The 41,336-nt window shown below is 35.6% G+C and carries 32 protein-coding genes and 1 pseudogene; 6 read left to right on the top strand and 27 right to left on the bottom strand.

The genetic code is table 11. The features are described from left to right. Positions 1-319: 319 nt before the first annotated feature. The 15 genes from IV57_RS09640 to IV57_RS09570 form a co-directional block, all read right to left on the bottom strand. A complete protein-coding gene (locus IV57_RS09640) occupies positions 320-766 on the bottom strand; it encodes a MerR family transcriptional regulator (protein WP_057881307.1) in 447 nt (148 codons plus the stop codon). 43 nt (positions 767-809) lie between these two features. Continuing rightward, positions 810-1,514, bottom strand: coding sequence for an SDR family oxidoreductase (locus tag IV57_RS09635; RefSeq protein ID WP_083488950.1), 705 nt, complete (start codon positions 1,512-1,514; stop codon positions 810-812). 14 nt (positions 1,515-1,528) lie between these two features. Further along, a complete protein-coding gene (locus IV57_RS09630; protein ID WP_057881305.1) occupies positions 1,529-4,054 on the bottom strand; it encodes an ABC transporter permease in 2,526 nt (841 codons plus the stop codon). Positions 4,055-4,064: 10 nt separating this feature from the next. After that, positions 4,065-4,766: an ABC transporter ATP-binding protein gene (locus tag IV57_RS09625; RefSeq protein ID WP_057881304.1), complete on the bottom strand. Its 702-nt coding sequence runs from the start codon at positions 4,764-4,766 to the stop codon at positions 4,065-4,067. Between the two features lie 746 nt (positions 4,767-5,512). Then, on the bottom strand, positions 5,513-7,420 hold the full coding sequence (locus IV57_RS09620; protein ID WP_057881310.1) for a M13 family metallopeptidase: 1,908 nt from the start codon (positions 7,418-7,420) through the stop codon (positions 5,513-5,515). Positions 7,421-7,619: 199 nt separating this feature from the next. Continuing rightward, positions 7,620-8,084, bottom strand: coding sequence for a universal stress protein (locus IV57_RS09615; RefSeq protein ID WP_057881303.1), 465 nt, complete (start codon positions 8,082-8,084; stop codon positions 7,620-7,622). 19 nt (positions 8,085-8,103) lie between these two features. Continuing rightward, the gene (locus IV57_RS09610; RefSeq protein ID WP_057881309.1) at positions 8,104-9,324 is read right to left on the bottom strand and encodes a carboxylate--amine ligase; all 1,221 of its coding nucleotides are present in this window, start codon (positions 9,322-9,324) and stop codon (positions 8,104-8,106) included. A gap of 1,061 nt (positions 9,325-10,385) precedes the next feature. After that, complete coding sequence (locus IV57_RS09605; protein ID WP_057881302.1) at positions 10,386-11,639, bottom strand: BspA family leucine-rich repeat surface protein; 1,254 nt, start codon at positions 11,637-11,639, stop codon at positions 10,386-10,388. A gap of 501 nt (positions 11,640-12,140) precedes the next feature. Beyond that, on the bottom strand, positions 12,141-14,048 hold the full coding sequence (gene asnB / locus IV57_RS09600) for an asparagine synthase (glutamine-hydrolyzing) (protein ID WP_057881301.1): 1,908 nt from the start codon (positions 14,046-14,048) through the stop codon (positions 12,141-12,143). Positions 14,049-14,062: 14 nt separating this feature from the next. Then, positions 14,063-15,232 (bottom strand): metallophosphoesterase family protein, encoded by a 1,170-nt coding sequence (locus tag IV57_RS09595; RefSeq protein WP_057881300.1) that lies wholly within the window; start codon positions 15,230-15,232, stop codon positions 14,063-14,065. Positions 15,233-15,351: 119 nt separating this feature from the next. Continuing rightward, entirely contained in the window at positions 15,352-15,876 is a 525-nt protein-coding gene (locus IV57_RS09590) for a GNAT family N-acetyltransferase (RefSeq protein WP_057881299.1), read from the bottom strand. 62 nt (positions 15,877-15,938) lie between these two features. Beyond that, a complete protein-coding gene (locus tag IV57_RS09585; RefSeq protein WP_057881298.1) occupies positions 15,939-16,616 on the bottom strand; it encodes a hypothetical protein in 678 nt (225 codons plus the stop codon). Beyond that, entirely contained in the window at positions 16,606-17,433 is an 828-nt protein-coding gene (locus IV57_RS09580) for an ATP-binding cassette domain-containing protein (protein ID WP_057881297.1), read from the bottom strand. The genes IV57_RS09585 and IV57_RS09580 overlap by 11 nt, the downstream gene beginning before the upstream one ends. After that, positions 17,433-17,921 (bottom strand): hypothetical protein, encoded by a 489-nt coding sequence (locus tag IV57_RS09575; RefSeq protein ID WP_057881296.1) that lies wholly within the window; start codon positions 17,919-17,921, stop codon positions 17,433-17,435. Before IV57_RS09575 ends, IV57_RS09580 begins: the two co-directional genes overlap by 1 nt. A gap of 33 nt (positions 17,922-17,954) precedes the next feature. Beyond that, positions 17,955-18,500: a DNA-3-methyladenine glycosylase I gene (locus IV57_RS09570; protein WP_057881295.1), complete on the bottom strand. Its 546-nt coding sequence runs from the start codon at positions 18,498-18,500 to the stop codon at positions 17,955-17,957. Between the two features lie 135 nt (positions 18,501-18,635). Here IV57_RS09570 and IV57_RS09565 point away from each other — a divergent pair, with 135 nt between their 5' ends. Next, positions 18,636-21,008, top strand: coding sequence for an SdrD B-like domain-containing protein (locus IV57_RS09565; RefSeq protein WP_057881294.1), 2,373 nt, complete (start codon positions 18,636-18,638; stop codon positions 21,006-21,008). Positions 21,009-21,630: 622 nt separating this feature from the next. On the opposite strand, the gene IV57_RS09560 is transcribed toward IV57_RS09565, so the two are convergent. Continuing rightward, positions 21,631-22,122, bottom strand: coding sequence for a universal stress protein (locus IV57_RS09560; RefSeq protein WP_057881293.1), 492 nt, complete (start codon positions 22,120-22,122; stop codon positions 21,631-21,633). A gap of 80 nt (positions 22,123-22,202) precedes the next feature. After that, positions 22,203-23,315 (bottom strand): glycerate kinase, encoded by a 1,113-nt coding sequence (locus IV57_RS09555; RefSeq protein WP_057881292.1) that lies wholly within the window; start codon positions 23,313-23,315, stop codon positions 22,203-22,205. Between the two features lie 66 nt (positions 23,316-23,381). On the opposite strand from IV57_RS09555, the gene IV57_RS09550 reads away from it, so the two are divergent. Then, the gene (locus tag IV57_RS09550; RefSeq protein WP_057881291.1) at positions 23,382-24,185 is read left to right on the top strand and encodes a tyrosine-protein phosphatase; all 804 of its coding nucleotides are present in this window, start codon (positions 23,382-23,384) and stop codon (positions 24,183-24,185) included. A 394-nt stretch (positions 24,186-24,579) separates the two neighbouring features. Here the strand turns inward: IV57_RS09550 and IV57_RS09545 are convergent, their stop codons facing one another. From IV57_RS09545 to IV57_RS09535, 3 genes are read right to left on the bottom strand one after another with little or no spacing between them, the layout of a single operon-like run. Then, positions 24,580-25,341 carry an ABC transporter ATP-binding protein gene (locus tag IV57_RS09545; RefSeq protein WP_420806327.1) on the bottom strand — a complete coding sequence of 254 codons (762 nt, stop codon included), beginning with the start codon at positions 25,339-25,341 and terminating at the stop codon, positions 24,580-24,582. Next, positions 25,286-26,236 (bottom strand): ABC transporter permease, encoded by a 951-nt coding sequence (locus tag IV57_RS09540; protein WP_057881290.1) that lies wholly within the window; start codon positions 26,234-26,236, stop codon positions 25,286-25,288. Before IV57_RS09540 ends, IV57_RS09545 begins: the two co-directional genes overlap by 56 nt. A gap of 25 nt (positions 26,237-26,261) precedes the next feature. Then, a complete protein-coding gene (locus IV57_RS09535) occupies positions 26,262-27,233 on the bottom strand; it encodes an ABC transporter substrate-binding protein (RefSeq protein ID WP_057881289.1) in 972 nt (323 codons plus the stop codon). 1,062 nt (positions 27,234-28,295) lie between these two features. Here IV57_RS09535 and IV57_RS09530 point away from each other — a divergent pair. The 3 genes from IV57_RS09530 to IV57_RS09520 all read left to right on the top strand — a co-directional run bounded on the left by IV57_RS09530 (position 28,296) and on the right by IV57_RS09520 (position 30,499). Further along, on the top strand, positions 28,296-29,504 hold the full coding sequence (locus tag IV57_RS09530) for an MFS transporter (RefSeq protein ID WP_057881288.1): 1,209 nt from the start codon (positions 28,296-28,298) through the stop codon (positions 29,502-29,504). A 54-nt stretch (positions 29,505-29,558) separates the two neighbouring features. After that, the gene (locus tag IV57_RS09525) at positions 29,559-29,948 is read left to right on the top strand and encodes a winged helix-turn-helix transcriptional regulator (RefSeq protein WP_057881287.1); all 390 of its coding nucleotides are present in this window, start codon (positions 29,559-29,561) and stop codon (positions 29,946-29,948) included. Between the two features lie 98 nt (positions 29,949-30,046). After that, positions 30,047-30,499, top strand: coding sequence for a hypothetical protein (locus tag IV57_RS09520; protein ID WP_057881286.1), 453 nt, complete (start codon positions 30,047-30,049; stop codon positions 30,497-30,499). Between the two features lie 120 nt (positions 30,500-30,619). Here the strand turns inward: IV57_RS09520 and IV57_RS09515 are convergent, their stop codons facing one another. From IV57_RS09515 to IV57_RS09495, 5 genes are all read right to left on the bottom strand, one after another. Beyond that, the gene (locus tag IV57_RS09515) at positions 30,620-30,805 is read right to left on the bottom strand and encodes a hypothetical protein (RefSeq protein WP_057881285.1); all 186 of its coding nucleotides are present in this window, start codon (positions 30,803-30,805) and stop codon (positions 30,620-30,622) included. Between the two features lie 331 nt (positions 30,806-31,136). Beyond that, positions 31,137-34,610, bottom strand: coding sequence for an L-type lectin family protein (locus IV57_RS09510; protein WP_057881284.1), 3,474 nt, complete (start codon positions 34,608-34,610; stop codon positions 31,137-31,139). Between the two features lie 264 nt (positions 34,611-34,874). Continuing rightward, on the bottom strand, positions 34,875-37,223 hold the full coding sequence (locus IV57_RS09505; RefSeq protein ID WP_057881283.1) for a phosphoketolase family protein: 2,349 nt from the start codon (positions 37,221-37,223) through the stop codon (positions 34,875-34,877). A gap of 101 nt (positions 37,224-37,324) precedes the next feature. Continuing rightward, complete coding sequence (locus IV57_RS09500; protein ID WP_057881282.1) at positions 37,325-38,053, bottom strand: GntR family transcriptional regulator; 729 nt, start codon at positions 38,051-38,053, stop codon at positions 37,325-37,327. Between the two features lie 214 nt (positions 38,054-38,267). Next, a complete protein-coding gene (locus IV57_RS09495) occupies positions 38,268-39,257 on the bottom strand; it encodes a choloylglycine hydrolase family protein (RefSeq protein WP_057881281.1) in 990 nt (329 codons plus the stop codon). A gap of 165 nt (positions 39,258-39,422) precedes the next feature. On the opposite strand from IV57_RS09495, the gene IV57_RS09490 reads away from it, so the two are divergent. Continuing rightward, entirely contained in the window at positions 39,423-40,367 is a 945-nt protein-coding gene (locus IV57_RS09490; protein ID WP_057881280.1) for a Dyp-type peroxidase, read from the top strand. Positions 40,368-40,474: 107 nt separating this feature from the next. Here the strand turns inward: IV57_RS09490 and IV57_RS13505 are convergent, their stop codons facing one another. Together IV57_RS13505 and IV57_RS13000 are read right to left on the bottom strand one after the other, a co-directional pair. Continuing rightward, on the bottom strand, positions 40,475-40,630 hold the full coding sequence (locus tag IV57_RS13505) for a hypothetical protein (RefSeq protein ID WP_420806326.1): 156 nt from the start codon (positions 40,628-40,630) through the stop codon (positions 40,475-40,477). A 47-nt stretch (positions 40,631-40,677) separates the two neighbouring features. Next, positions 40,678-41,336: pseudogene (locus IV57_RS13000) on the bottom strand (transposase); the annotation flags it as partial.

The following is a 41,336-nucleotide window of genomic DNA, read 5'->3' as shown; positions in this document are numbered from 1 at the left end:
CAAATTTAAATTGGTATGGCTTTTATTATCTATATATTTAAAAACAGTTCATGCTGGTAAAAATAAAAATGAATATTTAGTCTGAAGCGACAGCAATTCGGGGGCTCAGCAGTGAGATTTCTCTTACCTAGCGTATTTTGCTAGGTTAGTGAAAGACTCGCTTTTGAAACAATTTTGCACTTCAAATTGGTTCAAAACGATGTCCACTGCGTTCCAGCCCCCGATATTGCCAAGCGGAAGACGGCAGCATAATAATAACTCCGTTAATTTATGCTTTAATCAATCATGAGTAAGAACCAAAATCCAGAACTTTTTTAACTTATCTTTCTTCTAGGTAACCATGATTCAGACTTTGTAAATAATCAGAAAATTGCTCACTATCTTCAATCTGACCACCATTTTTACCCTTATACCAATCGAGTTTATCATTAAGGATCGTCCAACTATCTTGTAGTTGTTGAAATTCAATTTCAAAATTACGACGAACTTCCTCTAACAACTCAATTCTTTGGTTAATAGTTGTATCACCTTCGGCACGTAATTTAACATAACGTTTTAACTGTTCGATCGTCATCCCTGTGCTCTTCAAATGTAACAGGAATCGAACCCACTTGGCATCAATCTCAGTATAATAACGTACGCCATTTTCAGTTCGATTAGGTTTAATCAACCCTTCTTTTTCATAATATCGAAGAGTTGGACTGTTCAAACCAATCATCTCGGAAAAATCACCAATCCGATATCTTTTTTCAATTTCTACAGGCATTTATCTCACCTCTGCTTAAAGTTGGCTCCAAGTATAACACGGTCTATAAATCGACACCACCATCAACTTTTAGAACTTGCCCAGTAATAAAATCGTTTTCCATTAAATAAATATAGGCTGAAGCCACTTCATCAAGTTTAGCCACTCGACCTAAAGGAACGTTCTCTGCTACATTGGTCTTTTGTTGGGCTAATTGTTGTGAATTCATATCGCGCCACAATCCAGTTGGCGTCCATGTTGGAGAAACAGCATTGATCCGATGGTCAGGTGCTAATTCTACTGCTACACCTTCAACCATTGTATTGATAGCCTGATTTCCAATAATGGCTCCTGAAGCATCATAAGGATGTCCACCAGAACCTGAAGTCAAAATAATCGATCCATGTTGTCTTAAATATTTACTAGCAATCTGAACTAACTGCAAGTTGGCAAAAAATTTATCTTCAATAGCCACGCGGATTTCAGCCACTGTACTATCCAGAAAACTTCCTCCCATAGCACCACCTAGCATAGATACAATATGATCGAATGAACCATATTTATCAAAGAATCCTCGTAGTTGCGATGGATCTTGGGCATTTAACGAGCTTCCCTGAATATTTTCATCATAACGCAATTTATTGACCCGTTCTTGATCACGTCCAATCACATAGACATCGGCCTTTTTGTGTTGTGCCATAATAGCGACTTCTTTACCAAATCCAGAAGTACCCCCAATAACAAGCACTTTATCGTTTTCGAGACTCATAATACTACCCTCAATCATTCATTAGATTTCAACGCACCGATCATATCAATGTGTTGCAATTTTTTATGTGTTACTAGCATAACAATTGCTGTGAAAATTATCATCAATAAGGTGGCGACTAGGTATCCAAACCAACTGATTGTCAGTGGGAAAATAACCTGTTCGGTCGCTGCCTGATTCAAAATATACGCTGTCAATAAATTACCGATTCCAAAACCAACGATAATTCCAAAGATAGTTAAAATAATATTCTCTCTAACAATGTACATTGTCACTTCATTATTATAAAATCCCAAAACTTTAATCGTCGATAATTCTCGGATTCGTTCTGAAACGTTAATGTTAGTTAAATTATAAAGCACTACAAAGGAAAGGACTCCTGATAAGAGAACAAAAATCAAAATTATCGGTTTCAATGAGGATGACATTTGAGACACAGTACTCATGACATCATGTGTATAACTGGTCCCCATTACTTCACCCGAATTTAATAATTTATTAGCCAGATTCTGTCGCTGATTATTGGTTTGACCTTTAAGATGCAACAGCAGTGTGTTAGTTGGCGCCGATTGACCAAATTTTTCTTGATAAACTGTTGGACTTAAATATAAAAAATGTCCAATAAAGTTTTCCGAAATGGCCCCGACTTTCAAATTAACTTTTTTGCCGTCAGCGGTCGTGACCTGAATCTTGTCACCTGTTTCGACTTTTAATAATTCGGCTGTCTTTTTAGTTAGGACAACTCTCTTTTGATTTAAATCAGAACCTAATTTAACATAATTCTTAAATTGAGAAATTGCTTTGGGAGTATAAATATTAACATCATTAACTTTTTCTTTTTTAGCGGTAATTTTTGCCGTTGTGGAATTAATGGCTGTGCTACTACGATACTGACCATCCTGTTGCAAAATATTTTTAACTTTAGCAAAATCCCCATTATCAGTCATTTTTACAACTGCTTGATAATTGAAGACATCTGAATACTGTCGCGCACCACTTGCTCCAATTGAATTCTGAATTCCAAATCCAGTTAAAATTAAAGCTGTTCCACCAGCAATACCGATAATGGTCATAAACATTCTTGATTTGAATCTAAATAAATTACGGTAACTCACCTTGCTATTAAAACTTAAATGATTCCACAAGGGTTTGATTCGTTCCAAAAGAATCTTTTTTGCGGATTTAGGTGTTTTAGGCCGCATCAACGCCGCCGGACCCTCGACTAATTCCTTTCTAATAACTATAATTGCCGCACCTAGAGTAGCTAACAATGAGAATACCAAAGAAATCAGAATCGTGATCCACTGTAGACTAACCACCCAATCGAGCACAATATACTGCTTATAAAGTGCTAGAACAATTCTCGGCAAAGTTTCATTACCAATGATTGCTCCCAAAATTGCACCGATTACCCCGGCTGCAATAGCATAGTAATAATAATTCTTCGAAATTTCCCATTTAGTATATCCCAGCGCCTTAAACGTTCCAATCTCACTTCTAGCTTCCTCAACCATTCTGGTAATGGTCGTGAATGTGATCAATGCCGCAATTAAGAAGAAAAAGACTGGAAAAACATTAGCAATCGCGGCGATTCGATCCGAACTCTCACCATAAGCTGAAAATCCAGCTAAATCATCTCGAGTCTGCCAAGTATAGGTTGTTTTAGTTTTATTTAACAACTTAGTTTTAGCTGAATTCAATTGAGTCTGTTGCTGATCTGCCCTTTGCGGGTCAGTTAGTTTTAATTGATCAATCAATTGTTGCTGCTGATTCAAAGCTGTCAGATATGTTCCGGCAACTTCGATGGTTCTTTGATAGGATCGATTTTTAAACTTTTGCTTCAACAACCTGAGCTTTTGATCAACGGAATCCTTGTATGACTTACTGAAGGTATTCTTATCCTTCAACGAATTAAAATGTAAATTAAGGATAGTTCCAACCATCAAATTCAGCTGCTCTTGAGGTACATAAGCAAATAATCGCACCTGACCATCAGCAATATTAGTTGCTCCACGGGATTGGTTGTCAATATACTGAGGAGAATCAGCAAAGCCGACGATTTTATATGATCGGCTTCTCAATCCAGCATTTTTAGTAAATTTAAATTGCTGACCTAATTTATAACCATATTTAGTTTTAGCCTTTTTATCCAAGACAATTTCATGATTGCTCCTAGGTAAATGGCCGCTACGCATAATTAATTTATTTTGTTGGGCCGTTTTGTCATAACCATAAAGAGCCACCGCAACTTTATCCTTGCCACCAGTCACATATTTAAATTTAGTAGCTTCTACTTGAGCCCCAGGTACTTCTCGTGCCAAATTTAAATCAGTTTCATTAAATCCTGTCGTCGACAAAACTTGAATATCCGACAAATTTTTATCAGCGACTGTTTTATTCAAAGAATCATTTAAACTAGGGCCGGCTGCTTTCACACCCACAAAAATCAATACTCCAAGCATAATGATCAAGATGATAGCAATGAAACGTCCCTTAGATTTATTAATATCACGCCACATATTTTTTGTTAGAGGATTCATTTCTTCTCACCTACCATTCAATCTCTTGAACTGGAGTCGGATGTGGATTATCTTCAATCGATTGTACCTTAGCATCGTGAATTCTGATTACTCGATCAGCCATTTTAGCCAAAGCCGAATTGTGCGTAATGACAATAACGGTCTTGTTATCTATATGACTAGCCTTTTGTAACAAGGTTAAAACCTGTTTTCCAGTTTCATAGTCAAGCGCTCCAGTTGGTTCATCGCACAGTAATAATTTAGGATTCTTAGCCAAAGCTCGCGCAATCGCAACTCGTTGTTGTTCACCACCTGATAATTGAGAAGGGAAATTATCAACCCGATCTCCCAAACCAACTGCTCGCAAAGTATCGGTGGCATCCAAAGCATCCTTAACAATAGCCGAGGCCAATTCAACATTTTCTTTTGTGGTTAAATTAGGAATCAAATTATAGAATTGAAAAATAAAACCAACATCGTTTCGCCGATAAGTAGTTAATTCCCGTTCAGTAAACTTAGCAATATCGGTGCCATCAATACTAACTTGACCATCACTAGGCGTATCCATTCCACCTAGTATATTCAAAACAGTTGATTTACCAGCTCCACTGGGTCCCAAAATAACTGTTAATTTTCCCTGTTCAACGTCAAAAGACAAATTATTATTTGCATAGATAGTGGTTTCACCCATTTGGTATTTCTTTGATTCATTTCTGACTTCGATATATGCCATGTTTTTTCACCTTTCTTAGCTATACTTCATTATAATGGAAAACGGATACATAATAAAAAAATACAAATTAATTCAAAGAAACACTTAGGAACAAAACATAACTTTCTCATTTAACAATAAAAGTACAATTCTTACTAAAGTTCGGGTAAAGTGAGGGTGCTCTTAGCTTCCCGTCTTCCGTAACAAAGCCGATTTGGCTAGAACGCAGTAGGCCAACTTAGGGCCGACGAAAGTCACATCGTCTTCAAGCTCGGCCTCGTCACTCCAGACTAAATAACTTGTTTATTGTTATGAATTATAAATTCAAAAATCACACCATATTATTGTGAACCCCCTAATTGGATTCATAAACAATAATATAGTGTGATTTTTTTGTAGGGTACAAACCCCTTATAAATAAATGCCTGAGAAAGTTCATATTACATCAGTTAATATGAACTCCTCTGTTGTTAATTCGAATGAACAAATATCTCCTAAAATAGTTTAAGTTATTAAAATATCTAGTCTGGAGCGACAGCAATTCGGGGGCTCAGCAGTGAGATTTCTCTTAGCTAGCGTACTTCGCTAGGTTAGTGAAAGACTCGCTTTTGAAACAATTTTGCACTTCAAATTGGTTCAAAACGATGTCCACTGCGTTCCAGCCCCCCGACATTGCCGAGCGGAAGACGGCAATATAATAATAACTCCGTTAATTTATGATTCACCCAAAGTTTAGTAAGAATCAAAATACGATTGGTAAGTAGTTTTTACCAAATATTTACACGTTTATCTTGATCAAGCCACATACCATCTTTTTCAGTAACGCCAAAGGCATCATAGAATTCATCCATATTTTGAGCCATCACATTGGCACGCAATGGAGCTGGTGAATGGACATCAATTGACAAGAACATTTCGGTTAATTGTTTTGTTGACTTGTTTCTCCAAACCATAGCCCAATTAGTGAAGAAAGCTTTAACGTCAAAATCGGCATCCTGTTTAGCAGCCTCCAGAGCACAACGAAGCCCACCAACATCAGCGACATTTTCACTAACTACTAAAGTTCCGTTAACCTTTGAACCAGCATAAGGAATTCCGTCGAACTCATCGATCATACTTTGAGTAAGTTTCTTAAACTTAGCGTAATCTTCTTTAGTCCACCAGTTATTCATATTACCGTATTCATCAAATTGTGAACCATTGTTATCAAAAGCATGAGAAATCTCATGGGCAATAACGGCACCGATCCCACCAAAGTTTTGACTATTTGTTTGCTTCAAACTATAGAATGGGGCTTGCAAAATAGCTGCTGGGAAAGTGATGTCATTTCTTGATGGATCATAACAAGCGTTGACCATGTGTCCTGGCATCAACCATTTTGTCCGATCAACAGCCTTGTGATATTGATCCAATGAATCTTGTGTAGCAATTCGTCTGATTTTTGAAATATTATCATACAATGAATCATTTTCATCAATTTCGAATTTACTATAAATATCATCGATTTTATCAGGATAACCAACTTTAATAACGATTTTATCTAATTTAACAATAGCTTTCTTCTTAGTATCTTCACTCAACCAAGTATTTTCAGAAAGTCGTTGCTCGTAAATTGAAATCATTTTCTTAACCATGCCACGAACATCATCTTTAGCATTTTCACCAAAGTAGTTCTTACCATAATAAACTCCAACAACTTCACTGAAGATACCCGCAGCAAGGTTATACGCATACTTAGTTCTATTTTGAAGTTCCTTTGCACCACTCTTAGCAAGTTGATACTCACCAATAGTTTGACGGAACTCTTCATCCAAAATCGAAGCGTTGCCAGTTAAGAACTTAACCATCATCCAAGCCTTAATATTTTCAAAAGTATCATCATTAACCAATTTATTTAGATTTTCCAAATATCTTGGCTCTTCAATAATAACCTTTTCAGGAGTGTCATTGATCAGGTCAACAACTAAGCTCTTTAAGTCGAGCTGAGTTGATTTAGTAATAAATTCTGTAAAATTCATGGGATTATAAACTTTTGTATAGTCAGCCCACTCTTCTGAACTCTTAACAATTGGTACAAGTGATCTATCAAATGCCAAAGCCTTTTCGACAATTTCTTTAGCATCCTCTAGTTTATAACCAATCATTGAAAGCAAACGACCAGCAACTTCACCATATTTGGCTAACAATTGCTTACCAGATTCGTTCTTTTCATCATAATATGACTTGTCAGGCAAAATAAGTCCTGCACCCTGTACATAGACGACATTCTTAGAAGTATCCTTCATATCTGCTTCTACGCCGATATCGATTGGCAATGGAAAACCATCTTTGGAAAGATCAGCAATGTTTTCACTAATATCTTTCAAACTTTCCAAATCACTAATACGTTGAATATCCTTCAAAATTGGTTGTTGATGAAATTTACTCAAGTGATCAACGTTATTGGCAAGACGGTATAATTTCACCGCTTGTAAAAGTCGATCGTCATCAATTTTCTTTTCATCATTAGCGAATTCATGAAAATCTTCCATCAGTGTTTTTTCAACGCCTTCATCGAGATCACTGAACCCACCAGTACGTGATTTATCAGATGGAATCTTAGCATTTTCTTGCCAAGCTCCATTTACGGCCAAGTACAAATTATCTTTAAAATCAGCAGGTTTAGCTTCAACCATATCGCCAGCGCCACCGATTATTTTATTAATTAACAATATTATTCACCGCCATGTTATTTTTAGGAACTACTATATCACTTATTACAACTCATTAGAATATTTATGATTTGAACGAAAAAAGCAGACAAACCCAATGGCTGTCCACTATTTTTATTTATTATTTAAACAAACTATTCAAATACACTACTTGAGCAAAAATTTATCTAATGACACTCACTGATACTCGAGCGTTATTAACGATTTTTGCTGCTTGAGAGCCAATTGTATTACGAGTACGATTCTTTTCTTCTACCCCGACAATAACTAAGTCGGGTTGGAACTTAGGAATAACTTTATCAACGATTGTTGTACCAGGGTTACCCTCAGTAACCATCAAATGAACATTCTTAACTCCGAAATCTTCGGCCTTTTGACCATACATTTCGAGTAACTCCTTGATTTCTTCACGGCGTTCTTTAAGAACATCAGGATCTAATGATTGGAAAATATTCAAATCACCAGTTTCCAATACTGAAGCAATTCCTAATTCAGCACCATGTTGTTTTGCCAATGAGCAAGCATAATTAAAAGCATTCTTTGATGACACAAAGTCATCTGAATCTACACAGATCAAAATCTTGGAATACTCTACTTTTCTAACTTTGTATTCTTTTATTTCGTCCATCTATTCAAATCCTCCTAAATTATTTAAAATCGCGTCCCTTATTTTCTTGGAAATATTGGTCGAAACGTTTTACATAATTATGGAACATGTAAGTTAATAATAACCAACGTCTAAAGGATCTATCTTTATCGTAGAACACTGTTGTACCAACACGATCTTGCTTGATCAATTCATCAGCATATTTAGTAGCCTCATTCTTTGCTGCATACTTGTTAAAGACTTTGACAGGTACACCTAGCCACAATTTATGTTGTGCCTTGTTCTTGTTAGCATAAACAGTTGGTTCTTGTTCTAGATTACCTTCAACGTAATCTTCTACAACGTATTTTGCAAGATTATAGCCATTCAAAGTAACGAAGAAACTACTTCTACCTTGACGTAAATTAATTTCAAAGAATTTGAAAGTCTTATCACGAGAATCGTATTTCATATCAAAATTAGCGTAACCAGTAAATTCGATATCTTCAAGGAATTTTTGGACACGGTCATAAACATCTTGATTAAATTCTGGCACGATTGCCACGTAATTACCAATTGATTGTGGAGTTGGGTCTTCCAAAATTGGGTGACCTAAACACATCATTTTAACATGATGTTGTTGATCAACATAAGCATTTAATACTCGCATGTTGGAATCATCACCAGGAATAAAGTCTTGCAAAATTAAGTCAGATTTATATCCATTGTCATAGATTTTACCAACAATAGTCATATATTCCTCTTGAGAATGGATGGTAAAGGCCTTTTTACGTCCTTCAAAATGAATATCCAACCACTCAACACTGTTAGCAGGCTTTAAAGCAACTGGAAAATCATATGGAACATCCATATCAGTCTTATTCTCATACATATCTTTTGTAATGATTTTTGTTAATGGATGTGGTAACTCATGTTTATCAGCTATATTATAAAAGCTTTCTTTGTTGTTTAATGATTTCAATAAATCGTAATCGACATAAGGGCAGACAAATGTCTTAGACAATTCTTCTTTGTGTTTGCTGATAAGTTCGGCATAACCATCACCACAGGCAATCAGAATAACTGGTTCGTCGTGGTTTTGATAAACTTTCGCAATTTCACGCATTCTCTCAATAAAAACAGGGTCTTCAGAAAAACCTTGGTGAAGAGTTAAGTTTAAGATTTTTGTATATCTTGTAGGTGCCAATTGGATTTCGGCATAGGCCTTAACCGTACCCCCATATAGTTCATGGAAAGCACGAGCCATTCCGTAAACATTCATGTCACTACCTAATAATATAGGCGTGAATTTTTTACCTGATTCAGTTTCGATAGGGATCAACCTCTTACTATATTAAAATTCTATTTTTTAATTTTTCACACATTTCAATCAAAATTATACCATACTCAATTTAGCACAACGAGAGACCATTGGGTATTTAATACTCTAGGCTTATTATTTTCTTAATTTATAGAAGTTATACAACTTAATATTGAAAAATTTCGATGTTTTTAATTAATTAATTTTGAATGAGCGACCTTAAATATATCACAAAATGAGAACGGCGTCATAACGCTCAATCAAAATAACTGAGTGTTTTATAATAGTTATTATAGTTTCTTTTCTTATTTTTTGTTATAAAAATATACTCAAAATTCCAATATTTGATATTAATTAAAAATACAGCTTGAGCTTAGCTTGTTTTACTCTTTTTTAAAGCTCGGTTAGAGCGGAAGTATATTTGTATTTCCGTCTTCCATAAAAATTGGAAATAGGGCAGAACGCTGCGGACACGACTTGAAGCCTCTTGTACCAAGAGTCTCCAAGCTCGGTCTTATTCTAAGCCAGCACAAATCGCTGGCTAAAAATAATATCGCAGCTGAACCTATTTCCAATTTTTATTCCAGACTAAATAACGCTTTGGTTTTTAAGTTTTATTAATGAAAATTATTTACTTCAAATCAAAAGCCTCGTATTAACTGATTACTTCAGTCAATACGGGGCTTTACTTAATTCTTAGAGTAAATGAATTCTATGGTATGTTTGGATATTAAAGATTTATATAAGATTGAAACTAAGAAACTAGCTCGGAGCAAGGAAGAAAAAATGGTTCAATAGCGAAGTTTTCCTTATTCGGCGGTTTTTGCCGGATTAGGAAAAGGCCAAGCTTGAAGACTTTTGGAACAAAAGGCTCCAAGTTGTGCCTGCTATGTTCCAACCAATTTTTTCTTCCTTGCGGAGAGCGGAACCATAATAATAACTCCATTTATTTCCGCTCTAACCGAGTTTAAGTAAAAACAAAAAACGATTACTGCAACTTATTTATTTTAATTGTCCGAAGATTAAGCATCAATAACGTCAACCTTATCAACGTCAACAAATTCATTTGCTGTTATTTGGTAATATTTATGATTATTTAACAAAGCAAGTTTTTTACTCTTCAAGATCATCAGACTTCCTAAAGCACGAACATCAGATGCTTTCGTACGACTGTCAACTAGTGTCGTCATAAGAACATCTTTAGTTCTAACCGTTTTATCAATCTCACGATAAATATAAACATCCTCAGCCTTAATCCAATCATGATTGAGAACGTGATAATACTTTTGATCACCAATTTTCAAAGCTTTATCACTGAACCAACTGTAGTTCTTGTCTAAAATTCTACCTTGAGCTTTAAGACCATTAATATCATAAACCTGAGCTGATTCTAAATCTGGATAAACAGTAACGTAATTCATAAAATCAGTAACCGTTCCTTTTACTGCAGGTTTAACTACTTCAGTTTCAACAACCGGAGCTGCTTTAATCGCTGATTGAACCGCGGAGAGTGGTTGAACTGATTGATAATGTGTAGGTTCGACTTTTCTTTGATTTTTTACAGGTGTTTTTTCCAAAGCTGTATAAGTAACTTTATCTTCAGTCATTAGTTTATCGACCATGGCTATAATTGCCACTGTTTTCTTGTCAGCAACATAACCATCCTTTTGAGGAACATCAATTTCAAAGGTACTACCAACATATTCCGGTTGAACCGCAGTGGGAATTTCAACTGTTAATTCATCATCAATATTATTTGGTATTTTTACTGTAAATGGACCCTGATATTCTTTCTCAGGTTTAGCGACCCAATTGCCTTTGTTAGCCATCGATAGTAGTTCAACTGATGTAACTCCATTTTTATCATCAGGCTTAGGGTTATCTTCGGTTCCATTACCAATGTTGACCCATACCTTATCGACTAATTTGAGATCCTCCTCTTTATCCTTAGGGACAATAAACTTATCACCCAAATTTAAAGACTTCAAAGCATCAGAATTCTCAAACATATTTGTCATATGTTTAACATTAGTTGTATCAAAATTTGATAGATCGAGTTTTTCTAAAGTTTCACAACCGGAAAACATCCCGTTCATATTAGTAACTCGGCTAGTATCAAAATTGGTAATATTCAACATTCTAAGATCACTACAACCACCGAACATTTGAGACATATCATTAACTTGATTAGTTTGAAAACTCTTTAAATCAAGATTTTTTAGCGAACGGCAATTCAGGAACATTTGGCTCATATCCGTAACTTGACTAGTATCCATATCTTTCCATTCCTTCAATCATCGTAAATTATTGATAAACTGGCAGAATTTGGATAATAATCTTACAATCTCCTATTATTCCACCCCTTTTGTTTTCTAAATCAATTATTTCACCGCTAAATAATTCCCCATAGCACCAAAATAACGTTTCCAATTTAGAAATTAACAATTTTACTATAACAAAACGAAGTATCATTCTTTTATTTTTAGAAGTATTTTTATGATTTCTTAATTAATCACACACAAAAAGTCCTAAATTTTTATATTTAGGACTTTTGGCTTTGAAATGATTTGCGACAGAACAATTCATTCCAATCAGGCTTATCTCTTATTAAACAATCTGTAGATGGAAAACTAAACGTCCTGTTTCCGCTCTCTATTTTAAACGAGCTACAACTGGACAACTCTTTCCGGTTAACTCAACTAGCTCTGCCGTCTGCTTCGCAGCCAACTGAGTTAGTAGTGTTAATCCTCGAGAGCTAAGCGTCCTGTTTCTGCTCTCTATTTTTCTTCTGCGGGTACGAGTACTTGAGGATCAACATCTGGTTTTTTACCATTATCGATGAAGAATACTTTATACCAAACTAAGAAGGTATAAATTGTCCAAACTTTACGACGGTCATCATTTAGACCGTTGTAACAGTCATCAAGCATCTTTAAAATTGCATCTTGATCAAAGAAATCAGCAGCATAATCTGTACTGAATAACTTACGGAAATCTTCATAAACTTCCTTAGTCTTGATCCAATCACGGATTGGAACTGGGAATCCTAATTTTTCACGTTTAGCCCATTCAGCAGGAAGTGCACGTTCAGCGGCAACACGTAGCGCATACTTGCTATCTTTACTATTCAAAAGATACTTAGTAGGTACTCCGGCAGCAACCTTAGCCATTTCTTTATCAAGGAATGGTACACGTAATTCCATTGAATTAGCCATACTCATACGATCGGCTTTTAGAAGAATATCATTTGACATAAATTGGTGCATATCAAGATATTGCATCTTCTTAACTTCGTCAGTGTAACCACTAACTTTGCTATAACTTCTCATAACGATATCGTGAACAGAACGTGATTTTTCAAATTCTGGCTTAACCAAATCAGCGGCTTCTTTTTCAGTGAAGATCTTAGCTTGACCAATAAAAAATTCTTCAGCCTTAGCAGTTGATTCATACAAGTGAAGTCTACCTGGGAAATTAGGAAGTTTCTTGAGACCATGAGCTAACTTATATCTCACGCCACGAGGAAGTTTCTTCAAATCTTCAGCGACAACACGAATGGCCTTTGAATGTGAGTGGAAACCATAGTTGGCATATCCAGCAAACAATTCATCAGCACCTTCACCTGAAAGAATAACAGTAACGTCTCGACTAGCTAATTTAGTTAGGAAGTATAGGGGCACACTTGAAGGGTTGGCATCTGGTTCATCCATGTAATATTGAATCAACGGAATCGACTTAACAGCTTCTTCCTTGGTAACAATTCCACGAGTATTTTCGAGGCCAAGTTTGTCAGCTAACATTTTAGCGGCAGTTCCCTCTTCATAAGTACTTGTATCAAAATCGATTGAATAAGTGTGTTGTGGTTTCAAGATTGCAGTAACGTAACTTGAATCGACCCCACTTGATAACAATGAACCAACTGGCACATCACTGATTGAATGTTCTTCAACAGATTCGTGCATAGCCTTGTCAATTTTCTTAACAGTTTCTTCGAATGACAAGTGGTTTTCTTTGAATTCCATATCCCAGTATTTCTTGATACTTAACTTACCATTCTTGAATGTAAAGTAGTGACCTTCAGGAATTCTGAAGACATTCTTGAAGAATGTTTCGTTCATAGCTGAGTATTGGAAAGTTAAATATGGTTTTAGAGCAGCTTTATTTAATTCCTTCTTGAAATTAGGTTCCTTCAAGAAAGCTTTGATTTCTGATCCAAAAATGAATGTACCTTCACGGTTGTAATAATACAATGGTTTAATACCAAAGAAATCTCTTGCACCAGTGATATCACCAGTCTTAAGGTCATAAATTACAAAGGCAAACATACCTCTGATTCTCTTAAGTAAGCCTTCGATACCCCATTCTTCAAAACCATGGAGTAAAACTTCAGTATCAGTATCGGTACTGAAAATATGTCCAGCTTCTTTTAAATCTTTTCTAACATCTTGATAGTTATAAATTTCACCGTTAAAAATAACGGCTTTAGATCTATCTTCGTTATAAATTGGTTGCATACCACTGTTAATATCAATAATACTCAAACGACGGAAACCTAAAGCTGTATCTCCATCAAAGAGTTCACCGGAACTGTTTGGTCCACGATGCTTGATTGTATCCATCATAGCTTCAATAACAGGCTTCTTGTCTGCAATGTTTTTATCTACGAATCCGACAATTCCACACATAAAATAATTCTCCCTTATATTTCAAAACTTACATATCTTGTTGCGGCTCCGTAACCAAATATCTGTAAGCATAATTTGTTCGGGTCGATGTTAATGAAATATCCTGCTAATTCAGAAATTTCATTATAACGTCGATCCCATTTTTTGTTATAGTCAGTTGTCAATCCATGCTTCTTCCCCATAAGGGCCGAACAATTTAATATTATATGATTAATTTCAGAAACTTTGTAGTTTTTTTCATAATGCATATGGCCACAAATATATGTTGTTACCTTAGAAATGCCGGTAGACGTGAAATTGTAGCGGATATTTACTCCAAAATCTCCTGTTAATTCATTTTTTAATTGTCCAGAAGCTTTGTTGTTGAAAGCGACCAATAACTGTTGAACTAAATCACCATTAAAGTTCAAAGCACTGCGTCCACTTGGACTAACGATATTAGCGTGTCCCATTACGACCACGTGCTTATCTACAGTATGTTCCAAAACAGTAATTAAATCTTCTAATTGTTGTTCTCTGACCCCTCTAACTTTCTTGAAGTCATACTTCTTAGAACCATTACTAAGAATATAAGGAATGTCACTAGTATCGATAAAGACAATACGTATATCACCTTTATCATACCAACCAACCTTTGAAACTGCATTTAATCTCAGAATTTCCGGTTGATCAAAATCATACTTTGTTACCAATGAATCATAATCATCACGCTGAAATGAGGCCGTCTTAAAGAACCGATGCTCGTCGTATTTATCATTCTCATCATGATTTCCCTCAATAACGAAAAACGGAGCTTTATTCTTTTGGTAATTTTCTACCGCAAATTGTAAAATTCCACGACTTATTTCCGGCTTATCACTGCCGTCCATCAAATCACCTAAATGCACATTAAGGTCAATACCCACGTCATCACTGACCTGATTAGCCTCAATAATATGACGCATACCATTGATTCCATAATAGGAGGCACTGGCAATTGCCTTAGCATGAGTATCAGTCAAAACAGAAATTGTGACAGTATCATCACTTACATTAGGCAATACATTATTTTTATAAACGCCTTTGATGTAGTCAACCACAAACGGTCTAGGCTTTAATCTTCTCAAAAAATTATCTGTTTGAGCTGAAATAAATTCTGAAGGTCTAGGTGAAAACACCTTTCCTGCAATATTTTTGATTTTCAATTTACCATTCTCCCAATATTCAATACTATGGAAACAATTATAGTAAAAAAACCATCTTAACGATGGTTTAATTATGGTTCAATTATATATCAAAAATATGAAAAATAATCTTAGGTTGCTTATTTCAAAAGAATTTGATAAGCCTTCCTAATACCATGATCTTCATCCATCGTTATCGTACCTTGTTCAACAAAACCATTACTAGTAATCACGTGTTGCATTACCAAGTTCTCTGGATGAGTATCGATTCTGACATCACGATAACCTAAATAATATGACATTGTTAATAGTTGTTGAATTAATGAGGCCGAAAGGTGTTGCCCTTGGTGGCCCGCCTCTACGGCAATCCGGTGAATAATTGAATACGTTACTTCAGAGTTATCTGACCATGCCCCAGAAGTCATGTCCTGATAATTTTTATCGTAACCTTGTTGTAGCGCAGCCACTCCGACAACCTCACCATCTAACATTAAAACATAACTTATATCTTCTTGAATATCTTGCTTTAAGATCTCATTATCAGGGTAACCTTGTTGCCATTGATCAACCCCACGGTCCCGTAAGGTTTTCTTGGCTCCCTCAATAATATCAATAACTCTTGGCAAATCGTCAAGTGTTGATTGACGTAAATAAATATTGCTCATTAAATTGCCTCCTTACTTCATCAGGATATTAAAACAGAAACAGATACCACATTGCAATACTTTTACTTAACTTTTTTCTTTTCTTTATAAATAAAACTACTAATTAAAAATAGAATTAATGCGTATAAAAACGTTTGCCCCGCAACTGGTAGTAACGCTGTGATTTCACCTTTTCGGCGCAAAGTCATAATTATCTTTGACAGTGGTGGCATGATAAATTCAACGTCATTCAGTAAAGAAATAACACTTCCAGAAAAAGCTAGGTATGTGAAAATTAATACTCCCACCTGACCAACGCTAGAATGACGATACCATTGGGTTTTGAACAAAGTTGCAATTCCGCTAGCTAACATCCCCACTGAAATCAATGTAGTTATTCCGGTAACATCCAACAATACATTTTGATTCAAGATCAGACTGAAAACGAAAATTAAAATTCCTGAAAATATATTCACGATTAATGCTACTAAAAGTTGACTCAAAGCATCCAACCAATAGTTATTAACTCTTTGTTTCAAATATTTATTTTGCTGACTATCATTTCGATAAAGATTCATCGTCGAAAATAAAGCTAAAAAAAACATCCCAATCAATAATAAATTATATTTCCTTATAGAACCAATCCCCAACAAGCTATCTGCTGTCAATCCAAAAACGATAATGGAAAACAACATTGTTAGATATAAGAAGTCCTGAAAATATAATTGTAAATAACTGCGCAATAATATTTTAATTTTCAATATTCTTGGCCTCCTCAAATTGATAATTGAGTCGTGTCATTTTTTTGATCATCGATTGCCTAATCGATAACGGTAATTTCATTTCAATCAAATTATTTTTATTAACAGTAATGTATTTTTCTATATCTTGTGTAATTGCTGATGAATTGGGATGGATACTAAAAACCAATAAGACCTTTAATTCCACATTTGTTGTCGATTGAATCTTAGCTAACTTGTTGTCCTTCAACAAATACCCCGTGTCGATATAATGATTGATATTCTTATCAAATCTAGTTCCAGCAATGATAATACCTGAACCATTATCCTTTAAATCTTGAATCAAATTAAGCATATTCATAATTGATTTATTACTTTGAAATGCAAATGGTTCATCTAGCAATAACACATTGGGATGCCCTGACACGGCCGCCACAAAGTCAACTCGCCGTCTGACTCCCAGCGATAGCTGTTGAACTGACCGGTTCAAATATGGACTAAGTCCCAAAAAGGTGATCATGCCCTCAAGTTGTTCCTTCCGTACCGCTAACTTTTTGGAAAGTTTCCGCATATCTTCCAAATACTTACCGACTGTTTGATCAATGATCTGCGGATTAACTTGTGGTAAATAACCAATTCGAACCCCTGGAGTATAGTCAATTTGCCCACTATCGGGAGTACGATTTTCAGCAATTGCCTCCAAAAGTTGAGTTTTACCGCTACCATTATCGCCATTGATACCGATAATCTCATTTTGGGATAAAGAAAAAGCTACATGCTTAAATGCAAAGTAGCCTTCGTTTTGCAATGATAAATCATTGACTGATAATAAATTCATTATTGCCAAGCCTCGACCGCATGGGCAGCTAATCCGATTGTTAAAATGGCATCGTTTGAGATGGAGTTTCTAACATCAGCGACAATGGTATTATCATAAATTGCTCCAATAACTGTGAATGAAAAACTCATCAAGTCAATATCAGTCTTAGCTTGATAATCACCCGTAGCGTATGGATCTTCATGATTGTATGTAAAGTTAATATCGTGGTCAGCAAGCGAACCATCAACGTGGTTTACTTGAACACGATCGTGTAATTCAGTAAGTTTGTGATCAGGGTTTTGTAAAGTCAAACGGTGATCTGATTCATTTTGGTAGTAGTCATCTTCAGTCATATCAAAGTATGTTTTGATTGGCTTTCTTAAAACCTCTAGTGAGTCTAAAATATCGTAGACCTTTTGAGCGTCAAATTCTTGTGACTTATCTTCAATTTTATTTCTGTTTGTATAAAGCCAATCGGCCAAATTACTAATAGTTTCAGAATTCATAATTATCCTCCGTCAGTATCATTATACTGGTTTTCACTTAAATTCACAGGAATCTAAATGGTCATTGATCACACCCACGGCTTGCAAAAAAGAGTAAATAATTGTTGGTCCGACGAATCTAAAACCACGTTTTTTTAAGTCTTTACTAATTCGTTGCGACAACTCCGTTTGAGCGGGTACTTCTTCCATATCACTATAATGATTAATTATCTGTTGATTATCAACAAAATTCCAAATATATTCAAAAAAAGTTTCACCATTCTGATGCATTGTCTGAATTATTTGGGCATTATTGATTGATGAATCAACTTTCAAACGATTTCGAATAATACCTTTATCCTGCAACAAAGAATCACGTTTGACCTGATCAAAGTTAGCAACTTTTTCAATATCAAAGTTGTCATAGGCTTGTCGATAAGTTACTCGCCGTTTAATAATCGTAGCCCATGATAGACCGGCCTGGGCAGCTTCCAAAGTTAACATTTCAAAAAAGTACCGTTCATCATGACTGGGAACTCCCCACTCAGTATCGTGATACTTTTGCATTTCTTCTGAACTACTGGCCCAAACACATCTCATTTTTTCTCCTATAAAAATCTTCATTAATTACATTATTCTTTGATATTGAATTTCCGGTTTAGATATATAAGTGTAAATGTTTCTAATTAGTATTATTATTATATTTATATATATTATATGAGGTTCTAATTAATAATGAAAAGATTTAGACTATTTGCACTTACCTTTTGCCTATTATTACTCAGTATAATCTTTGCTTTTCATTATACTTATGCGCAAGCTGACGATACTAGTAATTCGGCTGGAAAAACTGAATTGAATTTAAATGCTTTAACCAGTCCCTTGAATTCAGATACAAATTACATCAATTTGAATGGTGACAGTACCTGGTCTCAAGAGGGATTAAACAACGTTACTAACCTTTCTTGGACAACATCCTTAAGTGACCTAACTTCCGGTTACAGAGTTCAAAGAAAAGGCAACGGTGCTGACGCTGAATGGAAATATCAATCATCCAATTATGATAAAAAACTTACTATTCTAAATATCTATCCAGATAACGGTAATTACTTAAAAGACTGGATGAAATTAAATTACGACGGCGAACAAGTCTCAAGGGGACTAATCACGATTGTTCCTGTTTCCATAAGGGACTTTAATGAAGATCCGAATAGCTATCTAAAAAATTCGGATGGTTCTTTTAAATACGATGGAATTTACTTTGGTTCTAGTGACGCCAACAACTGGCAAGATTTAAAAGATGGATCAGTTGTAGATGCAGTTCGTGCTTATGGTGCTTCTGGGCGTGGTGTAATTTTTGGACATGATACGATTGCTGCTATGTGGAATTTTGATCAATTTGCTAAAGACTGCGGCTTGACCATCGGTACAAAAGACACTTCAAACGGTATTGGTTCTTCAGTTGTCAGTTTCACACAGACTGGTTTCATTAATCAATATCCTAATGTTCTGGATCCTACCAAGAAATACAATATTTCCTATTCTCATACATCAGCTCTGTTTTATGACTATAACGGTGGTGGCACTCGCTGGATGAAGTTTGACGACCCTCTTCAAAGCATCTGGCAAAAGAATAATAATATCACCTATCAAAAGGATACTGATGGAAATATTGTCGCCGATGATAATGACTATTTAGTTATCAAAAACAACTACGCTAGTATCATGACCGGACATACAACTGGTAAGGCTACACCTGATGAAGCCGCCGTTATCGTTAATATGATTTACAGTGTCTGCACTTTGAATAACTCAACTGTTGGTAATGATCGAACCGCCAAAGATTCCGCTGTTCCAGATGCTCCCTCTATTCGACCTGCCGATAAAGACACTGCCTCCGGACTAGGAAACACCTTAAATATTAACTTGAATTCAACTGATAATGCCACTAATTATGACTATCGCGTTCAAGCCAACAGTACTTCGAAGGGAACAGTTTATTCCAATGTCAAAACTGTTCCAGTGCTAAGTAATATCAAAGGATTCATTTATACTTTGGACGACAAGGCTGATGAAACACCAACCGTTGTAAAAGATGGTTTAGGAGATGTGACAAATATCAACGCTCCCGTTACTGATCCCGATACTTCAACTATTGCTAAAATATCTTTAGATAAACTAACCTCTTCATCAAAATATCTGCATGTTTTAGCAGTTGATAGAAGTAACAACGTTTCATCAGTTACTAATTACTCTATTGGCGACCTAGCCACTTCTAAGGGCTCAATTAGCGGCAACATTTGGAACGATAGGAACAGTGATGGTTTGATGCAAAGTAATGAACCCAAAATGACCAATCAACAAGTTGCGCTCTATCGTGTCAGTGACGATGGTAAATCTAAACAACGTGAAGAAACTACTACTACCGATGCCAGTGGTAATTACAGTTTTAAATATTTAATCAGTGGTAGTTTCGTATTGGGATTCGTTATGAATAAGGAAAATCCCATTTGGGGTTATTATCCAACCCTACCTAATATGGGGGACGATACATCCATTAACTCTCAGTTACCCGTCAATCCCGTTACGAATGATGACACGCCGGTCGTCGAATCAGAACCAATCAATCTAACTAAAACAGATCCTACGGTTTCTAACTACAATGCAGGATTTAACCATAGCACTAATATAATGGACCTTGAGGTCCCTGATCTGCAATTTGATGTACCGCTATTTTCTACCAAAGATACTTTCTCCAGCAACCATAGTGGTAACAATTCAATTATTAGTAGAACCCGATCTTTATATAACAGCTATTTTGTTCGTTATAGATTAAATGCCCGCTTAAATAATTTCCATCATAAGGACACTTCACAATTAGGGTTACAAGGTTCCAGTTTAGTTTTCCAAAAGAATAATCGTAATGTTACTTTGACTCCTAGCGGAGGATATACAGAATTATTTGAAAATGATTCTGATATTCCAGGCGACTATGAAATCAATTTTCAAAATATTAAATTCTATCCTGGACAAGCATCGCCCAATAATAATATCCTGGCCGGTACTTATGCTTCAACAATTGATTATTCATTAACCGATAGTGTCTAATTACAGGAAGTAATAAATAAAAAAGATTCCTTTTTCATGCTGGGTTAAAACGTAAGTGTATTTAAACTTCCCGTCTTCCGAAAAAATTGGAAATAGGCTGGAACGCTGCGGACACGACTTGAAGCCTCTTGTGCCAAGAGTCTCCAAGATCGGTCTTATTCTAACCCAGCACAAATCGCTGACTAAGAATAATGTCGCGGCTGAGCCTATTTCCAATATTTACTCCAGACTAATATTTTGACTATTTTATTGATGAAAAATAATATTTCTAAATCAAAAATCCCATACTAACCTGACATTACATCAGTTAATATGGGATTTTTTGTTGTTAAGATAATTCTGAATAAACATGTATCTATAAAAATAATTTAACCTATTTGAACTAAAAGATATCTGTCTAGTCTGGAGCGACAGCAATTCGGGGGCTCAGCAGTGAGATTTCTCTTACCTAGCGTACTTTGCTAGGTTAGTGAAAGACTCGATTTTGAAACAATTTTGTACTTCAAATTGGTTCAAAACGATGTCCACTGCGTTCCAGTCCCCCGATATTGCCGAGCGGAAGACGGAAGCGTAATAACAACTCTGTTAACTTACGCTTTAACCCCGCATAAGTAAAAAGGTTTTATCTTTTCTTTTTCTTATCAATTAATTTTTGGTTATCAATATCAGTTCTAACGATAATGACATCAGTTCTAGCATTACGTGTAACGTATTCTGAAACTGAACCAACTAATAAACGTGTAACTGCGTTCATACCAGTTGAACCGATCATGATCAAATCGTTCTTATATTCTTCAATGAATTCTTGTGAGATAACTGTCTTAGGTTCACCAAAACGAACGTGGATATCGATGTCGTCTTCTTTAAAACCGTCTTTGACTGCTCCTTCTTTTAATTCATTTAAATATTTTTGTGCATCTTCAGAGAGTTGATAAATAACATCCCCATTAAGCATGCCACCATGTAAACCGATGAATTGCTTAGTATCAAGAACAGTTAAAACATCTAAGTGTCCACCATTCATTTGTGCAACCTTCACAGCTTTTTTAAAAGCCATTTCAGCTTCTTTTGATCCATCTACAGGAACCAAAATTCTCTTATAGTCTTGTTCCATAATTCAATCCTCCAATGCACTTATTGAAAATCCTTTAATTTTAGATTAATGCATTCATAAATATTATTCAATAAAATACCCTATTTAAAAGCCAAAAGAGTTCGTGTTAATTGGTTAGCGACGGATTCATAGTTTTCAAAAATTGTAATTTCATCATCATATTCGGTCATCTGAGTTGAAAATATCCCCGTGAATAACTGTTCATAGTCTTGAAAATTATCAACAAAATTATTACATAATACAAACGTAGGAATCTTTTCTGAACCAGCAATGCGACTTAAATGATACAGAATATCATCATGCATCGAATCATCAGAAATCCTATCTGTTGCGGTAATGATGATATCCGCTGATCGAATCGTTTCATTCATTCCCGTAATTTTGGCTATCCATTCAAATGATGATCGTGAAATACGTGCATTAATCATTGCAAACGCCCCTGCCAAAGTCTTTATTGAATCCGAATGTGGCATTGGGTGTATATCTAAATTATACTTCTGATTCATTTTTTCGGTAACATAAACTAAATTATCTTCTAAAAAACTTTCTTGAGTATCATTTAAGTATTCTACGGTATCACAAAGTTTATACTCAGTCGAAAAGTTTAGTAATACAGTTATTCGTGTTCGATTGCCTAATAACTCATAGACATCTTCCATATCTATCCTATTAGCCGCAATCAGCGGATTTTCCCCTTCAGGGATTAGTTCATTGTTTTCATCATATATCTTGGCTCCAAGAGCTTGTAATGCCCCTAGACCGCCATCAGCCACTGCCGTCTTCCCTAAACATATAACAATGTTCTTTAAACCACTGGTTACCGCATCAATTATGAATTCTCCAATACCATAACTCGTGGCATGGAACAACTGATCTCGTGATTTATTTTTTGCTAAATCTACGCCTACGACTTGCTCTGAATCCATAATAGCGGTATCTTGACTATCGATATTTGTTATTAGGTAACGCCCCGTTTTACTGTTCCAGAAGGCATCAAAATAAGGTATCTCCGCCCAATGACCACCTACCGTATGTTCAACCAATGCTGGCATCCCATAACGACTGTCAGTTACAGGCATTGTGGCAATTTCTGCATCTGGTAAGGCACGTGAGATACCACTATAGATAGCTTGGCCGATTTTAGTCGAGCTAATATTATTATTATATTTTCCGGGTGCAATAATAAACTTCATAATATAGGATAACTCTTCCTTTTTGTTATAATGGTAAATAGAAAAAACAACCGAGGTAATGAAAAAATGGCTAACGATAATGAACGTGTTTTAAACCTTGAAAAAGGTGTTAATTTCCGTGAACTTGGCGGCTACAAAACAACCGATGGTAAGACAGTTAGATATCATAAGATTCTTAGATCAGCTGGTTTGGCTGATTTAACTGATAATGACCTTAACTATCTAAAAGATTACGGTTTGAAAATTGATGTCGATTTTCGTTCTAAGCAAGAAATTGACCAAAAGCCTGACAAACGTCCTGAGGGTGTACGTTATGTTTGGGCACCAGTTTTCAAAGAGGATGAAACTAAGGCTTCTGAAGTCCAAAGTAAGGGTTACATCCCCGAAATTGGCGGTGATCCCACTAATGGATACGCACACATGCTTGATGTTTACCGTGATGTTATCACAGGTGACAGTGCAAAAACTGCATATCGAAAATTCTTTAATCAATTATTATTAAATAGTGGAGATAATGAAGTCCTACTCTTCCATTGCAGTGCTGGTAAAGATAGAACTGGTATGGGAGCAGTCTTCTTCCTACAAGCACTTGGCGTACCATTTGACACGATCAAAGAAGACTATTTGTTAACTAACAAAGCTAATAAAGAATTCGTAACTGACCTAATTGAAGATTTACAAGCTAAAGGCTATAACGACCCCGACGTCATCAACTCCGTAAGAGATTTGATGACTGTACACTATAATTATTTAGCAACTGCCCTCAAGACAATTGATAGAACCTATGGAAATATAGATAAGTATATCAAAAATGAATTGAAGATCAGCCCTTCTGAGATCACCACTTTGAAGAATATTTACTTGGAATAGAAAAAGTTTCTAATTTTGATAACATTGGCATCATAATTTCTTCACATTTACTAGTTATGATGTATTTGTAAGTTAAAGGAAATCAAAAAGCTTTAACTTATCCCCCCTATAAATAATCTTCATATAAAAAATAGATATAGATAATGATCCTTAGAACATAACTTGATAGTCCATCCTTCCCCCCTGATAAATGGATTAAAAACAAATAAAACCAATTACTGAATCCTACTTCAGCAATTGGTTTTTTATTTTGTTTTGATTAGGATGCCACTCTCCACAAGGAACAAAAAATTGGAATTGGCGTCAGTAGTGAAGTGTTCTTAGTGAAGAACCCACTACGTTTCAACCTATTTCCTATTTTTGTGGAAGGTGACAAATTTAACAATATTTAAAATTAAGCTTCAAATTTTTCCAACAATTGTGCCGTATCCAGGTTATCCTTTTCAATACCACTGACATCTAATTTAATTTGACCATCTTGGACCATGATCAAGCGGTTACCATACTTCAAGGCATCAGACATCTTATGAGTAATCATCATGGTTGTTAAATGTTCACGTTTGACCATCGCATCAGTTATTTTCATAACCTCATGACTAGTCTTTGGATCAAGAGCAGCAGTGTGTTCATCTAGCAACAACAATTTGGGCTTACTTAACGTTGCCATCAATAATGACAAAGCCTGCCTTTGACCACCTGAAAGATATTTAACTTGAGTATTCATGAAATTTTCTAAACCCATATTAAGAATTTTGAGAAGTTCTTGGTACTCTTCAATATCGCCCTTTTTTTGATACCACTTCAAGTTGGTCGTACTGGTATGACTTTGTGCCAAAACCAAATTTTGCATAACTGTCAAATCACCGGCAGTCCCCATTTTAGGATCTTGAAAAACTCGTGACATCCAACGGGAACGATAAGCGACAGATTTTTTAGAAACATTATGAGAAGCCAAATCGATTTCACCAGCATCAGCACGCAAAGTTCCAGCAATTGTATTCAAAAGTGTTGATTTACCAGCACCATTATTTCCAATCACTGAAATAAAGTCACCATTATTAACTTGTAAATTAATATTTTTTAGAACGTGACGTTCATTATCAGTCCCGGGAAAGAATACTTTCTGTAGATGTTTCACCTGTAATACCTTCATCATCATTGTCCTCCATTTGCTCTAGATATTTCTTCAATTGACGTTTTGTTCTAATGCGGTTTTGAATAATTGGTACACAGATCACAATTACCAAAATAACAGCTGAGAGAATTTTTAAATCATCGGGTGGGAAACCTAATTCCATTGCAACCGTCAATAATAAACGGTACACGATTGCTCCAACAATCATGGCAATTAATCTGGTCAAAATATTATGCCCACGGAGGAAAATCTCTCCAACAAGGACTGATGCTAAGCCAATAACAATGGTTCCGATTCCCATTCCAATATCAGCATAGCCATTACTTTGAGCAATCAAAGCTCCAGATAAGGCAATGAATCCATTAGAAATCATATAACCAAAGATGATCATGCCATCAGTATTGATACCATTAGCGGCTGACATATCTTTGTTGTTACCAGTTGCCATTAAAGAAAGTCCTAATCTAGTTTTGAACATCAGATAAAGTAACGTCACGACAATTCCGGTCACAATCACGCCTAAGACAATTGTTTGAATATCTAAACTCCAACCAACTGGTAAATATTCGGTCAAAACTTTTTCATTCAATAATGGTACGTTGGATTTGCCCATGATGTGCATATTGATTGAATACAAACCAGTCATTGTTAAAATTCCAGCCAATAATGATGGAATATGTAACTTTGTATCCAAAATTCCGGTAACCAACCCTGCCAAACAACCAGCGATGAAACCGGCTAAACTAACCACAATTGCTGATTGACCTTTGAGCATTAAACTAACCGCTACAGCTGCCCCAAAGGGAAAACTTCCTTCCGTTGTTAAATCAGGAATATTCAAAATTCTAAATGTGATGAAAACACCGATTGCTAGTGGTGCCCACAACAATCCTTGTCCAAGACTAGATATAAGCATATTGCTACCTCCAAAAAAATTCTAATTATGGTTTCTTAATTTGATCTGGGTTAACGCCAATTGATTTGGCATTAGCCTTGTTAACATAAAGTCTTAAAGTATGTGATGTTTCCACTGGCATATCTTGAGGCTTCTTCTTGTTGATCAAAATTTTGTAAGCCATCTTAGCAGCTTGTTTACCAAGATCGTTGTAGTTAATTCCATAAGTTGCTGTCCCACCATCTTCGGCCATTTCGATTGAACCAGTTACGACAGGTAATTTAGCCGCACGGGCTTTTTGACCAATGGTTTTCATCGAACTTGCCATCAAGTTATCAGTAGGAATATAGATTCCGGAAACTTTATCAGCCATTCCTGAAACAGCACTAGCCACATCATTGGTACTTGTTACGCTGACGATATTTAATTTAAGATTGTGATTCTTAGCGTATTTTTTAACCATCTTGATTTGTAATGTTGAATTTTCTTCGGATGAATTATATAAAACACCAATTGGTTTGTTATTTTTAGTCATAGTCGTTAATAATTTAACTTGTTTATCAACCGGTCCTAAATCTTTGGCACCAGTAACGTTAGTCCCTGGTTTTTCATCACTTTTAACCAAACCAGCACTCTTTAAATTAGTTACCGCTGTAACAACGATTGGTGTTGTTTTAGTTTTCTTGGCTAAGGCTTGTGCCGATGGTGTAGCAATTCCCAAAATTAAATCGCTCTTCTTTTGAGTTAATTGTTGTGCCATTGAATTCAAATTTGCTTGATCACCTTGGGAATTTTGGTAATTATAATTAACCGTAATCGATTTATCATGTTGTTTAACTTCTTTTGTAAGTTCTGATTTGAAACCTTTTCTAGCTGCATCCAGTGAACCGTGCGGTACGATTTGTAAAATACCGATGTTCAAAGTTTTCTTGCTTGCAGCTGAAGCTTTATTTGAACATCCCCCTAAAACCATAGCTGCCATTGCAACTGTTACTAATGTAATTAAAGATTTTTTCATAAAATTCATCCTCCCAAATGTATAAAAAAAGCCAGCTAGATTCGGATACGAATCTAACTGGTTTTATATTTGGGCCCAAATATTTTCTCCAGATAGATTCAACCCTGTATCTATCTGGCTTCAAAAGACATGCTTAAAAGCTTTAGCCAATCAATAGATACGAACACGTACGCGTTCGTATCCTGGTTGGATACAAACGCTATCTAAAGAAAAAGCTAAAGGCAAATTGATTATTTAAATGTGAGTTCAGATTATTATTTTGTATTTTCATAATAAATGTTCCCCTCGTTTTCAATTTACAATAATTAGTAAAACATTTTAAAATTAGTATGTCAATAATTTCATTAGAAATATTTAATTTTAATTCTTTCTGATGCTTGGTTAAAGCGAGAGTGTACTTAACTTCCCGTCTTCCGCAAAAATCGGGAATAGGCTGGAACGCCATGGACACGACTTGGAGCCTTTTGTACCAAAAGTCTTCAAGCTCGGTCTTATCCTAAGCCAGCATAAATCGGCTGACTAAGGATAATTTCATGGCTGAGCCTATTCCCGATTTTTACTCCAGACTAAACATTACTTTGATTATTTTGTTAATGAAACATAATGTGTATGGTTTATTTTTTGCAGATATAGTATATCTAATATTCAAACCTGAATAATAACTATGAACATTGAATTAGCCATTTTAGATTATATTCAAATCATTTAATTTAAATATTAATAGATAGTAAAGAAAACACTAGCCTGGAACAAAAATTGAAATCGGCTCAGTAGTGAAGTTGTTCTTAGTGGGGAACCCACTTAGAACAAGGCCGAGCTTGAAGACAACGTGATTTTCGTTGGCTCCAAGTCGTGCCCACTACGTTCCAGCCGAATTTCAATTTTTGTGGAAGGCGGCAACATAATAATACTCTCGCTTTAACCAATCTTCAGTAAAAGCTTAATTTAATCTTATAGGTACTTTTTAGTCCCTACTGCACTTTAAAGTACGTAATTGTTTAATTATCCCAACACAATATAATGATACACATGCTTAAAAATAACCTAAGGGGTGAAAATATTATGAACAAGAAAGTATCATCAACTTGGATCCTTTTGTCACTAGCTATTAGTGCCTTTGCCATTGGATCAACTGAATTTATCAGTGTCGGAATTATGCCACTATTAACTAAAACATTTGGTATTTCTCTTTCACAAGGAGGATTAACCGTATCTATCTATGCTTTAGGGGTTATGATCGGTGCCCCCGTTTTAGCTTTATTAACTAATCGTTGGGATCGTAAAAAATTACTAATTGGCATCATGATTAGTTTTGTAATTGGAAATACTTTATCAGCTTTGGCACCTAGTTTTGCTGTCCTATTAGCTGGGCGTGTCATTGCCGCTTTATCACATGGTATTTTCATGACAATTGCCTCACTGATTGCGGCTGACGTAGTTGCTCCTAACAAACGTGCTTCTGCTATTGCCGTAATGTTTACTGGTTTGACAGTTGCTACCATCACTGGGGTTCCAATTGGAACTTTTATCGGTAACACCTTTGGTTGGAGATTATCATTCTTCTTCCTAGTTGCTTTAGGATTAGTCGGATTGATCACTAATATCATTCTGGTACCAAATAAATTACCATTACCAAAACCAACTAGTGCTTTGGGAATCTGGAAAATCTTGAAACAACCACAATTACTTTTAATCTTACTAATTACTGCTTTAGGATATGGAGCAACTTTCCCTATCTACACTTATCTAACAACTGTTTTGAATAAAAATATGGGTTGGTCTGAAGGTGCTATCGTTGTTATTTTGATTTTCTACGGTGTGGCTGTCGCTATTGGTAATACACTTGGTGGCAAATGGGCCAATAAACGTCCTTTAAGTGCTTTATTAAAAATGTTTGTCGGTTTAGGCGTTGCCTTAATTGTCATCAGATTAGCTATTAATATGCACTTTATGGGACTAATGGCTGTTTTATTATTAGGACTATTTGCTTTCATGAATGTTCCTGGTTTACAACTTTATATCGTACAATTAGCTGAAAAATATACACCAAATGAAGTTCCTTTGGCATCAGCATTAAACATCTCAGCCTTCAACGTCGGAATTACCCTCGGTTCAACTGCTGGTGGTCAAGCTGTCGCTCATGGTCAATTATTGAATACTCCATGGATTGGAATTATCATGTTGCTAGTTAGTATCGTCTTGATCGTTGTCTTAATGAAATTGGAAGATTCAACTATTGAATCTAAAGATTTAGACTTAGAAAATTGCTAAGGACGATTAGTGATGTTAGTATAATTAATACTTGTACAGAGAGGATGGCACGTTATGAAACAAGCAATTTATAACATTGGTGTTGAGAACACAATGAGAATTATCGGTGGTAAATGGAAACCAATAATTCTCTGTCATTTAAAACATGGTAAGTTACGTACTGGTCAATTGCGCCGTGCTATTCCCAATATCACTCAAAAAATGTTAACTCAACAACTACGTGAATTGGAAGATGACGGGATTGTTGACCGTAAAGTTTACAATCAGATTCCGCCTAAGGTTGAATATTCATTAACTGAATACGGCCATTCACTAAATAAAATTTTGGAAGCACTCTGTGTCTGGGGTGAAAATGATATCGAAATGCGTAAGAATCAAGGCGAAAACATTATTCTTTTAAATAAAGAGGATGTTGAAAACGATGCTTTACCTTATGCAGATTAAAAAGTCGAATTCTTTCGAATTCGACTTTTTTTATTCTCTAAATAACAGATGTAAACCTGCTGTATAATATTATTATCAAATAAACTGGAGGTTTTTTTATGAATCAATCAGATACTCACTCCATACAATTACTGCAAAAAATCTATGGTACAGCCGATAAAATGGCCATCAGTACCTCACTAAATAATCAAGCTGACGTTAGAATTATCAATTATGTCTGGTTCGCTAATGAACCTAACAAACTCTACTTTTCGTCAGTTCGTGGAACCAATTCACTCAAGCTCTATCAAGCTGGGGCTGATGTTGCTTTTATTACCATTCCTCAGGACGGGACCCCCTACAATCCTTTCATTCGCGCCAAGGGTGTCAAAGCCATTCCATCTGACAAAACCATGTCGGAGTTACTGCCTAGATATTTAGAATTGGTCCCTGGATATCAAAAAACTTGGGATGCCATCGGACCATCCTTAGTTGTTTATGAGATCATTCTCAAAAATGTTCACATCGATGCTGGAATTGGTCAAGAGAAAATCGATCTTTATTTTAATTAACACTTTACTAAACCCTATCTATCTGAAATATGATTGATGGGTTTTTTAATCTCAATAAATTGCAAAAAAAAATAAGCCTCCCCCTAAAAGAAGCTTACTTTATATATTTTACCTGTTTGATTAAACAGTATATTTGAATGTGTGTTTCTTTGAAATTCTATCTTCTGAGTAGACAGCTAATGCGATTGCTGCAAGAGCAACTGCGGGAATGGTGTATCGGCTTTGCAAGACAAATAACATCATCAATAATATGGCCACTACCGCCATTAGTGCTACTTTCATGAATTTTACGTTTCTTGTTGTCATAACATCCACCCCTTAGTGTCTTTCTTTTCTTTTCCATAGATGAGAGTACCATGGTAAAAAGTCTTTTACAACCCGCCATATCAGGGATTTGAGCGATTTCGTCAACATCATTTTTTAACTCTAATAATACTTATTAGTATCTTAGAATAAATTAAAGAATAGCTTCTACGGACAGTAAGGTTGAACATTTTTTCTGAATATTTACCACCTTATTTATGAACGTTTCTTAGAAACAAACTTAAATAATTATTTTTAAACTTATTTTTGTCAGAAAGCCTATTGTATCAGTGCTTCTGTACAACTGTTTTCTTTAAATGAACAGTCAATTATTCTATTCTGGAACGTCCTTGAGCAACCAATTGATCTGTCCTTGATATTCTCCGGACAAATCAGGTTTTTGATTAACTAATAGGATTCCTTCGTCATCAGACCAATCCTTGGCTAAATTAGTAGTCTGATCTTGATTCTTAATTGGTACATCTTGACTTGCAATTTCTGAACCTCCTTGTAAATTATGAACTACTTTATTAGCATCCATGAAGATTAGATCCTTATGATAGCCCTCATAATCAGTACTGGATAAACCATCAGATTGTGCTGTTAAATCCCATTTAGTTCCCACTTCTGTTACTGATACGTTCCACAAACCTTGGCGATGAATATATGAATCAACTTTATCCAACGGACCGATATCCTTAAATTCCGCATCATCGACATTTAATTTGGTATATTTATCGACAATATGCAAATTAAATTCATAAGGTGCAGATCTTCTATTGTAAGGATCTCTAATGGTTGATTTGAGTGAATAATCGTTGCCAACTTTTAAACCACTAAATTCACCTAACCACACTCTAGATTTAAAATTTTTATCGTTAATATCATCTTGCTTGACTGCATATATTTCTTCGGAACTTTGTCCATTAAGTTCATAACTAGATAGTAATTGCGTGGGAGTAATTGTCAAATCAGTCAAATATTCTTGATCCTCCAAATAGTCATAGGAATAATCCAACAAAATTGATCCTTGGACACTTGTTGTATATAAATCCTTTGTTGGGGATGCCAGCTGCAATGTTAGATGTGGCACATCAACATAAACCGTCACAACATTGGACGTTAAACCATTGCTCTTAACTGAAAATCTAATTTCATTTCGCCCTTCTTTTAAAAGTCCCATTTGACTGTTACCGCCTTGAAAACGAATCGGATTTAATTCAAAACTAGGCGTTTTACTCAAATTATCAACTGGTTTTGCAAAACTAGGATCGTTAGCTTCTGGTTTATTGATATAAATATCAAAATCCCTGAATTCCGTATCGCCTTCATTCTTAATTTGTAAGGTATTTTGCTTGACCTTCATAGCTACATTTTGTGAACCATCATCAACTTCATCGTTGTAAGCCACATTCCAATTTAATGTGACTGGATTATTATTTTTAACATTAATGACTTCTTTAGCCGAGGTTAAGGTCAAACCGTTCTCAACAACTTTGAAAGTGTACTCTAGAATATTGGAGTTTTCTTTTTGTTCATTAGCATAGACGCTTAAAGTATGTTCACCTGGAGTTAAAGTGCTGGTATCAATACTCCTACCAAATACAATTGTTTTGGCATTCTGCTCATCCGCCACGCCTGCTTCGGTATATTCACCATCGTCAATCTTGAGATAAGTTTTGATTTTAGTTGAGTCAACGTTGCTCTTACCATCTTCATAAGCCAAATTGACATTAAGAGCTAGGGCGTTTCCTTTTTCGACAACGACATATTTTTGAAAATCCTTCTTCGTAATGACAAGCTTCTTATTTTCTTCAACCTTGACCGTATAAATCAAAGTATTCGAAACTCGCTTAGAATCATCACTGAATGTCACTTTGAACGTATAGGTTTCACCAGCTGCTAAGCCTGTTAAGGGTGCTGAGATATCAAAATTTCCTTGAGTTGCACCAGATTTAACCACTGTTGTTGTATCCTTATAAGTCTTGAGTGGTTTCCCACTCTGATCGTAACTTTGAATAGTGGCAACTAAATTATTAGCTTCATCAAAAATTGAATCCTTGGAATGTTTAATAGTACCCTGGAAAAATGCCTCATCATTGACAGTTAGAGTCTGATCTAAATCATTAGTATTAGTTATTTCCAATGCATCATTATTAATAGTAAAAGCGGGGCTCATCACGTCGCCTGTATAGTTATCACTTTGGTAAGCAGTATGTTCAGAGCTCACCTTTGTCACAGCAACTTTATCATTGGCAGGAGACTTGGCCTTTCCATAAATATCGACACTAACTTTATTTTTAAGTGTCTTGATCGTATCAATCGTCAAGTTCAAGCCTTTAATAGTTTTTTCTGTTGGCGGATCGTCTGCAGTTGCTCCGGGAACTGTAACGACCATATCCTCCAACTGACTCGCGCTAATTGGAACTTGCTTAGTTACGGAACCATCGGCATTAGTATAAATGATGGCTCCGATATTACCATCGCTGTCGGCAGCGTAATCAACATACTTTGAATCTGGTAAAGCCATCTTAGTTTTAACTTCTCCCGTTTCAGAAATACCACCTGTGTATTCCAACGTATATTCAAATTTCAAATCATCACCATCATAAGTTTCAACGGGAGTCGTTATTGTGCTGGTTTCATTATTGTTCAGATCCGTTAGGACGACATCTGATTTCAAATCAACGATAGCTGGCATTTTTTCAATTACCATCGCCACATCAGCTGGACCACTTGTAACCTTATCCTTATCTCCTCCACCTACTGAACCCGTAGCGGCAGTAAAGCCCCAATAAACCTTGTTATCAGGTGCATTGAAATATGAAGTATCAATATCCATACTTCCCCTATCTTGACTATTAATACCCTTATCGGTACCATCTTGATACTTATCATTAAACTTGTACTCTAATTTACCAACCGTTGTACCAGCAGCTGGTGGAGTATAATTAATTTTAATATGACGCCAAGCATCTTTGGGGTCATCCGTTGTTGTACCTGGTCGATTACTAACGCCATCATAACCACTCATGTAAATATTATTAGTTAAACTACTTGGAGTTCTTTTGTGAATCATAACATCAGTTCCAGTATAACTATTTAGTAATCCCGGATAATTCCAAGAAATATGTTTGTTGCTCATACTTTGGGCAGCTCCAATAATTCCCGATGGTGTGGAATAATTATTACTATCTAAATTACCAGCAGCCGTGTTGGCCTGATTAGCGATTCGGTCAAACTCAATGGCTACACTATTTTGAATACCAAGTGAATTATTTGTTCCCCAAACACCTAAGGTTTCTCCGCCGACAGGAATTCCCTTACGACGTGAAATGGCTTGATCTTTTAAGGAATCATTTTGCAAAACAAAAGCAAAACCATCAATGACATGACCGCTCGCATCAGAATCCCCATTGTAAATCCATGCTGAAACTTCCTGCTTTCTACTTAAATCAAAATAGTTATAAGTTCTATTTCCACTACCATCTGTATTAATATTTCCCCATAACGAACCGATTTGAGTCGGTCTAGTACTATCTTTAGATATCAGCTGAATAATATCAGTTGGATATTTGGAATTGTCATAAATTTTACTACCTGACGATGGAATAGTTGCCGTACCACTATCATACTTATAACTCGAAGGTACCAGCATAAAATCATCCAGATTCAATCCCTTGGGTGCATTTTCATAAACTTCTTCTTTAGTTGGCACTGCCTGAACTGTAGTTAAAGCTATTGTTCCATTGATAACTGCTATGATTATCATCAAAAGTCCAATGATTAGAATTTTTATTTTTTTCATAAGGCTCCCCCATAATCGTCACTAGTGTAAACGCTTACTAATATCATGTGCTATCAGTTTATCCTGTTTAAACTAATTAATGGCTTCATAATACAAAATACTTTTTATTAATAAATGAATTATGAATTAAATATAAAAAAAGCATCCTCTTTTTATTAGAGAATGCTTTTTTATTTATATAAATATATTGTTTATTTAATTCGAAGTTATCAATGTAAACTAACACTTAAAGCGTTTCCGCATTACTTCTTTTAAATGAGCTCTCTACCATTTCCAGTTATTAACTTCTGGTAGATCGTCACCGTATTCACGGATGTACTTGTTATGCTTATCAACCATAGCTTCCATCTCATCAGCAAAGTCGCTTGCTCCATCACCTTGTACAGCAACAGCAGCAACTTCAGCCAAGTGGAATCGATCCATTTCATTTACGACACGCATATCGAATGGTGTTGTGATATCACCATTTTCACGATAACCATGTACATATAGGTTATGGTTTTGACGATCAAAGAAGATATCTTTAATGATGTCTTCGAAACCGTGGAAGGCAAACAAGACTGGTTTATCAATTGTGAAGATCTCGTTGAATTCTTCATCTGTTAAGCCACGAGGGTCAACCTTTGGTGATCTCAACTTCAATAGATCAACAACATTGACGTATCTGATCTTGATTTCAGGTTTTGATTTTCTCAAAATACTGATAGCAGCAAGTGATTCAAGGTTAGGTTCAGTTCCGGCAGCGGCAATCACAATATCTGGATCACCATTGTCATTTGAAGCCCAATCAATAACCTTAAGTCCCTTATCAGCCAACTCTTGACCTTCTTCAATTGAGAAGAATTGTGGTCTTGGTTGTTTTGAAGTTACCAACAAATTGATTTTTTCTTTATCATCCAAAATCTTAGGCATGATTGGCAACAATGAGTTTGTATCAGCTGGGAAATACTCACGGATAAAGGCAGGTTTCTTTTCAGCTAAGTGAGTAATGATACCTGGATCTTGGTGAGTATAACCGTTGTGATCTTGTTGGAAAGCCGTTGAGGTAGCAATGACATTAAGTGATGGATACTTGTTTCTCCAGCTCAATTCATCAGCTTTTCTCAACCACTTGAAGTGTTGTGTCAACATTGAATCGACAACTCTCAAGAAAGCCTCATAACTGGCAAACATACCGTGACGACCTGTCAAAGTATAACCTTCGTTAAATCCTTCAGCTTGGTGTTCTGAAAGTTGTGAATCGATGATACGACCAGCAGGTGCTTCATCTTCATCATAAGGTTCGTGAACTGGTTCCATCCATTGACGAGGACTGGCTTCAAAGGCACCATACAAACGATTAGACATAGTTTCATCAGGTCCAAATAATCTAAAGTTAGTAGGATTATCTTTGATAACACCATTCAAGTATTTACCTAATTCAATCATATCTTGAGCAGTCTTCTCGCCGGGACGATCAAACTTCAAAGCATAATTCTTGTAGTCAGGTAACTTCAAGGCCTTTGGATCGATACCACCGTTAACAATTGGATTCATCGCCATACGGCTTTGACCTTTAGGTGCGATTGCAGCAATTTCTGCTTTCAAAGTACCATTTTCGTCAAATAATTCGTCTGGTTTGTATGATTCCATCCATTCGATCAATTTATCGGCATGTTGCATATCATTTTGGTCAACAGGAATTGGAATTTGGTGGGCTCTAAATGAACCTTCAATAGGTACGCCATCCCATGTTTTAGGACCAGTCCACCCCTTAGGAGCACGGAAGATAATTACTGGCCATTTAGGCATCTTAGCTTCTGAAGCTGGATGTTTTCTAGCTTCAGTTTGAATTGATTGAATCTTTTCAATCGCAGCATCCATAACTTTAGCCATTTCTGGATGCATCTTTTCAGGATCTGTTCCTTCAACGAACATTGGATCCCAGCCCATACCTTCAAAGTACTTAGTAAGGTCTTCATCGCTCTTACGTGACAAGATGGTTGGATTAGAAATCTTAAATCCATTAAGATTCAAAATTGGTAAGACAGCACCATCATCAACCGGATTAATGAAAACATTTGAGAACCATGAAGCAGCCAAAGGACCAGTTTCTGCTTCACCATCACCAATTACAACGGCGGCAATTTCATCAGGATTATCAAGAATAGCACCAACACCGTGTGATAGAGAATAACCTAATTCTCCACCTTCGTGCATTGATCCAGGTGTTTCAGGAGCAGCATGTGATGCCACACCACCTGGGAATGAAAATTGTTTAAATAATTTTTGCATACCCTTAGTATCTTGAGTTATTTCTGGATAAGTTGCTGTATAACTACCATCAAGGTAAGCATTTGATACCATAACTTGCCCACCGTGACCAGGACCTTCGATGTAGAACATATTTAGTCCGTACTTGTTGATAGCACGGTTCAAATGAGCATAAATAAAGTTTTGACCAGCGATAGTTCCCCAGTGTCCGATTGGGTGAACCTTAACATCGTCAGGCTTTAATTCACGTCTCAATAATGGATTATCTTTTAAGTAAAGTTGACCAACGGAAACATAGTTTGCTGCTTGCCAATATTTATCTAATAAATTTAAGTATTCTTTTGATGAGTAATCTGTCATTACCAGCACACTCCTTATGTATTTACATTTGTTATGATAACTAGAATAATTATAAAAGTCAACCATTTAGCAAATTGGTGCGTTCCAATTAATGTAAACTCTTACTTGTTCGCCAAATCAACGAATGAATCGTATTTAAAATATTTATAATGCAATTTCATGGTTGAAAATTCGAAGGGTGTTCCATCATCTAAGAAGAAAATCCCCTCCATCAAACCGACAGGTTCATTATCAGCCAAATGGAGTAATTCTTTCCCTTCGGAATCTGATGGTTCTGCAGAAATATTTAAATACGTTTTGTTTACTTCTTTTCCCAACTCTGATTCTACATAATTAAAGATTGATTCGGAAGCAATTTGTTCTGACAATTCTGGTGCCAATTTAATAGGAATGTAACCAGTTTCAATCATAAAGGGAACATCATCCAACAATCGCAAGCGTTTGAACGAATAAACAAATTCAGATGGCTTCAAAAATAAGTTATCCTGCATATCTTTATTTGGATGAATGACATCAAAACTCAAAACCTTAACACCAGGTTTTTGTCCTTTGGAATTGAAACTATCAGTAATCCCAAGATTTTTCCCACTGTAATTAAAAGATGATCCTTGTTTAACATAAAGTGGATTAACAAATGTACCTGAACCACGTTTCTTAAAGATGATACCTTGATCGGCCATCAATCCCAAAGCTCGTTTGATAGAACTGCGGCTCACACTATAACTTTCAGCGAGCGATCTTTCATCAGGTAAACGCATATCTGAAAATTCACCTTCATCGATTGCCTTTTTTAACGATGTAATAATTCTTTGATAGACTAAATCAGCCATTATTTTTCCTCATTTCATAATTGGGTCGCACCAATTTACAACATGGTGACTATCTTTCTAATTACTTATATCTTATAACATTTTTCTCTTACGTACCAAAAAAAGAGTGGACTTGTTTTTTTAACTTCAAAATAAAAAAGACTATCCCAGTTAGACTCCTAACTAAAATAATCTATTACTTAATCTAATATTTATTGAAGTAAATCAATTACTACTAATTCAATGTTTCAAATTCTTGATTCAAAGTAACTGAATATTCCCTTGGTTCTTTTTGATTCTTGATCAAATCAGCTGATAACTTAGTTGCATAAACAGTTCTATTACCATATGGCACAAAATACATGATTTTATTGGTTAAATCCAAAACAGTTTGATATTGCGTATAACTAGCCTCACCATTTTCCTTAATGTTGACTCCACGTGGAATTGTTACACTGTCTAAGATATGTAAAATCGTATTTACTGCCTGTTTAGCATCTTTAGGAGTTTCAGTAGCTTCACGAATGAAAGCTGTTCTAATGAAACGATCAACCGCTGTATATCCACCAGGTAATCTAAAGGTTCCGTTTTGGCCTAAGGGAATAATTTCTTCATCACCAAACTTCTTAGCACCAAAGTTAGTCGTTAATGTACCCAAATAATTTGAAAGATTAGTTTTATGCCAATTATAATCTGGGGTATTAGTCATGACACCAATTTTGTCCTCTTGAAGTACCAAACCGTTACCTTGTGGTTCCAAAATATAAGTAGCCCCGGTTGCATCGCTAAAAATGAAGTGTAATGGTTGATTTTCACCCATAACTCCACTGTCAGACTCAATCAAATGAACCTGTTTAATATTCTCTTGTAATTCAGCAATTGATTTATTGTTACCTAAAGCCCACAGCAAAAATTCCTCAGCAACCACATTGATGTCACCTTCAGTTGGCTCAGTTTCATATTTAGCCGCATGTGAAAAATATAACTCAGCTGCAGATAATCCAAATTCATTAAATCCATCAGCAACCATATAGTTATTACCAAATTTGGCACCGGTACCCATAATGGCATAATCAGTCGTGTATGTCTTCTTATCATATGAAGAGATCCATTGATATTCTTCTGGTAAAAAAGTTGGACGACCATTTAATTCAAAAGCAAAATCCATGGTTCTTGCCAAAAACTTTGAGCCATCTAAGGCCCCTAAACTAAGACTAGTACACATATTTGGTACTTCCTTTCAGAATTTATCTAGTAATTCATCTCAATTTAATTATTCGCCAAATTTTGAACATAATCAAGAATTTTTATTTGAAGTTTTTAATAATAACCATTTTATTTATTATGTGATAAAGTTGATGTATAAACATATATTTTGGAGGCAGATTCGATGACAGTAGACATAAAGAAAGCCCAAGACGTTTATAAAGACGCTGGCGAAAGTGTTATTTTTACGACCTTGATGTTAAACCACAAAGATCAAAAAACAGAAAAAGCTGCAATTGCAGAATTTTCTGACTTGTCTAATTCAATTATCAACAGTATGAGAATTCGTGACCCCGAAGCTCAAGCACATATTGCTTGGGGATTCGGATCAGATGCCTGGGACTATCTTTTCTCAGACGCTCCAAAGCCAAAAGAATTATCGACATTTAAAGAGATCAAAGGACCAAAATATACCGCCGTTTCCACCCCAGGTGATCTATTCATTCATGTTCGTGCCAAAACAATGGCCGTTTGTTACGAGTTAATGGATCAATTTATGGGAATTTTACGTCCTATCACTTCCGTTGAAGATGAAACTCATGGTTTCAGATATATGGAAGGCCGTTCAATCGTTGGCTTTATTGATGGAACAGAAAATCCAGCTGGCGTAGAATCAATGGATTACACTTTGATCGATGAAAACCAGGACCCTGAATTTGTTAACGGTTCTTATGCCTTTTCTCAAAAATACATTCATAACATGGATGCTTGGAAGGCTCTTAAGACTGAGGACCAAGAAAAAGCCATTGGTCGTCATAAATTTTCTGACCGCGAATTAACTGATGATGAAAAACTCAAAAATTCTCACAACGTTGTTTCTAAAGATATGAAAGACGGTATTGAACATAAAATTGTCAGAATGAACGTACCATTCTCAGATCCAGCTAAGGATATTACTGGAACCTACTTCATTGCTTATACCAAAGATTTTGCTATTACCAACCGTATGTTGGAGGGGATGTTCACTAAGAGCGACCGGTTACTTGATTTCAGTACACCAATCTCTGGTACCCTCTTCTTCATCCCTTCAAAGACAACTCTTGATAAGATTGCCGAAGGCGAATATTAGATTCAATGTTTCTTGTGAAACAATTTTTGTTTCATGAGCAAAAAAAAGACTGTGACAAAACAATCTCTTAATTGAAAAAGTTCGATGTGAATTTGAAAAAAAAAAATTCAACATCGAACTTTTTTGTTCCCTAAAAAACTAAATAAAAAAGACATTGATACCAGTTTCCTGATATTCAATGCCATTACTGCAATCTTCATTTCCTTTTTTACCTTATCTAATCCTCTAATATGAAATCTTTTGAAACCTAAACAAGACTTCATATTTCAGAAAACTGGTTCTACGTCAATTTTTCTGCGTTCGTAAATATCAGCGTATGATTCTCTTCAAGTTGTTTTATAAGGGGAATCAATGTTCTTGTATCAGTTGGATTTTGAAAAATTTCGATTCCTGTAATAAATTGATTATTAGTAGCAATTTGAACATTGTATGCCGGTTTCAGTTGCCCGTTCATCATTGGATCTTCCTTGATTCTCATAAACGTAGCATCTTCATCACTTTTTGCATAGCTATTTCTTTTATCAAATTTCTCCATCTGTTCTTCGTGTTCCGATTTTTTACTGATACGTTCATTAAGCTTTCGAGCATATGATTTTAGTTTTCGACGATCCTGTTTATCTGGATTAAATGATTTTTTAGGATTATCTTCTATTTTTTTATTTAAATCCTCAAGATATAATTCAAGTTCGTCAGACTATCATTAAGCAATGTTTCGATTTCATTTGAAATTCTAAACCTACATATGGTTCTGTATGAGGGAACTTGGTATTGTTGCAACAATATTCTCTTCAGCAAATTCTTCAATCTTTCTACTAGTCATGACACTGCGAGAGTATGCGAAAAGTATCAGCTTACGCATTGCACGTAAATCATATTCTCGCGGTCTACCGCTAGAATAGATTTCATTGATATTGAGTGACTCAACAAGATCATTGATAAATCGTGCCGGATGATTTTCTTTTGGTAGGT

The organism is Companilactobacillus kimchiensis, assembly GCF_001438805.1.
GTDB classification, from domain to species: domain Bacteria; phylum Bacillota; class Bacilli; order Lactobacillales; family Lactobacillaceae; genus Companilactobacillus; species Companilactobacillus kimchiensis.
Note: the sequence above shows the minus strand (reverse complement) of the source record. Positions and strands in the feature narration are given on the sequence as shown.

Coding starts and splice junctions, on each gene's coding strand:
- IV57_RS09640 (WP_057881307.1), bottom strand. CDS start 766: ATGCCTGTAGAAATTGAAAAAAGATATCGGATTGGTGATTTTTCCGAG.
- IV57_RS09635 (WP_083488950.1), bottom strand. CDS start 1,514: ATGAGTCTCGAAAACGATAAAGTGCTTGTTATTGGGGGTACTTCTGGA.
- IV57_RS09630 (WP_057881305.1), bottom strand. CDS start 4,054: ATGAATCCTCTAACAAAAAATATGTGGCGTGATATTAATAAATCTAAG.
- IV57_RS09625 (WP_057881304.1), bottom strand. CDS start 4,766: ATGGCATATATCGAAGTCAGAAATGAATCAAAGAAATACCAAATGGGT.
- IV57_RS09620 (WP_057881310.1), bottom strand. CDS start 7,420: ATGGTTGAAGCTAAACCTGCTGATTTTAAAGATAATTTGTACTTGGCC.
- IV57_RS09615 (WP_057881303.1), bottom strand. CDS start 8,084: ATGGACGAAATAAAAGAATACAAAGTTAGAAAAGTAGAGTATTCCAAG.
- IV57_RS09610 (WP_057881309.1), bottom strand. CDS start 9,324: ATGAATGTTTACGGAATGGCTCGTGCTTTCCATGAACTATATGGGGGT.
- IV57_RS09605 (WP_057881302.1), bottom strand. CDS start 11,639: ATGGATACTAGTCAAGTTACGGATATGAGCCAAATGTTCCTGAATTGC.
- asnB (WP_057881301.1), bottom strand. CDS start 14,048: ATGTGTGGAATTGTCGGATTCGTAGATAAAAACATTGCAGACAAGAAG.
- IV57_RS09590 (WP_057881299.1), bottom strand. CDS start 15,876: ATGAGCAATATTTATTTACGTCAATCAACACTTGACGATTTGCCAAGA.
- IV57_RS09580 (WP_057881297.1), bottom strand. CDS start 17,433: ATGAATTTATTATCAGTCAATGATTTATCATTGCAAAACGAAGGCTAC.
- IV57_RS09575 (WP_057881296.1), bottom strand. CDS start 17,921: ATGAATTCTGAAACTATTAGTAATTTGGCCGATTGGCTTTATACAAAC.
- IV57_RS09570 (WP_057881295.1), bottom strand. CDS start 18,500: ATGAGATGTGTTTGGGCCAGTAGTTCAGAAGAAATGCAAAAGTATCAC.
- IV57_RS09565 (WP_057881294.1), top strand. CDS start 18,636: ATGAAAAGATTTAGACTATTTGCACTTACCTTTTGCCTATTATTACTC.
- IV57_RS09560 (WP_057881293.1), bottom strand. CDS start 22,122: ATGGAACAAGACTATAAGAGAATTTTGGTTCCTGTAGATGGATCAAAA.
- IV57_RS09555 (WP_057881292.1), bottom strand. CDS start 23,315: ATGAAGTTTATTATTGCACCCGGAAAATATAATAATAATATTAGCTCG.
- IV57_RS09550 (WP_057881291.1), top strand. CDS start 23,382: ATGGCTAACGATAATGAACGTGTTTTAAACCTTGAAAAAGGTGTTAAT.
- IV57_RS09545 (WP_420806327.1), bottom strand. CDS start 25,341: ATGATGAAGGTATTACAGGTGAAACATCTACAGAAAGTATTCTTTCCC.
- IV57_RS09540 (WP_057881290.1), bottom strand. CDS start 26,236: ATGCTTATATCTAGTCTTGGACAAGGATTGTTGTGGGCACCACTAGCA.
- IV57_RS09535 (WP_057881289.1), bottom strand. CDS start 27,233: ATGAAAAAATCTTTAATTACATTAGTAACAGTTGCAATGGCAGCTATG.
- IV57_RS09530 (WP_057881288.1), top strand. CDS start 28,296: ATGAACAAGAAAGTATCATCAACTTGGATCCTTTTGTCACTAGCTATT.
- IV57_RS09525 (WP_057881287.1), top strand. CDS start 29,559: ATGAAACAAGCAATTTATAACATTGGTGTTGAGAACACAATGAGAATT.
- IV57_RS09520 (WP_057881286.1), top strand. CDS start 30,047: ATGAATCAATCAGATACTCACTCCATACAATTACTGCAAAAAATCTAT.
- IV57_RS09515 (WP_057881285.1), bottom strand. CDS start 30,805: ATGACAACAAGAAACGTAAAATTCATGAAAGTAGCACTAATGGCGGTA.
- IV57_RS09510 (WP_057881284.1), bottom strand. CDS start 34,610: ATGAAAAAAATAAAAATTCTAATCATTGGACTTTTGATGATAATCATA.
- IV57_RS09505 (WP_057881283.1), bottom strand. CDS start 37,223: ATGACAGATTACTCATCAAAAGAATACTTAAATTTATTAGATAAATAT.
- IV57_RS09500 (WP_057881282.1), bottom strand. CDS start 38,053: ATGGCTGATTTAGTCTATCAAAGAATTATTACATCGTTAAAAAAGGCA.
- IV57_RS09495 (WP_057881281.1), bottom strand. CDS start 39,257: ATGTGTACTAGTCTTAGTTTAGGGGCCTTAGATGGCTCAAAGTTTTTG.
- IV57_RS09490 (WP_057881280.1), top strand. CDS start 39,423: ATGACAGTAGACATAAAGAAAGCCCAAGACGTTTATAAAGACGCTGGC.
- IV57_RS13505 (WP_420806326.1), bottom strand. CDS start 40,630: ATGAAGTCTTGTTTAGGTTTCAAAAGATTTCATATTAGAGGATTAGAT.